Origin of the sequence: Microvirga pakistanensis, assembly GCF_004458765.1 — a bacterium.
GTDB classification, from domain to species: Bacteria; Pseudomonadota; Alphaproteobacteria; order Rhizobiales; family Beijerinckiaceae; genus Microvirga; species Microvirga pakistanensis.
Genome location: NZ_SPJX01000267.1, coordinates 1 through 55,142 on the forward strand (window position 1 = coordinate 1; position 55,142 = coordinate 55,142).

The following is a 55,142-nucleotide window of genomic DNA, read 5'->3' on the forward strand; positions in this document are numbered from 1 at the left end:
CAAAAACCTGCCGCTCTGGTGACTCGATGGTGGCCCTTCGTCATCCGCAGCTATTCCAACCGGCTGGCTGAAAACGGCAAAGCTCCACTTGACCCCTATGACGGGGGATCACAAGTCTTCTCCTGCCTGCGGGCGCATCGCTCTCTCGGAACCCGCGCTTGAGGCGCATGCGCGATCGGCAGGCCCTGAACGCTCGGAGCGAGGCTGACGAGCTCTGAGTGATCGCTATTGGATGCGGGTCTCGAATTCAAGGGTGTTGCCGCCTGAAGCCCCAGCATGGGAAATCCCGTGCCTCGCGGATGGGGAGCTTGCCGGCATCTTGATTTTGCCTCAAACGCCTGTTTGGAAATCATACGGATGTTTTAATTGAGGAACCGCGCATGCGTGCCGTTTTGTCGAAGGTCGTCAGCAAGGCTGCCGAGATTGGTGGAAGGTTCGTTCTGCAAGTGACCGTTTCGGTGGCAGCAACCGTTTGCGTTGCATCGATCACCGGGTCGTTCCTGAAGACCGGAGCGCCTACGGAGAGCCCCGTTCATCAACAGGTTTCGAGCCTCGAGCCTGGCGCCGCCGTAAGCCTCCTCAACGCGAACTTCACGGAGGATGGATTCCGGACGCGAGTCGCCAGCGTCGAGGAGTTCTCGATGGTGTTCGGTCCGAACGAACACGACGCCTTCGCGCCGCCTGTTGCACGCGACTGGTCTCCCGATCTCCGTGTGGCTGATCTGGAGGCTGACGTCGCCCCATCCGCCAAGGTCCGCCAGGCTGGGGCGTCTACCTGCTCGGAGGCCTGCAGCCGTCTGCCGTCCAGCGGTATCCTTCCTCCCGCCAGGCCCGCCGCTGCGGGATCGATGGAAGTGGCCCAGGCAGCTGCTGCGTCCGAAGGGGCGATCGGAGGCTCCCGTCTCCAGCTTCTTGGAATGTCGCTTCCTGACGTGATTCCTTCTCCCGAGCGTCTCCTCACGAGAGTGACGTCCTGGGGTGGGGCCGTTGCCGACCTCGTGCTTAAATGAGCCGCGCTTCCGAACGCACGAGAGAAGCTCTGATCGAGGCTGCGACCCTCGTTTTCGCCGAGAAGGGATACGAGGGGGGCTCCATCCGCGACATCACGCGGAAGGCGGGTGCGAACCAAGCTGCCGTGACGTACCATTTCGGGGGCAAGGAGGGCCTCTACCGCGAAGTTCTGCGCACAGCGTTCAAAGCCTTGAAGGAATCCAATGTTCTCGATCCTGACAATCTGGATTCCCTTCAGGCAACGGAAGCCTTGCGGCTTTTCGTTCGGCAGATGCTTCTGCCGCTTCTGAAGCGCAGCGTGCTGGCGCGCTACATCAAGATTCTGAACTGGGAGATCCTGCAGCGGACGGACATGTTCCAGGACGTGGCGATTACCGAGAACGCGTCGCTTCTGTCATCCGCGGAGCGCCTCGCGCGCCGCTTCATGGGTGAACGGGCGAGCGAGGAAGACGTCGCGGTGGCAACCCTGTGGCTGCTGCACCAGGGCTTCATCTTCGTCCGCGACTACGAGTATCTGTCCCGTCCGCCGCACAACCTGAAAGTCGACGAGGCTTTCGTTGAGCGGCTGGCCGATTTCCTGACCCGGCTCCTCGCGTCCGGGTTGACGGGGGTCAGACCCTGAGGCACTCCGGTCTCAGCGCGCCTTCGCGGCGGCCTCGCGAATGGCCGCCATGTTGGCTCCATAGGCTGAAGGACCGCCCTTGAAGGTGGCGGAGCCCGCCACGAGAGCGTTCGCGCCGGCGGCCGCCACGAGAGGAGCCGTCTCGGCGGTCACGCCGCCGTCGATCTCGATGTCGATGTCCCGGTCGCCGATCATCGTCCTGACGCGGCGGACCTTCTCGCAGACCGAGCCGATGAAGGCCTGTCCCCCGAAGCCGGGGTTCACGGTCATCAGGAGGACCAGGTCCACCATGTCGAGCACGGGCTCGACGGCGGATTCATGCGTGCCGGGATTGAGCACGATTCCGGCCTTCTTGCCGAGCGCCCGGATCGTCTGCAGGGACCGGTGCAGATGCGGGCCCGCCTCCGCATGGATGCTGATGATGTCCGCGCCCGCCTTGGCGAAGGCTTCCAGGTAGGGATCGACCGGGGCGATCATCAGGTGAACGTCGAACACCTTGGCGGTGTGAGGGCGCAGGGCCTTCACCACGTCGGGGCCGATGGTGATGTTGGGCACGAAATGGCCGTCCATCACGTCGATGTGGATCCAGTCGGCGCCGGCGGCGTCGACAGCGCGGACTTCCTCGCCGAGCTTGGAGAAGTCGGCGGAGAGAATGGAGGGGGCGATGAGCAGCGGGCGTGTCATGCGAGGGGCGGTAGCACGCGCATTTTCCGGCGGCAACGGGCTTTCGCGAGCGTCATGAGCCAATCGAATACCACTTGCCTGGGGAGAGGCGGTTTTGCCGCACGAATTGCATGGACGCTCTCGCCGGAACGGGAGTAGAAAATCCCCGTGAAACGGAGCGAAAAGCTCCACTCTCCCCGCGAGAGCCAAACAACACAGGCAGGGCTTCATGCGTAAGGATGTGGTTGTTCTTGGCGCCGGCATCGTCGGCGTGTCGATTGCCGTGCATTTACAGAAACGCGGCCGTTCGGTGCTCCTCGTCGACAAGCGCAAGCCCGGTGAGGAAACCTCCTTCGGCAATGCGGGCCTCATCCAGCGCGAGGGCGTCTACCCCTATGGCTTTCCCCACGATTTCGGTGCGCTGCTGCGCTATGCCCTGAACAACACCATCGACGCCCATTACCATTGGAGCGCGATTCCCAAGATCGCCCCGTTCCTGCTCCAGTACTGGATGCATTCCCGCCCGGCCCAGCACAAGGCGATCGCGCGCATGTACGCGCCGCTCATCGAGCGCAGCGTCACCGAGCATATGGCCCTGGCGGACGAATCGGGCTCCACGCATCTGATCCGCCCGACGGGCTGGCTGAAGGTCTTCCGCGATGAGAAGACCCGCGACGAGCAGTTCCGCGACGCTGAGGACGTGAAGCGCGATTTCGGCGTCAACTTCGATGCCCTGGACACCCGGGGCGTGGCGGAGCGCGAGCCTCACCTCAAGGTTTCGACCAAGGGCGGCATCCACTGGACCGACCCGGCTTCGGTCTCCGATCCTCACCAGCTCACGATGGGCTATGTGGGCCTGTTCGAGCGTCTCGGCGGAGAGCTGGCGGCGGGCGATGCCAGGACGCTCGAGGAGACCCCGACCGGGTGGCGGGTGCAGACCGAGAACGGGATGGTGGAGGCCGGAGCGGTGGTCGTCGCCCTCGGGGCCTGGGCCGACGTGGTGACGAAGCGGCTCGGCTACAATCTGCCGCTCGCGGTCAAGCGCGGCTACCACATGCATTACAAGCCCGAGGGCAACGCGGTGCTGAACCGTCCGACCCTGGATTTCGACCGCGGCTACTTCCTGGCTCCCATGCTGAAAGGCATCCGTCTCACGACGGGCGCGGAATTCGCGGTGCGCGATGCGCCCAAGACTCCGGTGCAGCTCGGGCGCGCCGAGCCGATCGCCCGCGCGTTCTTCCCGCTCGGCGAGCGGGTCGATCCGGAGCCGTGGATGGGCATGCGCCCCTGCACGCCGGATATGATGCCGATCATCGGCAAGGCTCCGCGCCACAAGAACCTGTGGTTCGGCTTCGGCCATGCCCATCATGGCCTGACTCTCGGCCCCGTCACGGGCCGCCTGCTCGCCGAGATGATCACGGGCGAGACGCCGGTGGTGGATCCCAAGCCCTATCGCGTCGAACGGTTCTGAGGATCGACCCCTTGGCTCTGCGTCATGGCCGCACGTCTTGAGAATCGCGCCGGGTCAAAGACTTGGATGCCCGGCTTAAAGCGCCGGGGATGACGAGCGATGAAGCGGCCCAGGGATGACGGGCTCGGACGTTCAGCCCTTGACGAGCCCGCCGAACCTGTCCTTCCAGGCCGGCTGCGCATCCTTGAAGGGCAGGGCGGTCGCCTCGTAAACGCCGCGCGCGATGGCGCGGGCGAGGCAATCGGCGGCAACGGCCCCGATCTCGATGAAATCCGCGGCCTCGTCCCCCAGGGGCTTCCGCCCCGTCGCGGCCGCAAAGACCGTATCGCCGTCGTAGAGCGCATGGGCGAAGCGCAGGCCCTTGGCAAGGCCGTCATGGGAGACGACCGCGAGGCGCTTGGCCTGGGCCTTGGTGAGGACGGCATCGGTCGCCACGAGCGCGATGGTCGTGGCGATGGGCGGCGGCGCCCGCATCCGCCCCTTCCAGTCGAGCTTTCGCATGGCGGGCGTGATCCGGGGCGGGAGCCCCAGGCCTCCGAATTCCTCGCCCTCCTCGTAGGCTCCGGCCCAGAAATGTGGGCCCTCGCCGATGAGCACGGATCCCAGGGCATTGACGATGACGAGCGAGCCGACAAGGTGGCCCGCGCCCGTCACCGCGCTGGCCGATCCGAGGCCGCCCTTCAGGTCGACGGTCGTGGCGCCGTAGCCGCCGCCCGCCGTTCCCAGCGCGAAATCGGAACCGGCGGCCTCCGCGGCCGCGTAGCCGAGCTCGCGGTAGGGCGGGTAGCGCGCCCATTCCTTGTTGCCGCCGTTGAGCAGGTCGAAGGTGATCGCCTGCGGGACCAGGGGCACGAGCGCGGAGCCAACCGCAAAGCCGATGCCTTGCTCCCGAAGGTAGGCCTGCACGCCGCTTGCCGCGTCCAGGCCGAAGGCCGAGCCTCCCGAGAGCACGAGGCCGTTGATCCCGGGCACCACCTTGTCGGGCTCCAAAAGGTCCGTGTCGCGCGTGCCGGGGGCTCCGCCGTTGACCGCGTAGGAGGCCACGGCAGGCTGATCGAACAGGATCGCCGTCACGCCCGAACCGAGAGCGGCGTCATGGGCGTTCCCGACCCGGAGGCCGGCCACATCGGTGATCAGGTTGCGCAAAGCTGTCATCCTCCCAAGCAACCTCAAAAGCGCAGGCTTCACAAGCAGGCGAGCCGCGCTTTCACGAGCTTTCTCACGGTGTCGGAACACGCTAGAAGGCCCTATGCTCAGCGTTTCCTTCCCTGCCGCGGCCCTCGGCGGCCTGATCAGCTTCTTGAGCCCCTGTGTCCTGCCGCTGGTTCCGCCATACCTGTCGTTCCTGGCGGGCACGACCTTCGACCAGCTGCATGCGGGGGACGACCGGGCCGTTCGCCGCCGCGCGATGCTGGCCGCCCTGCTGTTCGTGGCGGGCTTCGCCACCGTGTTCGTGCTCCTGGGCGCCACCGCCTCGGCGCTGGGGCAGGTGATCCGGCAGTATCTCCATGTGCTGAGCACCGTCGCGGGCGTCGCCATCATCGTGATGGGCCTGCATTTCCTTGGAATCTTCAGGATCGGCCTGTTCTATCGGGAGGCCCGCTTGCAGGTCGAGAAGCCGGTCGGCCTCTGGGGCGCCTATGTGATGGGCCTTGCCTTCGCCTTCGGCTGGACGCCGTGCATCGGGCCGGTCCTCGCCGCCATCCTGGCGGTGGCGGGATCGGAGGACAGCGTCGCCTATGGGGCCATGCTGCTCGCGGCCTATTCGGCGGGCTTAGGCATTCCCTTCCTGCTTGCGGCCTTCGCCATGAAGCCGTTCGTGGCGCTCCTCAAGCGCATGCGCTCCCGCTTCGGCCTCGTGGAGAAAGTCATGGGCGTCCTCATGATCCTCACCGGCATCGCCTTCCTGACCGGCTGGATCACCAACATGTCGTTCTGGCTGCTGGAAACCTTTCCGGTGCTGGGGACGCTGGGCTGACATCCGCCCCTGCCGGCATGCAGCCAGTCCCCTTTGACGGGAATCCACACTCGGCATGGCCGCACGTGTTGCAGTCACCAACGTCTTGAGAACCGCACCGGGCCAAAGCCGGGGGATCACCGGCACAAGGCCGGTGATGACGTTGTGGGTGACAGGAAGCCATGCCTCTTCCCCTCATGCCGTGCTCGTCACGGCCATCCAGGTCTTTTCGCATGGCGGTTCAAAGACGGGGATGCCCGGCCCAAAGCCGCGCATGACGTGGTGGGTGTCAGAGCCGTGGCTATGGATCAGTCCAGTCCTTCCCTCCTACGGAGAAACACTCCACCGCATAGAGGAGGAAACACCGGCAGGGCCGGTCGTGCCGTGTCAGCGGGGCGCGGCGGCTTTTCGCAATGAAAAACCCGCCCTGTTGCCAGGGCGGGTCTGTCTCTTTCGGCCTGGGCCGGTCGATTACATGCCGAGCTCGTTGCCGGAGTAATCGATCTTGCCGTCGGCGCCCTTCTTCCAGACATACATGATGTAGTCCGGACGGGTGATGTCACCCTTCTTGTCGTAGGAGATGTCGCCGATCACGGTCTTGAAGGACTTGCCCGACTTCATGGCGTCCGCAACCTTCTTGCCGTCCGTGCTGCCGGCCTGCTTGGCGGCCTCGGCCAGGATCTGGGTCGCAGCGTAGGAGTACAGGGTGTATGCCTCGGGGTCGTAGTTCTTGGCCTTGAACTTGGCCACGACGTCCTTCGCGTTCGGGTTCTTGCGCGGATCCGGCGAGAAGGTCATCAGGGTGCCTTCGGCGCCAGGTCCCGCGATCGAGGTGAACTCGGCCGACACGATGCCGTCACCCGACATGAGCGGGGCGTTGAGGCCCTGGTCGCGCATCTGGCGGATGATGAGGCCTGCTTCCGTGTGGAGGCCGCCGAAATAGACCACGTCGACACCGGCCTGCTTCAGCTTGGATACGAGAGCGGAGTAGTCCTTCTCGCCCGGGTTGACGCCTTCATACACGACTTCCTTCAGGCCCTTGGCGTTCATGGCCTTCAGGGTCTCGTCGGCAAGACCCTTGCCGTAAGGGGTCTTGTCGTGAACGACGGCGACCTTCTTGCCCTTGAACTTGTCGGCGAGATAACCGCCGGCAACGGCGCCCTGCTGGTCGTCGCGGCCGCAGGTGCGGAAGGTGTTCCACATGCCGCGCTCGGTGAATTGCGGGTTCGTGGAGGCCGGGGTCACCTGGACGATGCCGGCTTCCTCGTAAACCTGCGAAGCCGGGATCGAGACGCCGGAGTTGAAGTGGCCGACGACGAACTTCACGCCTTCAGCCGCGAACTTGTTGGCCACCGACACGCCCTGCTTCGGGTCGGAGACGTCGTCGCCGACGACGATCTGCAGCTTCTGGCCATTGATGCCGCCAGCGGCATTGATGTCCTCGACAGCCTGCTCGACGCCGTTCTTCAGCTGAGCGCCGAAAGCCGCGTTCGCGCCGGTGATGGGGCCAGCAACGCCGATCTTGATCTGCGCGCTGGCTGCGCTGGAGAAGGCGAGGCCAAGACCAAGCGCCACGCCGGTCAACAGCATTTTTTTCATGAGGTCACTCCTCTGGGTGGTTTTATAGGCCCCTCTTCCTCGGGGGGCCGGTTTGACGGGATCCCCGTCATCCAAGGTAACATCATGCCGTTTTTTAGGCTGTTGTCACCTGGGAATCTTTTGGCCTTAGCCCTTGGTAGCAGAAGCCTTTTCCCGCCAGGAGAAAGGGCCGCTCCGCTCGTAGAGCCAGCGGTACTGGGTGGTCATCATGCGGGCGCGGCGGTACTGGAAGCCCAGCGATCCGATGATCAGCAGCACGATCGTGTCCACCGCGTAGTAATGGACCGACAGCAGCGTTCCGCCGAACAGGGCGAAGTGGATGAAGCGCACCGCCGCCCCGAGGATGAACAGGTACAGGATCAGCGTCCAGAACGGCCGCCAGGTGAGGGCGATGGCCCGCCCGGTCATCCAGGCCGCCCATCCGCCCATGATCACGGTGATCAGGAGAAAGAGCCAGATCGAAGGCTCTTCGTAGAGAATACCCTGCATCAGTGGTGCCCCCCTTCGAGATAGGCTGCCCGGACCTGCGGATCCTCGAGCAGCTCCTTGCCGGTGCCGCTCATGGTGATATTGCCCGTGACCATCACATAACCGCGATGGGCGAGCTTGAGGGCGTGATAGGCGTTCTGCTCCACTAGGAAGACGGTCATCCCGTCCTTCTCGTTGAGTTCCTTGATGATCGAGAAGATCTGCTTCACGATCAGGGGCGCGAGGCCCAGCGACGGCTCGTCCAGGAGGAGGAGCCTGGGCCTGCTCATGAGGGCGCGGGCGATGGCCAGCATCTGCTGCTCGCCGCCCGAGAGGGTGCCGCCCCGCTGCTGCAGGCGTTCCTTGAGGCGCGGGAACAGGGTGCAGACCCGCTCCAAATCCTGATTGAAATGGGCGAAGCCGTTGATGGAGGCGCCCATCTGGAGGTTCTCGAAGACGGTCATGCGCGGGAAGATGCGCCGCCCCTCCGGCGATTGGGCGATGGAGAGCTGGGCGATCTCGTGGGTCGGCATCCTGGTGATGTCGCGGCCCGCATAAGTGATCGTGCCTTCCCGCGCCCGCGGGTTGCCGAAGATCGTCATCATCAGCGTCGACTTGCCGGCGCCGTTGGCGCCGATCAGCGTGACGATCTCGCCCTCGTGGACGTCCATGTCCACGCCCTTGAGGGCGATGATGTTGCCGTAATAGGTCTTGACGCCGCGCACGCTGAGCAGCGCCTGGCGATCCGCACGCGGTGCGGTCTGTTGAATGCTTGCGTCCGCGGTGCTCATGCGCCGATCTCCGCTTCCACCTTCTCGACTTCCTCGTCGGCCACGCCGAGATAGGCGGCGATGACCTTGGGATCGTTCCTCACCTCGGCCGGCAGGCCGTCGGAGATCTTGGTGCCGTAATCGAGCACCACCACGTGATCCGAGATCTCCATGACCACCGACATGTCGTGCTCGATCAGGAGGATCGAGGTGCCGTGATCCCGGCGCACCGAGAGCAGGAGCTCGTTGAGCTCCAGCGACTCGCGCGGGTTGAGGCCCGCCGCCGGCTCGTCGAGGCAGAGCAGGAGCGGGTCCGTGCACATGGCGCGGGCGATCTCCAGGCGGCGCTGGTCGCCGTAGGGCAGGTCGCCGGCCGGGTCGTCGGCCCGGTGTATGAGGCGGGTCTTCTCCAGCCAGAACTTCGCCTTCTCGATGGCTTCCTTCTCGGCCTTGCGGTAGCCGCCGATGCCGAGAACGCCGAGGAACGTGAAGCCGGAGGCGATCATCAGCGGGTTGTGCTGCGCCACCAGCAGGTTCTCGAGCACGGTCATGCCGGAGAACAGGCGGATGTTCTGGAAGGTGCGGGCGACCTTGGCCTTCCAGTTGATGTCGAAGCCGGGCAGCCTCTCCAGCAGCAGGTGCGAGCCGTTGGGCTTGCGCAGGGCCAGCATGCCTTCCGTCGGCTTATAGAAGCCGGTGATGCAGTTGAAGACGGTCGTCTTGCCCGCGCCGTTCGGCCCGATGAGCGCGGTGATGTCGCCGCGCCCGGCCTGGAAGGAGAGGTCGTTGACGGCGACGAGGCCGCCGAAGCGCATCGTGAGATGCTGTACGTCGAGGATGGGATCCTGCAGCCAGCGCATTAGCCGTGTCCTTCCTTCACGAGCGAGCCCGAGATGGCTTTGCGCTCTTTCAAGATCACCGAGGGTTCACGTTCCGAAATCAGTCCGCGCGGACGCCAGACCATCATCGCCACCATGCCGACGCCGAAGATCAGCAGGCGGTACTCGTTCGGATCGAAGCCCTCGCCGAACACGGCCTTGAGGAAGGTCAGGTTGCGCAGCACCTCGGGACCGCCGACCAGCACGATGGCCGCGATGGCGACGCCGATCTGGGAGCCCATGCCGCCCATCACCACGATGGCCAGGATGATCGCCGATTCCAGGAAGTTGAAGCTCTCCGGGGAGACGAAGCCCTGGCGGACCGCGAAGAAGGAGCCCGCGAAGCCGCCGAACATGGCCCCGATGGCGAAGGCCGTGAGCTTGGTGTTCGTGGTGTTGATGCCGAGCGAGCGGCAGGCGATCTCGTCCTCGCGCAGGGCTTCCCAGGCGCGGCCCACGGGCAGCTTGCGCAGCCGCATGGTGACGAAATTGGTCAGCAGGGCGAGCGCCAGGATGAGATAGTACAGGAAGATGATCCTGTGCATGCCGTTGAATTCGAGCCCGAAGGTCTGGGCGAAGCCGCCTTCGCCCGCGGTGAACGGGATGCCGAAGAAGGTCGCGCGCGGGATCGACGAGATGCCGGCGGCGCCGTTGGTGACGTCCACCCAGTTGATGAGCACGAGGCGGATGATCTCGCCGAAGGCGAGGGTCACGATGGCGAGGTAGTCGCCGCGCAGGCGCAGCACGGGGAAGCCGAGGATCATGCCCCAGAACGCCGCGAGGATGCCGGCCAGCGGCAGGCAGATCCAGAACGACAGCCCGAACGTGGTGGACAGAAGGGCGTAGGAATAGGCCCCCACCGCGTAGAACGCCACATAGCCCAGATCGAGCAGGCCCGCGAGGCCCACCACGATGTTGAGGCCCCAACCGAGCATCACGTAGGTGAGGATCAGGATGCCGAGGTCGATCCAGTAGCGGGACTCGTTCAGTCCGCCCTGAACGAGATAGATCAGGAACGGGAAGGCGATCGCCACGCCCAGGAAGAAGGGAATGGCGAATTTCGAGACGTGCTGGAAGGCGCTCGGTTGGGCGTGGACGAGCTCCGTCGCCTGTTTCGGGCTGGGCGTGGCCTTCCGGTAGGAGCGGGACGCCGTGTAGGCGTGAACCAGGAGGCGCAGGCCGAACACGATGGCGGTGACGATCAGCGCCAGGCCCCAGCGGGAGCTCAGGAACAGATCGGCTCCGCTCTGCTCCGTCCTGAAGGACAGGATCGGAATGGACAGGCCGAAGGTGATCAGGGCCGCCTTGAAGGCGTCCTTGAGGGCCGCGCTCAGGTCGAAGGTTGTCGTCGCGGCCTGCGTCTGAGCCGGCGTTGTGATGGAAGGAGCGTTCATGTTCGCTGCCCCTTAAACCTTCTCGACCTCAGGCCGTCCGAGAATGCCGGAGGGCATGAAGATCAAGACGATGGCCAGGATCGAGAAGGCGGCCACATCCTTGTACTCGATCGAGAAATAGGCCGACCAGAAGGTCTCGATGAGACCGATGATCAGGCCGCCGAGAACGGCGCCTGGCAGCGAGCCGATGCCGCCGAGAACGGCCGCCGTGAAGGCCTTCACGCCCGGCACGAAGCCGTCCGCGAAGCTCACCACGCCATAATACAGCAGATACATGGTGCCAGCGACCGCCGCGAGCGCGGCGCCGATCACGAAGGTGAGGGAGATCGTGCGATCCACGTTGATGCCGAGGAGCGCCGCCATCTTGCGGTCCTGCTCGCAGGCGCGCTGGGCCCGGCCGAGCGATGTCTTCTGGACGATGTACCAGAAGATCGAGAGCAGCACGGCCGTCATGACCATGATGATGATCTGCTTGTACGAGATGGCCACATTGTACCCGCTCTCGCCCTGGAACAGGACGATCACGTCCCGGATCATGGGCGGCGTCGGCTTGTTGCGCGCGCCCTGGGCGACCTGGACGAAGTTGGAGAGGAAGATCGACACGCCGATGGCCGAGATGAGCGGCGCCAGGCGGAAGGAGCCGCGAAGGGGTCGATAGGCGACCCGCTCGATGGCCCAGCCCCACAGGGAGGTGAGCACCATCGCGATGATGAGCACGAAGAAGAGCGCCAGCGCGACGGACGAGATCCCGAGCCACGTGGTCAGGATGAGAAAGAATATGAGCGCGATGAACGCGGAGAGCATGAAAACGTCGCCATGGGCGAAGTTCACCATGCCGATGATACCGAAGACCATCGTATAGCCGATAGCGATGAGGCCGTAGATCGACCCCAGCGTCAGCCCGTTGATGAGCTGCTGCACAAAAATTTCCATGTCCTACCCTTAGCCCTCTGGAAGCGGGTCTTGCTTGGGAACGGCTCAACAAAGCACGATGCGGGTGCAAGGCCAAGCCAGACGTAAGCTATGCGGCTCTCTAGCAAACGGTTTTTCGTTCGACAACGGATTGTTAAGACTCCTATCAACCACTTTGATGGAAAGATCGGCGGCGGCTGATCGAATTCGAGGCAAGGGTCGAACGGCGGCTTCCAAAGCCTTTCCTTAAGCCCCATATGGTCCAGGATGGCCTTGTGCTCCGCTCCAAAGAGTGGGAGAGGCTTCCCGGAAGAACATGTTGAAGACTCCCGCTCCCCCCTCATCCGCCGAAACCGGTGCCCATGGCCTCGATTCCGTTCTCTTTCGGGAGGGCATGAGCCGCGTTGCCGCAGCCGTCCACGTGGTCACCACCGATGGGCCGTCGGGCCTTGCCGGGTTCACGGCGACGGCCGTCACACCCGTGACCGACAAGCCCGCCTCCCTCCTGGTCTGCGTCAACACCACCGCCCGCTCGGCCCAGGCGCTGCTGGCGAACGGAGTCTTCTGCGTCAACGTGCTGAACGGGTCCGATCAGGCTCTGGCGGACGTCTTCGCCGGCCGCACGGACCTGCAGGGGCCTGCCCGTTTCACGAAGGGCGAATGGGCCAAGCTCGTCACCGGTGCGCCTGCGCTCGCCACGAGCCTGGTCTCCTTCGATTGCCGCCTGGAGGACGCGAGGGTCGTTGCCACCCATCACGTCATCATCGGCGAGATCGCGAGCATCCGGCTCGGCGAGACGAAGCCGGCGCTCGTCTATCAGAGGCGGCTCTATCACAGCCTTTGAGGCTTCAAGGACGCGTGAGCCCCGGGAACTTTCGACTCCCGTCCCTCTTGGAATGACAAATGGTTCTCAGAGGTTTTCGCATGTTCAAGCTCATCAGGAATATCGTGCTTCTCCGGCAGGCCTGGAAGTTGCTGAAGCGGCGCCGCTGACCGTCACCCTCCCCGCGCGGGCCCCGGGGCGTAATGGCTCCAGCCGGTGATCTGGACGAACCCGTCCCTGGCGGCGACGACCAGATGCTTGCGGTGCTTGTGCACGAGGGCTCCGGGCCTGTAGGCGTGCGCCTCCTTCCAGCCGGCGGCGTCCCAGATGTAAAGGTAGCGGGAATCGACCTGGCCGAAGGCCTCGATGGACCCGAAGGCGCGGATCGTCCGCAGCACGTCGTCCACGCCTGCCGCCCAGTTGACGGTTCGTTCGGCCTGGGTGATCCGGGGCCAATAGGTGCCGGCCCCCTGCGGCCTGGCCTCCCGCCAAAGATCGGGAAGCTCTTCGGCAAGCCGGGTCGCGATGCCTTTCGCGGCGATCTGGCACTTGGCCAGAAGGGTGTCGTGGGTTTCCAAGGGGCTTAAGGCAAAGCGCTTCTGGGCGAGGATCGAACCCGTGTCGAAGGCCGGCTCCAGCACGTGAGCCGTGACGCCCCATTCCGGAAGTCCGTCGAGGATCGCCTTGAACAGAGGGTAGGGGCCACGCCCGTCCGGCAGGGGCGACGGATGGAAGTTGAGGGCATAGGGCACCTGCCGCTCCCAGCCCCTGATGAGCCATGGATAGCCCGCCACGACCAGAGCGTCGCAGCCCATGGCCTTCAGCCCCGCGAGGTCGGAGGGAGCGATGCGCGACATCTGGACCGGGATGCGGAGGCTGCGGGCGCGGGAAACCGTCGCCTCGTTGAAGTCGTAGATCCCGTCGCAAGTCCGGCTGAAGAGTTTCACGGGTTGCCAACCGTTCGCGATCAGAGTCTCGAACACGTCCCCGAGAAAATCGATTCCCGCAAAGGCAAAACGCATTCCAGGTGATCTCCTCTCCGCCGACCAAGGCGCTGGGTGAACGTGAGTCAGTTCTTTCGCACAATCAGACCTCTTCGGGCAAAAATCCGGCCAAGGATGGACGAGCGCGAGTGTTGACTCCAGTATACTGGACGGTCATTCTACCTTCATGGAAGAGGTCTCCCATATCAACGTCCATCTCGCCGAGCGGCTCCGTGGCCTCCGGATCGAGCAGGGGCTGACGCTCGACGGCCTGGCCGAGCGCACGGGGGTGAGCCGCTCGATGATCTCTCTCATCGAGCGGGCCGAAAGCAGCCCGACGGCGGTGGTTCTCGACAAGCTCGCTGCGGGCCTGGGCGTCACGCTGGCCTCGCTGTTCGCCGACAAGCAGAGCGCCGCAGCCTCGCCCCTGGCGCGCCGGGCCGAGCAGCGGGTCTGGCGCGATCCGGACAGCGGTTATCTGCGCCGCAACCTGTCGCCCTCCGGCTTTGCGTCTCCCATCGAGCTCGTGGAGGTGGTGCTGCCGGCAGGGGCGCGCGTGGCCTATGACACGGGCCGCCGCTCCGTGGGCGTCAGCCAGCAGATCTGGATCATCGAAGGGGAGATCGAACTGGGGCTCGGGACCGAGACCTACCGGCTCTCCACCGGCGACTGCCTGAGCATGGACATCGAGCATCCGACGATCTTCCGCAATCGGTCCGACAAGCCCGCCCGCTACCTGGTGGCCCTGACCACCGACATGAAGTCTTCAGCCCCGTCGAGGAGATCCCCATGAGCGAAACATTCAGCGAGACCGTCACGATCCGCCCGCTGTCGCCCCATGAGGCCGCCGCGCAGATTGGGGCCTTGTCCCGGGTTCTCATCGATTGCGTCGAGGGCGGCGCGTCCGTCAGCTTCATGCTGCCGATGACCCCGGGCAAGGCGGACGCCTTCTGGAGGGGGGTGGCCGAAGGTGTCGCCTCGGGGGAGCGGATCCTGATCGTGGCGGAGGAATGCGGGGAAATCGTGGGAACCGTCCAGGTGATCCTCAAACAGCCGGAGAACCAGCCGCACCGGGCCGACATCGCCAAGATGCTGGTGCACCGCAGGGCGCGAAAGCGCGGGGTCGGCGCCGCGCTCATGCGGGCGGCCGAGGAAGCCGCCCGCCGGGCGGGCAAGAGCGTGCTGGTGCTCGACACGGTGACCGGAAGCGACGGGGAGCGCCTCTATGCCCGTCTCGGCTGGCAGCGCGTCGGCGTCATTCCGAACTATGCCCTGTGGCCGCAGGGCGGCCTGTGCGACACGACTTACTTCCACAAGCAGATCACGCCTGCTTGAGGGGGGGGGGGGGAACTGAGCCTCCCGGCCTCTTGCGGGAACCCGGATGGTCGATCAAGATTTAGCCTTNGCCTTCGGATCTCGAGGCGCGAGAGGGAGTTCGCATGGCATCCAAAGATTTCATCCGCCAGCTGGAAGGCTACGGGCTGACGACGGCCCAGATACTCTACCGAATGCCCGACCATCCCACGTTTCTCCAGACCTATATCTGGCAGGATTACGACCTGGCTCCCCGTTTCCCAGTGCTCATCGACTTCCTGGAGTTCTGGAAGCGGGAACTGGCGGGACCGCTTCATTCCGTCACGATCACCCACGCGCAACTGATCCGACCGGCCGAGTTCCGGGCCGTCGCGGGGGAAATCAACATTCATTAGCCCATCACGCGGACAAGCCTTGGCCCGGGAGCGCAACTCGTTTAGAGAGGCTCGTCGCCTCGAACTGGCCAGGGCTCCTTGTTTTCCAACGCTCGAACATCCCAAATCCTGCTCGCCCTTGCCTCGCAGCCCGGCGAGCGCCTGACCGTGCGTGATATCATGACCGTGCTGCAGGACAGGGCTTTCGCGCTGCTCATCGTTCTGCTGGGGCTGCCGAACTGTCTGCCCATGCCGCCGCCGATTCCGCTCGTGTGCGGACTCCTCCTGGCCCTGGTCGCCATCCAGATCGTGTTCGGCCGTGATGCTCCCTGGCTGCCGGGACAGCTCTTGAACCGCTCCCTGTCCCGTTCCGACGTGGAGCGGGCCGTGGAGCGGGCGGTGCCGGCCTTCCGCAAGCTCGAGCGGTTCTCGCGCCCCCGGATGACCTTCCTCGACACGCCGGTTGCGATGCGCGTCATGGGCGTGGTCATCCTGCTGATGGCGCTGGGGCTTCTCTTCGCCCCTCCTTTCGTGGGGCAGATCCCGCTCGGTCTGGCCGTCTGTCTCGTCGGGCTCGGCCTCGTGGAGAGGGATGGCCTGGTCATCATCGGAGGCCTGCTCATCGGCTCCGTCGGCATGGTGCTCAGCCTCGGCTTCGTCTATGCCATCTTCACCGGCATCGACTCGGTTCTGTGAGGCCCACAACCGAATGCCCGGCGCGAGGCCGGGCATCGAGGGGCGCATACGCAACCGCCGTCAATCGTTGTCGTCGTCGAATTCCGGAGCCGACTTGAGCTGATCGACCGGCATGTTCAGCATGAGCCGCATGGTGCCGCTCCGGCTCGCACCCGATGAGCCCGCGTTCTGGTTCGATCCCTGGACGGAACCCGTCGCCTCGGCATCCATGCTCATCTGGAAGGCGTTCATGGGAAGCGCGACCGTGCGGTCGCCCAGACCCTCGTCCACTTCGACGACGACAGCCGAGACCTTGCCGTCCCGGTCGAGCACCACGTCCTCGACTTCGCCGATGTCCTTGTTGTCGGGGCCGACCACGTCCTGATCCATGAAGTCGGACAGCAGCATGGAGCCCGGGCTCAGCTGGGTCATGAATCGCGCGGAATTCGCGGACGGGTCGGAGGCCGGTGCCGGCGATTGGGCCATGGCACCCGTGACCATCAGGGCCGAACCGAGAAATCCGGTCATGAGCAGCGTCTTCATTGATGTCTCCTTCCAGTGGGGCTTTCGAGGGGGCAACGTGATGGGAGGAGATTGGTTCTAAGTTACGTTCAGATGAGGCGCAGACCCTTCAGGCTCGCATGGCCCTCGCGGCCGACGATGATGTGGTCGTGGACGGTAATGCCTAGAGGGTGAGCCACGTCGATGATGTCCCGGGTCATCTTGATGTCGGCCGGGGAGGGGGGGGTCGCCCGAAGGGTGGTTGTGGACCAGGATCAAGGCGGAGGCGGACAGCTCCAGCGCCCGCTTCACCACCTCGCGGGGATAGACCGGCGTGTGGTCCACCGTTCCGGATTGCTGCACCTCGTCGGCGATGAGCGCATTGCGCTTGTCGAGAAAGAGCAGGCGGAACTGCTCCCGGTCCATGAAGGCCATGGCCGTCCGGCAGTAATCGAGCACGGAGGCCCATGACGAGAGAACCGGCCGTTTCGCGACCTCCCCCTTCGCGAGCCGGCGGGCCGAGGCCTCCACGATCTTTAGGTCGGCGACCACCTTCTCGCTGAGGCCGTCCACCTCCAGGAGCCGGGCCGAGGGAGCGGCCAGAACCTCCGCGAAAGTGCCGAAGCGCTTGATTAGTTCCTTGGCCAGCGGCTTCACGTCCCGGCGCGGGATGGACCGGAAGAGCACGAGTTCCAGGAGCTCGTAGTCCGGCAGGGCATCGCCGCCCACGTCCATGAAGCGGGCCCGGAGGCGGTCACGGTGACCAAAGTAATGGGGAGTCTCGTCGCCGCTCATGCTTGCAGGAATCGTCGCTCTGGAATGGTGGACCGACGATTCTTTAGCTCAGCCGCGAAGAGATACAAGGTTGCTTTGCGGTCAACCCGGATTGTGGGGCGGCTTATCCAGCCCCTTGGGGGAGTAGGTGAAGACCTCGACGCCGGTCTCCGTCACGCCGACCATGTGCTCGAACTGCGCCGAGAGGGAGCGGTCGCGGGTCACGGCGGTCCAGCCGTCGGCGAGCACCTTCACCTGCGGCCTCCCTAAGTTGATCATGGGCTCGATCGTGAAGAACATGCCGGGTTCCAGCACCACGTTGTAGGCCGGCTCCACATAATGGAGGATCGTCGGGGAGGCGTGGAAGGTCTTGCCGATGCCGTGGCCGCAGAAATCGCGCACCACCGAGCAGCGCTCGGCTTCGGCATAGGATTGGATCACCGCGCCGATATCGTTGGTGGTGGCACCCGGCTTCACGGCGGCGATGCCGCGCAGGAGGCACTCATAGGTGATCTCGCAGAGGCGCTGCGCCCGGCGGGGCACTTCGCCCACATAGTACATGCGGCTGGAATCGCCGTGCCAGCCGTCCAGGATCAGGGTCACGTCGACATTCATGATGTCGCCGTCCCGCAGCGGCTTGTCGTTGGGAATGCCGTGGCAGACCACGTGGTTGATCGAGGTGCAGATCGTCTTGGTGTAGCCGCGATAATGCAGGCAGGCCGGATAGGCGCCGTTGTCGCGGATGAACTCGAAGGCGAGCTTGTCGAGATAGTCGGTCGTCACGCCGGGCTTCACGTGCTCGGAGAGCATGTCCAGGCATTCGGCCACCATGCGCCCGGCGCGCCGCATCCCTTCGAAGTCCGCGGGGCCGTGAAGAGGGATGTCGCCCGAGCGCCTGCGCTCGACAATCTCGGTCTCGGTCATTCTCGATCCTTGCTTTGAAGCCGAATGTAAGGATCATCTCGCCCGGCGCAAGCAAGGATCCTCCTTCAATGGCTTGCGAATAAGCCTCAGGGGTGTCATGAGCAACCCTGTTCATCCGATTTGGCGGCTTTGGAAACTTCCGTAATGAATGAGCCCCGTCCCTTCGGGACCTACGCGCCTTCAGGTCTCACCCGTTGGGTGATCGATCGCACGCGCGGTCTCCCGGGCAGCTGGGCGGGGCGCCGCATCGCCATGATGCTGCGACGGGTGGTCATGAGGTCGCTCAAGGACCGGCCGATCGACCTGGAGACGTTCGGGGTGCGCATGCGGGTCGTTCCCCACAAGAATGTCTGCGAACGGCGCATCCTCTTCACGCCGCAATATTTCGACCTGGACGAGATCAAGCTCATCGCCGCCCGCAACCGGGAAGGGTTCACCTTCATCGACGTGGGATCGAACGTGGGCTGGTATGCGCTCCTGGTGGCCAGGAAGGCAGCGCCGTCCTCCCGGATTCTCGCGGTCGAGCCGCAGCCGGAGATCTTCGACCGGCTGATCCACAACATCCGGCTCAATCCCTTCGGCATGATCAAGGCGGTCGATTGCGCGGTCGCCGACAAGACCGGCGAACTCACCCTGTTCCTCGATCCGCTCAACAGGGGCGAGGCGAGCCTCAAGATCGTGAATTCAAGCCAGACGGACACGATCCGCGTACCGGCCGTGACCCTGCTCGATCTCGTGACGCGGGAGGGATTTGCCCGGCTCGACGCGGTCAAGCTCGACGTGGAAGGAGCCGAGGACCTGATCCTCGATCCGTTCTTCCGCGACGCGCCTGTCTCGCTCTACCCGGCGCTCTTCATCATCCCCGACGTCCCGGATCGCTGGCAGGTGGACGTGCCGAGGCTCTTGGCGGAGAAGGGCTATCGCCAGACCCTCCGGACCCGCATGAACCTCGTCTTCGAGCGGACGTAGGCGGCCGCCCTCCTTCTGCGCGGGCCTTCTCCCGTCATCCCTGGCCTTGTGCCGGGGATCCACGTCTCATGGACGTGGCGTTTCGGAAGGCGTGGATGGCCGGATCAAGTCCGGCCATGACCGGCAAGGCGCGACGGGTGCGGCGTGACGATCTCCACCGGCCGGCCGATGGTGATCTCCTCGGGAGTGATCCGGCAGATATAGGCGTAGGACTCGACGCCTGACGCAAGGGCATGGCGGAACGCCTTGTCGTAGGCCGGGTCGATGTCCCGGGCCACGTCGAACCGGTCGGCGTCCATCTGGATCACGTAGACGAGGGCGGCCCTGGCGCCGGCCGCGACCATGTCGGCGAGCTCGTAGAGGTGCTTGGCGCTGCGGGCGGCCACGCAATCCGGGAACTCCGCGAACCCGGCCTCCCGCATCAGGTGGCAGTTCTTGACCTCGAGGTAGCAGGGCGGCTCGCCGTCCCGCTCCAGGAGAAAGTCCACCCGGCTGTTCCTGCCGTATTTCACCTCGGGCCGGACGCGGTCGTAGCCCACGAAGGGCGCAAGCCGTCCCTCCCGCAGGGCCTCCGCCACGAGGAGGTTCGGGCGCGAGGTGTTGATGCCGATGAGCTGCAAGGGGCCGCCGCCGGCCGCCACCTCCACGAATTCCCAGTTGTACTTGAGCTTTCGAGCCGGATTCGAGGCCCGTGAGAGGAGCACCCGGCTGCCGGGCTCCTTCAGGCCCATCATCGCGCCCGGGTTGGCGCAATGAGCCGTGACGATCTCGCCGGACTCGAGCGCGATATCGGCCAGAAATCGCTTGTAACGCTCGATGAGCCGGCCTTCGAGCAGGGGGTCCTGGAAGCGCATTCGATCCATCTGTTCTGAAGAAAGCTCCTCGTAACAGGGGAGAAGCCGTGTCTTCAACTGAACCCTTGCTTGAGAATTGCCGTTTCTGAAGCTAAAGGCCCTCAAAAGGGATCGAAGCGCATGGCCGTCTCCGTCACAGCCGCCCTTCTCATCATCGGCGATGAGATCCTCACGGGCCGCACCAAGGATAAGAACATCGGCTATATCGCCGAGTACCTGACCGGGATCGGGATCGACCTGCGGGAGGTACGCATCGTGCCGGATGTGGAGGAGGAGATCGTCTCCGCCGTCAACGCCCTGCGCAGCCGCTACACGTACCTTTTCACGACCGGGGGCATCGGCCCGACCCATGACGACATCACGGCGGATTGTGTGGCCAGGGCCTTCGGGGTCGGCATCGGCCACGATCCCCGCGCCGTCGCCATGCTGCGGGAGCGCTATCAGCCGGAGGAGCTGAACGAGGCGCGCCTGCGCATGGCCCGCATCCCCGATGGGGCCGATCTCATCGAGAACCCGATCTCCAAGGCTCCGGGCTTCAGGATCGGCAACGTCTTCGTCATGGCGGGGGTGCCCTCGATCATGCAGGCGATGCTCGACAACATCGCGCCCACGCTCCAGACCGGCGCCCGCATGGTCATCGAGACCATCGAGGCGGAGGGCCTTGCCGAGGGCATCTATGCGGAGGGCCTGAGCCAGATCGCGGCCGCGCATCCGGACACCTCCATCGGCTCCTATCCGTCCTTCTCGGCAAGCGGCTTCCGCAACCAGATCGTCGTGCGGAGCAAGGATCCCGGCGCCGTTGCGCAGGCCGCCGCCGCCATTCGCGACCTGCTCGGCCGCCTGAAGGGCGACCGGGCTCCCCTTTGAACCCTCTCTTTCACTGAAGCGACGCGAGCTCACCGATGTCACCCACCTCTCCGAAAGCCTTCCCGGTCTCCTGGGATCAGTTCCATCGCGATTGCCGGGCACTCGCCTGGCGCCTGGCTTCGGCCGGCCCATTCGAGGCGATCGTCTGCATCACCCGCGGCGGCCTGGTGCCGGCTGCCATCGTGGCCCGCGAGCTCGACCTGCGCCTCATCGAGAGCGTGTGCATCGCGAGCTATCACGATTACAAGAACCAGGGCGAGCTTCAGGTGCTCAAGGACATCGCCCCGTCCATCAAGGCGATCGGGGACGGCCAGGGCAAAGGGGTCCTGGTGATCGACGATCTCACCGATACCGGCAAAACGGCCAAGATCGTGCGCGACATGCTGCCGAACGCCCATTTCGCCGCGGTCTACGCCAAGCCGGCCGGCCGTCCGCTGATCGACACCTTCGTCACGGAAGTCAGCCAGGATACCTGGATCTATTTTCCGTGGGACATGGGGCTGGCCTATCAGGCCCCGATCCGCGAAGGCTCGGCCGGCTGAACCAGTGATCGAGGGAGCGCCCGTGGCGGAATTCGATGTGGCGCGGACGCGCAAAACCCTGTTCGGGGCGCTCCTCGATGCCCGGGACCAGTTCGGGCGGAACAAGGTCGCGCTCGAGGATCTCGAACGCCAGCCGATCACCTTCGGCCGGCTCGTGCTCGGGTCGCTCGTCATGGGGCGCAAGCTCGCGGGCCTGACCGAGGACCGGGAAACCGTCGGCGTTCTGCTGCCGAACGTCCAGGCCATCGCCGTGACCCTGTTCGGCCTGAACGCCTTCGGGCGCATCCCGGCCTTCCTGAACTTCACGGCCGGAATCAAGAACCTGACGGCGGCCTGCGAGGTCGCCGGGATTAGGACCATCGTCACGTCCCGCCGCTTCGTGGAGCAGGGCAAGCTCGACGACATCGTCGAAAAGCTGGGCGAGGGCCGCCGCGTTCTGTGGCTCGAGGACGTGCGCGGAGCGCTCACCAGCCTCGACAAGCTCCGCGGGCTCGTCGATTCCTGGATGGCACGCCGGGTTCATGCCAGGGCGAGGGTGAACCCGGACGATCCGGCCGTCGTGCTCTTCACCTCCGGCTCGGAGGGTGTCCCGAAGGGCGTCGTGCTGTCGAATGCCAACCTCGTGGCGAATGCCTATCAGGTGAAGGCCCTGGCGGGCGATGCGCTCAGGTCCGACGACGTGTTCTTCGATCCGCTGCCGATCTTCCATTCCTTCGGCCTGACGGCGGGGCTCCTGACGGCCGTCCTCAACGGCATGAAATCCGTGCTCTATCCGAGCCCGCTTCACTACAAGCAGATCCCGAAACTGATCGCCGGCACCCGCGCCACGGTGCTTTTGGCCACCGACACTTTCCTCCAGGGCTATGCCCGCGCCGCCGGCGAGAACGACCTGGCGACCGTGAGGCTCGTGATCGCGGGCGCCGAGCATGTGAAGCCGGAGACGCGCAAGCTCTGGGCCCGGCACGGCTCGGTCATTCTCGAAGGATATGGGGCGACCGAGTGCTCGCCCGTGATCGCCGTGAACCTTCCGGACCTCAATCGCCCGGGATCCGTCGGTTTCATCCTGCCCGGGATCGAGTGGCGCCTGGAGGCCGTGGAGGGCATCCACGAGGGAGGACGCCTGTACGTTCGCGGCCCCAACGTGATGAAGGGCTATCTCGACCCCTCCGCCCCCGGTGGGATCAAGCCACCGCAGGACGGTTGGCACGATACGGGCGACATCGTCACGGTCGAGGACGGCATCGTCACCATCCGGGGACGGGCGAAGCGCTTCGCCAAGATCGGCGGCGAGATGGTGTCGCTGGCCGCCATCGAGGCGACGATCCAGCAGCTCTGGCCCGATTTCAACCACGTGGTCGTCGCGTTGCCCGACCCTCGCAAAGGGGAGCAGATCGTCCTCGTCACCGACAAGGCGGATGCGGACCGGGACATTCTCCTGGCGCATGCCCAGCAGCAGGGTTTTCCCGAATTGTGGGTTCCGAAGGCGATCCTCGTTTCCGGCATTCCTGTTCTGGGGTCGGGCAAGACGGACTACCCGGCCACGGTGGACATGGCGCGCCGCCTCCAGGCCATGCTTTAGCGGCCGGCCTTAGGATCGATCTCCCAGGAGCCCGTAACAAAGCCGACGTTTCCGCGTTGTCACGCCATCAGAGCCGCGTCCCGGACGCGCGACAGCGATGGATGGCGTTATGAAAAGGATGGTGGTTGCCCTGGTTTTCCTGGCCTGTGGTTCGAGCGTACAGGCGCAGCAACGGCTCTCGACCCTTAATCTCACCTGCGGTCAAGCCCAGCAGGTCATCCTCTCAAGGGGCGCGGCCGTTCTGAGCACCGGCACCTACACCTATGACCGTTTCGTGCGCGATCGGAATTTCTGCGAGTTCAACGAGGGACTGGAGCTCGCCTACGTTCCGACCCGGGACACCCCGCAATGCCCGATTGGGTATCGGTGCCGCAGCAGAGACATCGATATCTTCGATGACTGAACCGGTTCCGCTCAGGAGGCTTTGGGGTGTTGGGAATATGACACACTCCTTGAGAAAGGATCGACAAGGTCGGTAGTTTGCCTATTTAATGTGCATCGGGTGCATTCTGCGGGCAGAACTGTCGCGCGGGAAGGTTGCCTGAATCGTCGGACACGGTATTGTCACGATTGCACATGGGTCGCTGGACCCACGCATTTTGATAGTTTTGGAGATACATCATGAAGCTCGTTAAGAGCCTTCTCCTCGGATCCGTCGCGGGTCTCGCCGCTGTTGCCGGGGCTCAGGCCGCTGACCTTCCTGTGGCAAAGGCCGCTCCTGTTGAGTACGTTCGCGTCTGCTCCACCTACGGCTCAGGCTTCTTCTACATTCCCGGCACGGAAACCTGCCTCCGCGTCGGCGGCCGTGTCCGCGCTGACTACATCTACGTCGAGCCGGATGATCGCACCGACGACGCGATCGGCTTCCGAGCTCGCGGCCGCATCCAGCTCGACGCCCGCACCGCCACGGCTTATGGCCTGCTGCGCACGTTCGTTCGCATGGAGCTCTACCGCGACACCGGCGCCTTTGCTGACACTCCTGGTGGCGTCACGGCCCGGTCTGATCTCGACCAAGCCTTCGTGCAGTTCGGTGGCCTGACCGCCGGTCGCGCCCAGACCTTCTTCGACAACCCCGACCTTGACAGCCAGGTTTTCGGCACGGTCCGCTGGTCCGACCAGCCGAACGTCAACATGCTGGCCTACACCTTCTCGTTCGGCAACGGCTTCTCTGCCACCCTGTCGCTCGAAGAGGGGCGCTATTCCGGCCGCGACTTCCTCGGCTATGACTTCGGGGATGGCGTTGTCGAAGACTTCCGCGTCGCCGGTCAGCGCACTCCCGACGTCGTCGCCGCCCTGACCTACGCGGGTACCTGGGGCTCGGCCACCGTGGCCGGTGCTCTGCACCAAGTCCGCGGCCTCGCCGATCCGACCGTAATCGGCGCCGACACGCCGGACACCGAGTACGGCTTCGCCGTAACGGCTCAGGGCACCTTCAATGTTCCGATGCTCGCCGCCGGCGATGCTCTGTGGTTCGCTGCCACCTACGCCGACGGTGCCATTGGTTACCTTGGCTTCGACGGCGATCCTGAGGCCGTCTACGACGCCGACGGCGAGATCGACACAACCAAGGGCTGGTCAGTCGCCGCTGGTTTGCGTCACTACTGGACGCCTGAGCTCCGTCAGAACATCTTCGGTTCGTATGCTCGCGTCGAGTTCGGCGATCTCTTCGATGTCAACGACTTCACCGAGTGGCGCGCCGGCACGAACCTGATCTGGTCGCCGGTCTCCGGTCTCGACCTCGGCGTCGAGGTTCTCTACTCCAACTTCGACCCGCGCGCCACGGGCGAGGATGAGGATGCTTGGCAGGGTCGTCTGCGCGTCGAGCGCAACTTCTAATCGGCTCGACCCGGTTGGTTGAAGGAAGCCCCGGTGGAAACACCGGGGTTTTCTTTTTGGTTGGCGACGATCGCGCCGGCTACGCGATCCCGCAGGGGTAGCGCCCCTATCGGGTGGACAAACGGGAATGTGCGGTCTTTGCGTTCAGAGGCCCGCAGGCGAGCGGCTGAGGCTTCGGGCCGCCTCAGTCCAGCCGATCAGCTCCTTGATCGACTGAATGAGTGGTCCCTCCAGCAAAGGAGCGTGGCCCTGTCCGGGCACTGTGACGGCCATCAGGCTTGGATGACGCTCCCGCATCATCTCCAGCGTGCCGACGGACAGGAGATCGGAGTTCTCCCCGCGAAGGGCGAGAACCGGGAAGGGTGCCAATGCTCCAAACAGGTCCCACAGATCCGGAATCGGGGACCCGAGATTGAGTCCTTCCAGAAGTTTCATGAGATTCGGATCGTAGCTGAGAACCAGCCGGCCGTTCGCTTCATGCCATGTGCCCCTCGCCATGCTGTCCCATTGCGCCTGCCCAAAGGCGGGAAACTGGGTTTCGGAGAGCTGCTTCAGAATGGCGGCGCCGTCCTGCATCGTCTCGGGGGTCGGCAGCTTGCCGACATAGCCGCGAATGCGCATCAGGCCCTTGGTTTCGACCACGGGACCGACATCGTTGAGGACGGCGCCCGCCAGGAGCGACGGCCTCGTGGCGCTCAGGGCCATGGTGATGAGCCCGCCCCGGGATGTGCCGACGAATACGGCTTTCTCGATCCCGGCGACCGTCAGGACCTGCAGAAGATCGTTCATTTCGGTGGCAATGTCGTAGTGACTCCAGTCCGGATCCCAGTCCGAGCGCCCGCGTCCGCGGTAATCGATCGCCAGCACGCGGCGGGGGCGCTCCTCATCCGTGCTGAGGGACTCGGCGAGAGCGTGGAAATCCTCGGAGTGTCGAGCGAGGCCTGGCAGGCAGACGACCGGCAGCGCGGTTCCTTCCACGGGGCCGTAATCGCGCCCGTGGAGACGCAGGCCGTCAGCGGCCGTGACGGAAAGATCCCGATAGGTGCTGCTCATGGGATGCTCCTGGGACACGCCACGCCAGGAGGTCGGATCGGCAGGATCCGCCTCAATAGGTGGTCTTTGTCGCATCCGCTGAGACACCCGTGGGCGGGGCGGCCTTGTCCTTCAGCCGCGCCCGGTAGACGTGAAGGTTCTCCATCACCCGCTGCACGTAGTTGCGGGTCTCGTAGAAGGGAATCCGCTCCACCCAGTCGATCATGTCCACCTGGGGCTTGCGCGGATCGCCATAGGCCCGGATCCACTTCTTCACGTTGCCGCCGCCTGCGTTGTAGGAGGCGAAGGCGAGGATGTAGGACCCCTTCCAGTCCTCCATCAGCTCGCCCAGATGGGCGGACCCGATCTTTGCGTTGTAGGAGGGATCCTCCACAAGGCGCTTCAGGTCGAAATCGACGCCGAAGCGCTGGGCGGTGCGCTTGGCGGTGGCGGGCATGAGCTGCATGAGGCCCCGCGCGCCCGCGCTCGAGACGGCCTTCGGGTTAAAGGCGCTTTCCTGCCGGGCGATGGCATAGACCATGGCGGGCTCCACCTCGTCGCCGACCCGCTCGAAATCCGGAATCGCCGCGAGCGGATAGGCATGATGATCGAGCGGGAACCCTCGCTGCAAGGCGATCTTGCCGATGGCCAGAACCGCGCGCGGGTTCTGCTGCGAGGTGGCAAGCGCCGCCAGGCCGTCGAGCTGCCCGGGATCGGTCAGCGTCTGGGCGAGGTCGCTGTAGAGGCCGATGGCGAGTTCCGTCTCTCCCGCCTGGTGCAGGAGGTTCACGGCCCGCACCGGAACGAGGGCCTCGAAGGCTTTGCGCTCCTCGTCCCGCAGCGGCTCGACCGACCGCAGCGAGACGTCCTTGCCCAGCTTCTGGCGGGCGAGCTGGCCGTAATAGGTCGTCGGGTGGTCCGCCGCACGGGCATAGAAGAGCTTGGCGTCCTCCGACGCGCCCGCGGCCTCCGCCGCCCGCGCCTGCCAATAAGATACCCGCGACAGGGAGATCGGGGTGGAGGCGGTGTCCGCCACGGTTGCGAAGTGCTTGGCCGCCGCGGCCGGGTCGTTCAGGAACCGAAGCGCGATCCAGCCCGCATGGAACTCGGCTTCGATCTGCTCGGCGGGCGATTCCGCCGCGTGGTGGTTGGCCACGTTGTAGGCGGTCTGCGCGTCGCCCTTGTCGAGCAGGTCCCGGACGACGCGGCGCTGCTCGGCCCACCACTCGTCCCCGTCCGCGCGAAGCTCGGGATCCCGGGGAGCCTGCATGAGGATTTTCGCCGCCTCGGCCAGGTTCTTGCTCCGGCGCTGCAGGAGAGCGCGGGAGAACAGGTAGGACGGATCGCTCCTGAGCGAGGCCGGGACCGCCGCGAAGGCCTTGTCGGCCTTCTTCTTGCCCTGGAAGATAGCCATCCGCGCCTTGACCAGGGTGACGTGATCGTTGCCGGCATAGCCGGCCGCGCGCAGCGCCGCGCCCCAGTTCTCCTTCAGGAGATGGCGCTCCATGCGGTAGCGGTGATCGGCCTGGGTGAGCAGGCCGGGGAAGCGATCGAGGACGCGGCGCTCGGTTTCGCTGCCGAACGTGTCCTCCCGCCAGGCGCGGCGGATCAGGTCCGCGGCTTCCTTGTCGAGGCCGTCGCCCTTGAGGGCGAGGCCGAGGGCAATCCGGCCGCCTGGAGTCGCGGGAGGGTGCTTGTCGAAGAAGGCGCGGGTCTGCGCGTTCGAGCGCCGCTCGGCCAGGAAGGTCGTCTCCATGCGACGGCGGAGCTGGGTGGTCATCGGCCAGTCAGGAAAATCCTGCCGGAAGGCCATGATCCGCTCGTAACCGATGGGCAAGCCGCTGCGGATGGCGAACCATTCCGCGACCGCCTGCGCGGCCGGGTCCGAGAGCTTCGATTTCAGCACCGCGGCCTCGGTCGGATCGTTGTCCCGGTAGGCCTTGAAGATCAGCGGCAGCTGTTCCAGGTCTCCCATGGCCCTGGACGGGGGCGTGAAGTTTTCGAGGGTGGTGGCTTCAGGAGAGCCGGCCGGCATCTCGTCGGCATGAACCGTGAGGGCGGACAATTGAAGCACGGCGACAGACGCCAGGAGACGCATCGAACGGCGCATTGTGAGGCTCACCCGCTAACCCCCGTTTTGTCGTCGCCGCTCGGTTATGGCGACGTTTCTCTTGAGGAAACACCAAGTGCCGGGCTAGGACAACCTCCCAAAGGTTCGTTTGCGCCTATGGGCCGCACCCCTTATGTGTAAAGCCACCCGTTCACCCTGGATCTGCCGCTTCTTATTCGAGGACTATCATGACCCGCTTCAAAGGCTCCATCACGGCTCTGGTGACCCCCTTCAAGGACGGCGCCGTGGATGAGGCCGCCTTCCGGGCCTTCATCAACTGGCAGATCGAGCAGGGCACCCATGGGCTGGTCCCGGTCGGCACCACGGGCGAAAGCCCGACACTCAGCCACAAGGAACACGACCGGGTTGTGGAAATCTGTGTACAGGAGGCGAAGGGCAGGGTTCCCGTGATCGCGGGCGCGGGCTCCAACAGCACGGAGGAGGCCGTCGGCTTCTCCAGGCATGCGGAGAAGGTCGGCGCGGATGCGGTTCTGATCGTGACGCCCTACTACAACAAGCCCACGCAGGAAGGGCTCTATCGGCACTTCAAGGCCATCAACGACGCCATCGGGATCCCGATCTTCATCTACAACATCCCCGGTCGCTCGGTGATCGACATGTCGGTCGACACGATGGCGCGTCTGTTCGAGCTCAAGAACATCGCGGGCGTGAAGGATGCCACCGCGAATCTCGCCCGCGCCAGCCAGCAGCGCCAGGTCATGGGCCCCGATTTCATCCAGCTCTCCGGCGAGGATGCGACCGCCCTCGGCTTCATGGCCCATGGGGGGCACGGCTGCATTTCCGTTACCTCCAACGTGGCTCCGCGTCTGTGCGCCGAGATGCAGGAGGCCTGCCTGAAGGGCGACTACGCCACCGCCCTGAAGGTGCAGGACCGCCTCATGCCGCTCCACACCAACCTGTTCCTCGAGACCAACCCATCACCCGTGAAATATGCCGCGTCCGTTCTGGGCCTGATGCAGGACGATGTGCGCCTGCCACTGATCCCGGTCTCGGAGGGCACGAAGCAGGCGGTGCGTTCAGCCATGGTCCATGCGGGCCTGATCAACGCTTGAACAACTGATGTCCAAAGATCCCAAGAGCGCCAACCGAGTTGTGGCGGACAACCGGAAGGCACGGTTCAATTACGAGATCGTCGACACCTACGAGGCCGGGATCGCGCTCACCGGCACGGAGGTCAAGTCGCTGCGGTCCGGAAAGGCCACGATCGGCGAGGCCTATGCCGGGCCGTCGGGCGAAGAGTTCTTTCTCTTCAACGCCTATATTCCGGAATATCTCCAGGCCAACCGCTTCAACCACGAGACGCGCCGTCCGCGGCGCCTCCTGCTGCACAAGCGGCAGATCGACAAGCTCATCGGCGCGACCCAGCGCGAGGGGTTCACGGTGATTCCGCTCAAGATCTACTTCAACGATCGCGGGCGGGCGAAGGTGGAGCTTGGCCTCGGACGAGGCAAGAAGCTCCACGACAAGCGCGAGACGGAGAAGGAACGTTCCTGGAACCGGGAGAAGGCGCGCCTGATGCGCGACAAGGGCTGACACGGCGAAGGCCCGCTCTACTGCCTATGGGCGCATCGTTCGGAAAACCGGGTCCACTTTTCCGAACGATGCGCTAAGTCCCCCGTTGCGCGTGGGAGAAGCAGCATGGCATCCGTGGCTCTCGTTTCCGTTCTCGGTCCCGACCGCGTCGGGCTGGTTGCCGCGATCGCGGAGCACCTGTTCAACATCGGCGTGAACCTGAGGGACACGACCTTTGCCGCCCTGGGATCCGGGGCGGAGTTCGTGGGTTTGTGCGAACTGCCCTCGGGACTGGAGGCGAGCGACATCGAGGCAGGACTCAAGCAGCTTCCGGAACTCGATGGAGCGGAGGTCCGGGCCGTGCCCTACGCTTTCGACCCCAGCCCCGGTCCGGCGGGCAGCGTCACGCACCGCATCACCATCAGCGGAGGCGATCAGCTCGGCCTCGTGGCGCGGCTCGCCGAGGTGTTCAAGCAATACGACGCCAACATCGTGCGCCTGGAGGCCCGCAAGCTGGGAGAGGCGGAGGGCGGGCTCTACGTGACCCGTTTCGCGGTCTTCATCCCGGAAAGCCAGGCTAGTCCGTGCCTTGCGACCGTCGGCAACACGGCCGGGGCGCTCGGTCTCGAATGCGATGTCGAGGCGGGAGCGCTCTGAGCCTGCATGACAAATGGCCGGGCGGGCCCGGCCATCGTGCCTTCCGCCTCGAAGGCAAGGCGCTTAAACGTCGAACTCGTCGTCCTGGCCCTGGCGGATGCCGTACCGGCTCTCCAGCGCGCCGTGCCGTGGCTGTTGCTGCTGCGGCCGCGCCCGGTCATTGCCTTCGCCCGAGGGGCGCTGCTGGCGATCGGATGGGTCGCGGCCGATGCGGGAGGCGAGTTGCGACAGGTCCAGGAACTCATCCGCCTGGCGGCGCAGCTCATCGGCGACCATGGGAGGCTGCGTGGTGATGGTGGAGACCACGGACACCCGCACGCCCCGGCGCTGCATCGCCTCGACCAGCGAGCGGAAATCGCCGTCGCCGGAGAAGAGGATCATGTGGTCGATATAGGGGGACAGCTCGAGCGCATCGATCGCGAGCTCGATATCCATGTTGCCCTTCACCTTCCGGCGGCCGGCTGAATCCACGAATTCCTTAGTCGGCTTCGTGACCACCCGGTAGCCGTTGTAGTCGAGCCAGTCGATCAGCGGGCGGATAGAAGAGTATTCCTGATCTTCAACAAGCGCCGTATAGTAGAAAGCACGCACAAGAGTGCCGCGACCCTGGAATTCCTTCAAGAGGCGCTTGTAGTCGATGTCGAATCCAAGCGTCTTCGTAGTAGCGTAAAGGTTGGCGCCATCAATGAAGAGCGCGATCCGCTGCTGGCCTGACATAAGTATTCTCTTTTTGTGTCTGCCTGGGCGGCATAACAAGCCTATCGGTCAGAGCGACATCTATTATTTATGCGGGCAATACGATTGCGCAATAAAAACAGGATGTTCCCGAGAACAGGCTGCCATCAACCCTTTAGACGAGTAAAAACCACAAGTTCGAATACTTAATGGCGAGTAAAAGAAAAGAGTCAAGGTGGCGGAAACAGGGCAGTCAAGCCATCTGTTGAAAAATAAACAGTTTTTATGTTTTGAGGCTCCGGCTGCCCGGTTTGACCGCCGGAAGAGCGGCAAGTTCCGGCGGCAGCTTGTCCGGTTCGTAGGCCGGGATGTCGAGCTGAACCAGGGAGACGAGAGGGGCGCCGAGGTCCGCCTTGCCGCCGGAGCGGTCGATCAGGCAGGCCGCACCCAGGATCGTCCCCGGATGTTCCTTGAGAGCCGCCAGGCATTCCCGGGAGGAGAGGCCGGTGGTGACGATGTCCTCCACCATAACGACCCGGGCGCCCTCGGGGATCGTGAAGCCGCGCCGGAGGGTGAAGACGCCATTCTCGCGTTCCACGAAGATGGCCTTGGCGCCGAGATGCCGGGCGGTCTCGTAGCCCGGAACGATTCCGCCCACGGCCGGGGAGACCACGTAATCGACCGGCCCGAAGGCTTGTTTGATCTTGTCGGCGAGGGCCCGGCAGACCCGCTCCGTGCGGGCCGGATCCTGGAACACGAACATCTTCTGCAGGAAGACCGGGCTGTGCAGCCCCGACGAGAGGATGAAATGCCCCTCGAGCAAGGCGCCGGCGGAGCGGAATTCATCGAGGACGTCGTTCGGGGTCATGGCTCACGTCTCCTGAGTCAGGGCTGTGTGGCAGGATGGATGGCCGGAGGCAAGAGGCAAGAGGCAAGGGCATGTCAACGCCAAATGGTAGGATCCGTCAGGCTCTCTCGGCGGCCCGCACGAACGCCCCGAAAATCGCATTGCCCGGATGGTCCTGTCGGGCGAAGAGTTCCTGGTGCCATTGCACGCCGAGCGCGAAGCGGCGGGAGGGGATCTCGATGGCTTCGATGACGCCGTCCTCCGCATGGGCGCTCGCCACCACGCCGTCGGAAAGCCCGGTCACGGCCTCGCGATGGTAGGTGTTCACGGACAGCGTCCGTTCACCGACGATCCGGGCGAGCAGCGTGTCCTCTGCGATGGAGACGGGATGCTCGTGACCGCGCTTGTCGTGCTCTAGAATGTGCGTTCCCATGGCGCGCACGTCGGGTGAGAGGCGGCAACCGTGCAGGCCCGCGAGAACCTGCATGCCATTGCAGATGCCGAGGACCGGCTTGTCGCGTTCGAGAAAGCCCCGCATGAGGGCGAGCTCGACCTCGAGCCGTTCGGACCGAGGGGCTTTGGATCTCTGCCCGTCGGCGAACCATTCGTCCGGAAAGGCGAATCGGCCGCCGACATTCACGAATCCGTCGAACGTGTCGACGACGGTTCCGACCATGTCGATGAAGTACGGAATGCCGAACGGCATCCCGCCCGCGCGATGGACGGCGACGAAGTAGTTCTTCGTCATGTCGTAGCGCGTTCCGTCGACGCTGGTGTTCTCGTCCATGATGACGGCGATGCGAGGCTTGTGGGGCATGCCTGATTATCCGGTGACGCGGTCGACGCGGCTCACCACCCGCTTGGCGCGCAGCTCCGCGATGATGGCGTTGAGGTGCTTCAGGTCCCAGACGGTCAGGTCGATGGTCACGTCCGTGAAGTCCTGCGTCCGGCGCTTCATGTTGACGTTGTCGATGTTGCCGTCATGGTCCGCGATCACCTGCGTGATCTGCGCGAGCGAACCCGGTTCGTTGATCGATTGCAGCTTGATGCGCGCGGGGAAGCGTTGCGCGGAGCCGGATTCCAGATCCCAGCGCACGTCGATCCAGCGGTCGGGCTCGTTGTCGAAATCGGCCAGCGAGGGAGACTGGATGGGATAGATGGTGACGCCTTCGCCCGGCGTCAGGATGCCGACGATGCGGTCGCCCGGCACCGCTCCGCCTTCCGGGGCGAAGCGGATCGGCATGTCCCTGTTCAGGCCGCGGATCGGGATGCCGTTGGGCTCCTCGCCGTTCTGCCGTGCGCCCGCGCCGTCCGGCTGTCCCCCACCCTTGCCGTCGCTTCCCGTGCGGCGGTCCTCCTTGTAGTCGGGATAGACGGCGCGCACCACGTCGCCCGAGAACATCTCGCCCCGGCCCACCGCTGCCAGCACGTCCTCGACGGAGGCGCGGGCGAGGCGGGGAAGGGCGCCCTTCAGCTTCTCGTCGGAGAAGGCGCGGCTCGCGCGCTCGAAGGCGCGCTCCAGGATCTGGTGGCCGAGGCCCGTATATTGCCGCCGCACCGCCGCGCGGGTCGCGCGCCGAATCGAGGCGCGTGCCTTGCCGGTGACGACAAGGGATTCCCACGCCGCCGGCGGCGTCTGCCCTTCGGCGCGGACGATCTCCACCTCGTCGCCGTTCTGCAGTTCGGTGAGCAGCGGCGACATGCGGCCGTTGATCTTGCACCCCACCGCCGTGTTGCCGACATCGGTGTGCACCGCATAGGCGAAGTCGATGGGCGTGGCGCCGCGCGGCAATGCGATGAGGCGGCCCTTCGGCGTGAAGCAGAAAACCTGGTCGTGGAAGAGCTCGAGCTTCGTGTGCTCCAGGAACTCTTCCGGGTTGTCGCCTTCCGCAAGGAGGTCGATGGTGCGCCGCAGCCATTGATAGGCGCGGCTTTCCTTGGCGAGGCGGGAACTGTCGTTCACGCCCTCCTTGTAGAGCGAATGGGCGGCGATGCCGTATTCGGCGACCTGATCCATCTCCTCGGTGCGGATCTGCAGCTCGACGCGCTGGCTGCCCGGGCCGATCACCGTGGTGTGGATGGAGCGATAGTCGTTCTGCTTGGGCGTCGAGACGTAGTCCTTGAAGCGACCGGGCACCATCGGCCAGCTCGTATGCACGGTGCCGAGCGCGCGATAGCATTCGTCGAGGGTCCCGACGATGATGCGAAAGGCGAAGATATCGGACAACTGCTCGAAGGAGACGGACTTGCGTTCCATCTTGCGCCAGATCGAATAGGGACGCTTCTGACGTCCCGAGACCTGCGCGTCGATTCCCTGAGCCTTGAGCTTCGTGGTGAGAGTCCGCTCGATCTCTTCGACGAGTTTTTCGCTCTTCGCCGTCAGTTCCCGCAGATGGCGGTTGATCGCCTCGTACGCCTCCGGGTCGAGGTTTTGGAACGCCAGTTCCTCCAGCTCCTCGCGCATCTCCTGGATACCCATGCGTCCGGCGAGCGGGGCGTAGATTTCCAGCGTTTCCTGCGCGATGCGCTGCCGCTTCTCCGGCGGCATGAAGCCGAGGGTGCGCATGTTGTGCAGGCGGTCCGCGAGCTTCACCAGGAGCACGCGCACGTCTTCGGCGATGGCCAGCAGCAGCTTGCGGAAGTTCTCACCCTGCGCCGCACGCTTCGAGACGAGATCGAGCCGCTTGATCTTCGTGAGGCCGTCGACGAGGGCCCCGATCTGGGGACCGAAGGTCTTGTTGATTTCCTCCAGGGTCGCCTCGGTGTCCTCCACCGTGTCGTGGAGCACCGCCGCGGCGATGGTCGCCTCATCGAGCTTCATGTCCGTGAGGATGGCCGCGACTTCGAGAGGGTGGCCGAAGAACAGGTCGCCGGATGCGCGTTTCTGGTTGCCATGAGCCATCATGGCATACACGTAAGCACGATTGAGAAGCGCCTCGTTGGCCGAGGGGTTGTAGCGCTTGACCCGCTCGACAAGTTCGTACTGGCGCATCATGCGGCCGCCATCTCCTCGAATTTAATCTATCTGGCTGAAATCAGACGACTTTAAAGAATATGGACCGGGCCATCCAACCGCAAGCTGAATACCTTGCCGCAGGCGCCAAATCCGCGCCGTGGTTAAGCGGCCAAGAAAAAGCCCGGCCGAGGCCGGGCTTTATCGGAAATCATAGAACGTGAATGTTATTCGCGGTCGTCATCGTCGGAGCTGTTGTTGCTCGGGGGCACCAGGCCCTCGAGGCCGCGGAGCAGGTCTTCCTCGCTCATGCGGTCGAACTGGACGTCCGTATCGTTGTCGGCGCCCGAGGCGGCCGCCGTGTTGCCCAGCATGGGAACGGCCTCGGCCTCCGGCTCGTCCACTTCGACATATTTCTGCATGGAGTGGATGAGCTGCTCCTTCAGGTCGTCGGGAGCGATGGTCTCGTCCGCGATCTCGCGGAGAGCCACGACCGGGTTCTTGTCACGGTCGCGGTCGATGGTGAGCGGCGAGCCCGACGAAATCAGGCGGGCGCGGTGGCTGGCCAGCAGCACGAGCTCAAACCGGTTATCGACCTTGTCGATGCAGTCTTCGACGGTCACGCGAGCCATGCAGGGGCTCCTTCTTCAGGTTCGGAGAATATCGGAAGGGGCACCGGATACACCGAATGCCTCCGGAAAACAAGGGGATGCGCACATCGCCGTGACGCGGCCTGATGTGATCCTCAGGCCGAACGCGGCCCCTGGTCATCCGCTGCAAGGACTTCGCCCTCTCCGGCTCGAAATGACAATGAGGGAATGACACGCGTCTCGCGAAGCTCAACGCATCCGAACCGAGTCGCGACCCGCCCATGCCGGGGATTTGAGCGCAGGTTTCATCCACCGCTCCATCCGGGACTTTCCTCGTTGTGCCGGATCGCACGTCGATATTATAAGGCATACGATATATTGAAACAAAGAATAATTGGGGGTCGAATGAGAACTTTGAGGCGCTGTGCGCATAGGCTCACCCGTTGGGCCAGGCGAGTCTTGCCCAGCCTTTTTTGCGGCAGGCGGAAAGTCAACCGCAATCTCCTGAAGGGATGGAGGCAGCAGATCTGAGGGCAGATCGGGTCGCGAGGTGTGGTCCTCACCTTGACTCCGGGGCTTGCGGGTGCCAGTTCCGCGCGGATTCGATGTGAACAAGGTTCCGCTCCCGATGAAGCGCGCATTCATTTTCCCCGGCCAAGGAAGCCAGGCTGTGGGCATGGGCAAGGCCCTTGCCGATGCCTTCCCTCAGGCCAAGGCGGTGTTCGATGAGGTGGACGAGGCTCTCTCGCAGAGGCTGTCCACCCTGATGTGGGAAGGCCCCGCCGAGGAGCTGACGCTCACGGCCAACACGCAACCGGCCCTGATGGCCGTGAGCCTCGCCGCCATGCGCGTCCTCGAGGCGGAGGCAGGGCTCGATCTCGGCCAGCATGCGGCTTTCGTGGCCGGTCACTCGCTCGGGGAATATTCGGCTCTGGCTGCCGCCGGCAGCCTGTCGATCGCCGATACGGCCCGTCTCCTGCGAATCCGCGGCAATGCCATGCAGAGCGCCGTGCCCGTGGGGCAGGGCGCCATGGCGGCTCTCCTGGGCCTTGAATACGAGGCGGCCCTCGATGTCGCCCGGGCGGCCGCTCAAGGGGAGGTCTGCGACGCGGCCAACGACAATGGCGGCGCGCAGGTTGTGGTCTCCGGCCACAAGGAGGCCGTCGAGCGCGCGGTCGCCATCGCCCAGGAAAGGGGCGCCAAGCGCGCCGTGATGCTGACCGTGTCCGCGCCCTTCCATTGCGCCCTCATGCAGCCTGCCGCCGACGCCATGCGCGACGCCCTCGCCGCCGTGGCCGTGAAGGCTCCCGCCGTTCCGGTGGTGGCCAACGTGGAGGCCGCTCCGATTACCGATCCGGAGGCGATCAGGGACGCCCTGGTCCGCCAGGTCACCGGCACCGTCCGCTGGCGTGAATGCGTGGCCTATATGGCCGCTCAGGGCGTTGAAGCATTCTATGAGGTCGGGTCGGGTAAGGTCCTGACCGGCCTCGTGAAGCGCATTGCGACGGGCGCAGCCTCCACCGCCATCGGCACCCCCGAGGACGTCGCCGCCTTCAAAGCTTCCCTGCAAGGATAAAAAGGAGAGCCTCCATGTTCGATCTGACTGGCCGCAAGGCTCTCGTGACCGGTGCCACCGGCGGCATCGGCGGCGCCATCGCCCGCGCGCTGCATGCCCAGGGCGCCACCGTGACCCTCTCCGGCACCCGCCGCGCCGCTCTCGACGAGCTCGCGGCCTCCTTAGGCGAGCGGGTCCATGTGGTCGAGGCCAATCTCGCCGACAAGGATTCGGTGGAGGCCCTCGTTCCGGCGGCGGAAGCCGCGATGGAGGGGCTGGACATTCTCGTGAACAACGCAGGCGTGACCAAGGACAACCTGTTCATGCGCATGAAGGACGAGGAATGGGACACGGTGATCGCCGTGAACCTGACCGCCGCCTTCCGCCTTTCGCGGGCCGCCGTGAAGGGCATGATGCGCCGCCGCTACGGCCGCGTCGTCAATATCGGCTCGGTCGTCGGCTCAACCGGCAATCCCGGACAGGGCAATTATGCAGCTTCGAAAGCCGGTCTCATCGGCATGACCAAGGCGCTCGCCGCCGAGGTGGCGAGCCGCAACATCACCGTGAATCTGGTCGCCCCGGGCTTCATCGAGTCACCCATGACCGACGTGCTCAACGAGAAGCAGCGCGAAGGAATCCTCGGCACCATCCCTATGGGAAGGCTGGGCCAGGGCGACGAAATCGCTTCGTCGGTTGTCTATCTCGCCTCCACCGAGGCCGGCTACGTGACGGGGCACACCCTTCACGTGAACGGTGGAATGGCCATGTTCTAAAAGCACTTAGCGGCGCTTGCGGAAACTGTTCGCAGGCGCCGCTCGCCTCTCGCCAGAGAGGATAAGCTTGTGTTAAGCATGATCCCGATCACGCCAAAGGGGTTGACCGGCGCTCAAAAATGCGGCTTTGCACGGCGCAAGGTAGCCGTTTCAGCGTTGTCAGCTGAGCAGCTGATCCGATTTCGATTTTTCAATCCGCCCAATAACTGAGGCGGCAGCCACTGAGGAAGAAAACGATGAGTGACGTCGCTGATCGCGTGAAGAAGATTGTTGTCGAGCACCTGGGCGTCGAAGCCGACAAGGTGACGGACAACGCCAACTTCATCGACGACCTGGGCGCCGACAGCCTCGACACGGTCGAGCTGGTGATGGCCTTCGAAGAGGAGTTCAACGTCGAGATTCCGGACGATGCCGCCGAGACCATCGTCACGGTCGGCGACGCCATCCGCTTCCTCGAGAAGAACGCGGCCTAAGAAGTTCACGGGCGTCGGGTGAGTCACCCGACGCCCGATTTTTATTAACGATAGGGTAGAACGTTATGCGCCGGGTTGTTGTTACAGGTCTTGGCATGGTCACGCCGCTGGGCAGCGGAGTGGATGTCACGTGGTCCCGCCTGATCGAAGGACAAAGCGGCGCGAACAAGATCACCGATTTTCAGGTCGACGATCTCGCCTGCCGGATCGCCTGCCAGATCCCCGTCGGCGACGGCTCCAACGGCACCTTCAATCCCGACGAGTGGATGGAGCCGAAGGAACAGCGCAAGGTCGACCCTTTCATCGTCTACGCCATGGCGGCCTCAACCCAGGCTCTCCGGGACGCGGGCTGGGCGCCGAAGACCTATGAGGAGCAATGCGCCACCGGCGTGCTGATCGGCTCCGGCATTGGCGGTATCGGCGGCATCTACGAGGCGTCCGCCACCCTGATCGAGCGCGGCCCGCGCCGCATCTCGCCCTTCTTCATTCCCGGCCGCCTGATCAACCTGGCGGGGGGCTATGTGTCCATCGAGCACGGCCTGAAGGGGCCCAACCACGCGGTGGTCACGGCCTGCTCCACCGGCTCCCACGCCATCGGCGACGCGGCCCGCCTGATCGCCCTGGGCGATGCCGACGTGATGGTGGCGGGCGGCACGGAATCCCCGGTCAACCGCCTGTCCATCGCAGGATTCGCGGCCTGCCGGGCGCTCTCGACGAACTACAACGACACGCCCGAGAAGGCTTCGCGCCCCTACGACAAGGACCGTGACGGCTTCGTCATGGGCGAGGGGGCCGGGGTCGTGGTGCTGGAGGAATACGAGCACGCCAAGGCGCGCGGCGCCAAGATCTACGCCGAAGTCATCGGCTATGGCCTGTCGGGCGATGCCTATCACATCACCTCGCCGTCCGAGGATGGCGACGGCGCCTATCGCTGCATGGCGGCGGCCCTGAAGCGCGCGGGCATTCCCGTGTCCGAAATCGACTATGTCAACGCCCACGGCACCTCCACGCCGCTCGGGGACGAGCTGGAGCTGAAGGCGGTCGAGCGCATCGTCGGCAACGCCGCCGGCAAGCTCTCCATGTCATCCACGAAATCGGCGATCGGGCATCTCCTGGGCGCGGCCGGCGCGGTCGAGGCGATCTTCTCGATCCTGGCTATGCGCGACGGCATCGTCCCGCCGACGATCAACCTGGACAATCCGTCCGTGGAAACCGCCATCGATCTCGTGCCGAAGGTGGCCAAGCGCAAGGAGGTCAACGTGGCCTTGTCGAACTCTTTCGGGTTCGGCGGCACCAACGCTTCGGTGATCTTCCGTCGCGTTGCCTGAGATAGGGCTTTTTCCATTACGGCTTTTCGCCATAATCCCCGTTAGGGTGTCGGAGGAGTCCGGGGCGGCCCGGCCGGCACCAGAAAAGCATCGTGATGTTCGGACGTAAAAAGAAAAGCACCCTGATCTCTGAGCACGAGGCCGAGCTCCAAGGCCAGGAGCAGCCGCGCCTTGCGCCGCGTTCCCCGAGCGAGGCGCTCAAGCCGAGCCTGGCTCCGCCGCCCCCGCCGCGCATCCGCCGTCGCGGCGGCATGCTGGGCGTCATGAGCGGCCTGCTGACGCTGATCGTCGCCCTCGCTCTGGCGGGCATCCTCGGCTTCACCATGCTGGAGCGGGAGGTGACGGCCAAGGGACCGCTGCAGAACGACAAGGTGGTGCTCATTCCGCGCAATACGGGGACGAGCGGGATCGCCGGGATCCTGAAGGATGAGGGCGTCATCGAGCACCCGTTGCTGTTCGAAGCCTATGCGCTCGTCAATCGTCAGCGCGGTCAGCTCAAGGCCGGAGAGTTCCAGTTCAAGGCCGGCACGAGCATCCAGGAAGCGATCGACACCCTCGTCCAGGGCAAGGCGATCCTCCACGCCGTCACCATTCCCGAGGGGCTCACGAGCGATCAGATCGTCGCGCGCCTCTACGAGAACGAGATCCTGAGCGGCGACATCGCCGAGACGCCGCGCGAGGGAACCCTGCTGCCCGACACCTACAAGTTCGAGCGCGGCACCACCCGCCAGCAGATCGTCAACACCATGCAGGCGGCTCAGCGCCAGGCTCTCAACCAGATCTGGCAGCGCCGCTCCGCCGATCTGCCGATCAAGTCTCCGCAGGAGCTGGTGATCCTCGCCTCCATCGTGGAGAAGGAAACGGGGCGCGCCGACGAGCGCACCCGCGTGGCGGGGGTGTTCATCAACCGCCTCATGAAGCGCATGAAGCTCCAGTCCGACCCCACCATCGTGTACGGCCTGGTGGGGGGCAAAGGCACCCTGGGACGCGGCATCCTGCGCAGCGAGATCGAGGCGGCGACGCCCTACAACACCTACGTCATCGAGGGCCTGCCCCCGGGACCCATCGCGAATCCCGGACGCGCCGCGCTCGAGGCCGTGGCGAATCCATCGCGCACCAAGGACCTCTATTTCGTCGCCGACGGCTCGGGCGGTCACGCCTTCGCCGAAAGCTACGAGCAGCACCAGCGCAATGTGAGCCGCTGGCGGCAGATCGAAAAGTCCAAGCCTGCGGCCGGCGGCGACAGCGTCGATCGGGTGCTCGACCCCGATGCCCCTGTCCAGCCGGCGGCTCCGGGACAATCCGGCGCGCTCGACGACGGGCTGAACGAGCTGCGCGGCAGCGCCAGTGCGGTGCCGGCCGGTGTCCGCACCGTCGGCGCCAATGGAAAGCGCACCCGCGGTTTCGACGCGAGCGAGGGCACCGACAAGGATCCGCTCAGGAACAGGACCTTCGACCTGACCAATCCGAAGAACGTGCCGGAACTCAAGCAACCCTGACCGGCTGCGGCAGGCCTCCGGCGATCGGCTACGCCCGGGGCGCGGCTTCTTGCATCGGGCTCTCGCGCGAATTCTCCTCTCAGGCCCGGTGACCTCCGTTTTCACGAGCGCATGGTCGGGAACGATCCGGTGATCCGGGTCAGCGAAAAACCGCGTCCACTTTTCCGCACGATGCGCTATGGTCGCGCCAAATTTTCCACCCTGGAATACGCCTGAGGTTCAGTGCATGTCGATTGCAAGCATGACCGGCTTCGCCCGCGAGGCCGGCGTCACCGGCCCCTACCAATGGGCCTGGGAGATCAAGACCGTGAATGGGCGCGGCCTTGAGATACGCGTGAGGGCACCCTCCGGGCTCGACGCCATCGGAGAGGAGGCGCGCGGCCAGATCCTCAAGGCCTTCACCCGGGGGCAGGGGCAGCTCAATCTCTCGATCTCGAAGACATCGTCGGTGCCCAGGCTCAGGGTCAACCAGGAGGTGCTGCAATCCCTTCTCTCGGCGGTCGGAGGGCTGACCCTGCCGGACAATGTGCAGCCAGCCTCCCTCGATGGGCTTCTGGCCGTCCGGGGTGTCGTGGAACTCGATGAGGATGCCGTCGATCCGGGGCAGGACGAGGCTCTCACGGGAGCCCTCCGGGACGCCGTTGCGCGGCTCGTTCAGTCCTTGCGGTCCGCCCGACTGAACGAGGGCCGCGCGCTCGCCGCCGTCCTGGCCCAGCAGCTCGATGTGATCGCCGGGCTCGTGGGCGAGGCGGAGGCCTCCCCGGCCCGCCAGCCCGAAGCCATCCGGGCGCGTCTCGAAGCGTCGATCGCGGAACTTCTGGACGGCAAGGCCTCCCTCGATCCGGCTCGCCTGCATCAGGAGGCGGTGCTCATCGCCGCGCGCGCCGACATCCGTGAGGAGATCGACCGGCTGCGCGCCCATGTGGAAGCCGCGCGAGCCCTCCTGCAGGAGGGCGGACCGGTCGGGCGCAGGCTCGACTTCCTGGCGCAGGAATTCGGCCGCGAGGCCAATACCCTCTGTGCCAAGGCCAATGATGTGGCTCTTTCCAGGATCGGACTTGAATTGAAAGCGGTTATCGAGCAATTCCGCGAGCAGGTTCAGAATGTGGAGTGATGCGGTGAGCCAAGATTCGAAGCCTCTCGTCGGCCGCCGGGGCCTCATCCTCATACTGTCCTCGCCCTCGGGCGCGGGAAAGACCACGCTCACCCGCAGCTTGGTGGAGGAGCGCGCGGGCGTTCTCTCGGTCTCCGTCACCACCCGTCCCAAGCGTCCGTCCGAGATCGAGGGAAAGCATTATCACTTCATCGACGTGGACGAGTTCAAGGCGATGCGCGACCGCGACGAGCTTCTCGAATGGGCCGAGGTGCACGGCAACTTCTACGGCACGCCCCGCAAGCCCGTCGAGAAGACTCTTGCGGCCGGCCAGGACATGGTCTTCGACATCGACTACCAGGGCACCCGCCAGGTGCGGCAGAAGCTGCCGGAGGACGTGGTGACCGTGTTCGTCCTGCCTCCGAGCTTCAAGGAGCTGAAGGCGCGTCTCGAGCGTCGGGCGGAGGATGCGCCCGAGGTCATCGCCAAGCGGCTCGCCAACGCCCGGGTCGAGATGGAGCGGTGGGTCGAGTACGACTACGTGATCGTCAATGAGGATCTCGGCGACTCTTTCGCGAAGCTGAAGGCCATTCAGGCGGCGGAGCGCCTCAAGCGCGACCGGCTCGTGGGCCTCCAGGACTTCGTCGAGGGCCTCCTCTCGGAGAAGCTCGACCAAGATCCTCGGGCTTAGAGCATCGGACGTGAAAAGTGGAATCCACTTTTGGGATCCATCAGATGCTCCATTTTAAGGCAGCGCATCGTTAAGCGGGACAGCGGGTCCACCTTTCACTGACGTGGCCCGACGGGTCGCTGACGCGGCTCTCTGGGTCCGCACGATGCGCTAGACCAGCGCCAGTCCGTTGCGGCGCTCGTGGCGGGCGAAGGCATGGTCGAGCAGCACGTCCATCAGTTCCCGCTGGGGCAGGCCGCCGGCTTCCCAGAGCTTGGGATACATGCTGATGGCGGTGAAGCCGGGAAACGTGTTCACCTCGTTGACGAAAAGATTCTCTTCCCCGCTCGGATCGACGAAAAAGTCGACGCGCGCCATGGCCTCGCAGCTCAAGGTCCTGAAGGTCTCCACGGCGAGACCCCGGATCTTGTCCGCTTGTCCGGCGGACAATTCCGCGGGAACGCGCAGGAGCGCGCCGTCCGCATCGATGTACTTCGCGTCGTAGCTGTAGAAGCCGTGGCTGCTTGCGGGCACGATCTCTCCGAGCGGCGAGGCGCGAACCTCACCTGACGCGTCCTCCAGCACCGAGCATTCGATTTCCCGGGCGCCGACGATGCTTTTTTCCACGAGCACCTTCGCGTCATAGCGCAAGGCGTTTTCGCAGGCTTTGGCGAATTCACCGGAATTGATCACGCGCGCAACGCCGACAGAAGAGCCCATATTGGCGGGCTTGATGAACAGGTCGCCGCTGCCGAGCGCATCGACGGCGGAGCGATAATCCATGGGATTGCGTCGTGTGACGGTCACGAACGGAACGATGGGAAGGCCGGCGTCCCGCAGCAGGCGCTTGGCCACGTCCTTGTCCATGCCGGCGGCCGAGCCCATCACGCCGGACCCCACGAAGGGCACATTGGCGAGCTGCAGGAAACCCTGAACGGTGCCGTCCTCTCCGTTTGGGCCATGCAGAACCGGAACGACGGCATCGAGATGCAGAGGGCCGGAGGAAGACTTGCCGTCGAGGACGATCATGGCGCCGTTGCCGCCGGGCAGCAGCGACACTTGAGGAGCGCCTGCCGGAATTTCCAGGGATGGCGCGCCCGTTCCCGCGCCATTGCCGTTGTCGCACAGGAGCCAGCGCCCGTCCCGGCCGATGCCGATCAGAACGATGTGGTAGCGCTCCGGGTCGAGAGCGCGCAGGACATTGGCGGCGGAGAGCTTCGAGACCTCATGCTCGGCGGAGCGGCCCCCGAAGAGGAGTCCGATCGTCTTGCGCTGCTGCATCCCGCACGTCTCCCGTCTCAGCCCACATCCGATGCATCATCGGTGCGGCGAGGTTAAGGTTTCCTGAAGAAGCGCGGCGAGGAACCGTCAGCGCCGTAGCGCGTCGAAGGCATTGGCCAGCGCCACATAGCCCTCCACCGGCACGTTTTCGGCGCGGATCGTTTCCTCCAGGCCCGCAGCCGCGATGATGGCGGACGGGTTGGGCGTGATCGCCTTCAGGCTCTGGCGCAGCATCTTGCGGCGCTGCCCGAAGGCTGCCCGGGTCACCGCCTCCAGCGCTCCGATGCGGCAGGGCAGCGGGGAAGGCTTCGGTGTGAGATGAACGATGCTCGAGGTGATCTTCGGTGGCGGCACGAAGGCCGAGGGCGGCACGTCGAAGAGGATCCGCGCATCGGTACGCCAGCCGCACAGGACGCCAAGACGGCCGTAATCCTTTGGATCCTCCTCCGTCGCCACGATGCGCTCGGCCACCTCACGCTGGAACATGAGGGTGAGCGAGGACCACCACGGCGGCCAGGCCTCGCCCGTCAGCCAGCCGGTCAGAAGCGCCGTTCCGACATTGTAGGGAAGGTTGGAAATGATACGCACCAAGCCGTCGCCGACCATGGGACGCGGATCGAGTTCCAGCGCGTCGGCCTCGATCACGTCCAGGCGCCCCGGGTAGTAATCGGCGATCTCGGCCAGGGCGGGCAGGCAGCGGCTGTCGCGCTCGATGGCGATGACCTTTTTCGCGCCGGCCGCCAGAATGGCGCGGGTGAGGCCGCCTGGCCCGGGGCCCACCTCGATGACGGTGGTATCCTCCAGCGGGCCTGCCGAGCGGGCGATGCGGCTCGTGAGGTTGAGATCGAACAGGAAGTTCTGGCCCAGCGACTTCTTGGCCATGAGCCCGTGGCTCCGGACGACCTCGCGCAAGGGGGGAAGATTGTCGATCTGGCTCATGACGCGTGGGCTCCCGCGCCGAGCCGCGCCGCCAGTTTGATGGCGGCCATGAGGCTGTCGGGGCGTGCGATACCCTTGCCCGCGATATCGAAGGCTGTCCCATGGTCCGGCGAGGTGCGCACGAACGGCAGGCCGAGCGTCACATTCACCGCCTCGTCGAAGGCGATGGTCTTGATCGGGATCAGCGCCTGATCGTGATACATGGCCAAGGCCGCGTCATAGCCCTTCCGGGCCCGGGCGTGGAACATGGTGTCGGCGGGAAGCGGACCGGACACGGCGATGCCCTCCTGCCGAAGGGCCGCGACGGCAGGCAGGATGATGTCCTGGTCTTCGGCCCCCATCGCGCCGCTCTCCCCCGCATGGGGGTTGAGGCCCGCAAGCGCAAGGCGCGGATCGGCAAGGCCGAAGCGTTCCTTCAGTTCCCGCGCCACGATGCGCCCCGTGAGCACGATCAGCTCTGTCGTCAGGGCCGCAGGGACGGACGCGAGGGGAATATGCACGGTCACCGGCACCACGGCGAGCCCTTCGCTCCAGAGCATCATCACCGGATGATAGGCGGTTCCGTCCCGGCCCGCGAGAGCCGCCAGGAACTCCGTATGGCCAGGATGCCGGAACCCGGCGTCGTAGAGCACGTGCTTGGCAATCGGATTGGTGACGACGGCGCTGGCCGCGCCGCTGCGGACGAGCCGCACGGCGGTCTCGATGGATTCGATCACCGCAGGGGCTGAGGCCGTGTCCGGCTTGCCAGGCTCGGCGGATACTCTTGCCTTCAGGGGAAGGACCGGAAGGGCGTGCGCAAAGGTGGCGGCAATCCGTGAGGGAGCGACCTGGCTGATCGGCACCGTCCAAGCCAAGGCCTTCGCCACCCGCTCCAAGTGGGCGGGATCCGCCAGAACGGCGAAGGGCGGCAGAGCCTTCTGCTCGCGGAGGAGCCAGGCCCGAAGGGTCAGTTCGGGTCCGATGCCGGCGGGATCGCCCTGGGTCAGCAGGAGAGGGCGCTCGAGGCCCGTCACTCGTCCGCGATGCCTTCTTCTGAAGAATCGCCGTCGATGCGCTGGGTGACGGAGGCCGCGCCGAGCGTCCGCAGCTCGAGGCTCAGCATTACCGTGTGGTTGCGCTCCCGCTCGCCCGAACTGGTGGTGAGGGTGCGTGGCCTCATGACGTATCGCACGGAGAAAGTCGTGCACTCGTCGATATAGCCCACGCCCAGGGACATGGAGCTCACATAGGCGCGCTCCAGGGATTGATCGGGGTCGATTTCACGCTGCAGCAAGTACCGGTCGAGGTCGACGAGCACCGAGCCCGAGATGTGCCAGTTCGGGGTCAGGTTCCAGGTTGCCGAACCCAGCAGGCCCTCGCGGCGGCGGGTGAAGCCGATGTCGGGCTGGGCGTCATAGCGGGCGTAGGTCAACGAGGTCGACAGCGGCAGGTAGGGGTTGAAGCTCGCGCGGACGCTCGCTTCGATCCTGTTGACGTTGAAGTCCTCCTCATCGAACCGAGCGCGGGTCACGAAGGAGAAGTTCCTGTTCGGAGCGAGCTGCACGCGGCCGACGTAATCCGAGGCCCGGGATTCCAGGCCGGAATCGAGGCCGACATTGGCGAGATCGCCCTGACGGAACGAGTTGCGGCCGGCGACCTGGTAGGATTGGCCGAAGAGGGCGTTGGCGTAGAAATTGTCGGCGCCCGTGACCGTGTACTGGATGCCGACATTGGCGCGAACGCCGCCTTCCGCGCGGTCGTAGCCGGAGAACTTGTCCCAGTCGAACAGGGAAGTGTCGTCGAAGATCAGGCTCTGCGCATCCTCATTGGGAAGATTGCCGATCCTGGTCTCGTTGGGACGGGCGATGATCTGAGCGATCGGTTCGATGACCTGACGCCCCGAGGTGCCGAGGTCGGCGACGAACGGATAGCGGTATTCGAGGCCCACGGCCGGGATTGCCCGGAAGAGATAGCTGTCGTCCCCGGTGATATAGTTGCCGAGATTGGCGTTCTGGTAGCCGTCGAGGTCGGGCGCGATCCAGAAATTGTCGGCCCGAAGATAGGCGAACGGCGTCCAGACCTGGCCGGCGGGGTCGATGAACTCGCGCCGCCACGAGGCGGTCACCGAGGCGCGGGACATGGAGCCGCTGGTGCCGCGCACGAGGCAATCCTCCGGATCGAAGATCCGGCAGGTCTGGTAGATGCTGTAGGTTGTCCGATTCGCGCTCGACAGTGGCTCGAACTGGGCCGCCTCGCGGGTGAGGCTGGTCACGTTCACGTCGAGGGCGAACTCGCCGCCGATCGTCGAGGGCGTGATGCGCTTGTTGTAGTCGAGAACCGGGTGAACGACCGGCTGCTGCTTCTGCCAGTCGCGCGTGGACAGGCCCTGGAAGTAGTAGCCGCGCAGGTCGAAGAACGAGCGGTCGCCCTGGCCCTGGAGGTAGAGGGTCGAGACTGCCTCCTTCAGGTAAAGCGAGCTGAGGCTCTCGTTACGGATGCTGTAGTTCTCCAGGAACCACTTGTCCGACACGAGAGTGATGTCCCAGCCCCATTTCCAGCGCTCATTCAGGTGGAACTGGCCGGCTGTTTCCAGCGAGCCGCGCCAGTCCCGGTCCCCGGCACCGCGCGGGCTGGGCAGGAACGCATCCGGATCGAGCTGCGAGATGCCGGCCACGCGGATGTTGTAGGAGCCGGTCTCCAGGCGGTGGCGCCACTCGACCTCGCCCAGGACGCCCTGGCGGGTCAGGAAGGTGGGGGCGACCGTCAGATCGTAGTTCGGGGCGATGGCCCAGAAGAACGGGATCTGAACGCCGAAACCCAGGGTGTTGGACGCCACGTAGCGGGGGGCCAGGAAACCGGTCTTGCGCTTGACGGTGGGGTCCGGTGTCCAGAAATACGGCAGATAGGCCACCGGGAGGCCGAGGATCTCGAGGGTCGCATCCTCGTAATAGATCGTCTGCTCGCTGTTGTTGTGGATGATCTTGGCGGCCTTGACCTGCCACAGGGGCGGGCGTTCCGGATGCTCCTTGCAGGGTTCGCAGGCCGTATAGGTGCCGCGCTCGAACGTGGTCGTCTCGCCGGCCGCCCGTTCGGCGCGGGGCGAGGAGAACCGGGTCGTGAGCGGGCGGCCGTCCTCGACCGTGGTCTGCACGACCCTCAAGGAATCGATGAAGCCGTTCTTGAAGTCGTCCGTGAGCTCGAAGCGGTCGCCCGTGACGACGGCGCCGGTGGCATCGGTCAGGCGGGCATTGCCCTCGGCATAGACGCGGCCGGTGTTGCGGTCGTAGGTGACCCGGTCGGCCTGGAGCGTCCGACCCTGGTAATTCATCTGAACGTCGCCGGCGGCGGCAATCGTGTTCTTATCGTTGTCGTAGATGATTTCCTTCGCATCCACCAGCAGGCGGTCCCCCTGGGGATTCGACTGCAGGCGCGCGCTGAGACTCTCGTTGAGCGTCTGAGCAAGCGAAGGCGCTGACCCAACGGCACAGAAAAGCGCCGTTGCGACCGCAGAGGTTGCGATCGTTGTCTTCAGCCGCTGCATCCCCACTCCTCAACCTACGTCTTGTCTGAGGACGGGCTCAGCCATCCTCTTGGTGTAATAATGCCAAGGTTCCTAAAAGACTGCCTACAACGGCAGGGAACCAAGCCGCAACAATCGAGCTGATGATTCCGGAGGCTCCAAGCTCCGCCATTAGCTCCGTGGCGACATAAAGCATGAACCCGGCGGCAACGCCACCCAGAACCATCATTGCTACACCGCCAAATCGAAAGAATCTTAACGATACCGATGCGGCCACGAACACCATGGCGATGAAGAGCAGAGGGCGGGCCAGGAGCAGGTCGTAGTGGAGCCTGTAGGCGGTGGTGTTGATGGCTGCCCGTTCCATGCGCTGGATGGTCTCAGGGAGGTCCCAGAACGGCACGGAATCAGGGGCGATGAAGCTCTGTCGCAGCTGAGATGGCTGCAGGTGGGAGGCGATCAGGTACTGCTCGTGATTCTGCGGCTCTTCTGTTGCCGAAAGGACACGGGCGTTCCTCAACTCCCAGAAACCCTCGTGGAGCGTCGCCTCCCTCGCCTCGATGCGATGGGTGAAGCCTCCATCCAGGTCGAACGTGTAGACCGTCACGCCGACCAGGGTCGCCGCGTCCGTGCGCGATCCGTCCGCCCGGAAGATGGCGTGTCCGTCCTGGCTTTTTTGCCGCAGCCAGATGATTTTGCCCGAGGCCTGGGTGGTGCGTGAGAAAATTCGGGTCTCGAGGGCTGCCGCCTGCTGCTTCAGGCTGGCCGAGAGCGGGTTGTAGACAGTCACCGACCCGATTCCGATGAGCAGCGCCACAAGCAGGCCCGGCTGCAGGAACTGCCAGGCCGAGATGCCGGCTGCGCGCGCCACCACCAGTTCCAGCTTGCGGCTGAGCTGCAGGAGCGCGGCCATGCTGCCGAAGAGCACCGCGAAGGGCATGACCTGCTCGGCGATGGCCGGCGTGCGGAACAGGGTGAGCCGTGCGATGAGCCCCGGTGTGGCGTTCTGGGCGTCGCCCGCCCGGCGCATGAGTTCGACGAAGTCGATGGTGTAGACGAGGGCGAACACCGTGGCGAAGACGATGAAGATCGTCTTGATGAACTGGCGCGCAAAATAGAATCCGAGCGTCCGGCCGATCAGCATGCTCAGACCCCTTGGGTCGCCGCATTCCGCGACGGACGTGAGCCGCGCAGAACGGACCGGATCCTGGCGGAGAGGGCGCGCATTCTCGCTCCCTGGAATATCAGCAACAGGCAAAGCAAAATCGCCCCCAGAGGAATCCCATAGATCGCCACGACGGCCGCTGGCGACCGGACCACGGCGCTCGATGCGGCAAATCCCATAACCCTGAGCAGGACGATCGCCGTGATGGCCGTCGCGATGGCCAGGCCACGCCCCTGTCGGGTGGTCCGGGCCTCTCCCAGGGCGGCGAATGCCACCATCATCATCGACAGCGGGTAGAGCCAGGCCGAAAGCCGGTCGTGAAGCTCCGCCCGGAAGCGGCCCGTCTGCGCCTTGTAGAGAGGATCCGTCTCGTCGGGGAAGAGGAGCTGGGTGGTGCTGCGCTCGCGCGGCTTGTAGACCACGTCGCCGCCTTCCTGGTTGAACGCCGCGAGATCCACCGCGTAGCGCTCGAACGCCACGATGGAGGAATCCCGGCTCTTCGGGTCCTTGCGCTGCACGCTGCCCTTCTCAAGCACGAGATAGGCCTGCCCGTTCTGTTCGACGGTCTGGCCGCGCTCGGCGAGATAAACGATGGGCTTGGTCTTGTCCCGCTGGTCCTCCATAAAGATGCCGAGCAGCGCATCGCCCGACTTCTCGCGGTAGTGGAACGTGATACCGTTTTCCAGGGAAATGAACTGCCCTTCCTTGGCCATGCTCGCGACGAAGTCCGCTCGGATCCGCGTGAACAGCAGCCTGAGCTCCTGAAGGCTCGCGGGCATGAGGTAGAGGGAGATCATCCCTACGATCAGGCTGATGAAAACGGCAAGCGCCAGGAAAGGGCGCAGAAGACGCTGCGGGGCCATCCCTCCTGCGCTCATGACGATGAGCTCGGAATCGCCGTTCAGCTTGTTCAGGGTGTAGATCGTCGCCATGAACAGGGCCACTGGCGCGATGACGCTGATGAGCGCCGGAAGCGACAGGCCGGTGACCGTCAGGAAGATGAACAGGGTCTGGCCCTTGCCGGTCAGAAGATCGAGCTCGCGCAGGGCCTGCGTGATCCAGATGACGCCCGTCAGGGCGATCAGGCACGCGGCAAAGGCGCCGAATGCGATTTTCAGGATGTAGCGTTCGAGAAGCGTCATGAAGCCCTTCAGCCCCCGGCCGGGAAGTCCCAGGGTTACCTTGTCGCTCGGTCTTAAGGCAAGACAGCCGTTTTCAACAGCCCGAGATTGCGCCTATTTCACGGCACGGCCCCGCATGCCCTATATGATGGCTTCCATCAGAGCGAGCCGCCCAAATCCGGCTCTCGTGCAGGCAAGACAAGAGGGTTTCATGGCCGACAGCTTCAAGATCGACTTCCAGCCGCACGGCAAGGTCGAATCCGGCGATCTCATCGTTTTCGTCGGAGACAATCTCAAGCCCACGCCGGCGGTTGCCAAGCAGATCGGCTCCAAGGCTGTCGATCTCATCGCCAAGGCCGCCGCGGCCGAGACGTTCAAGGGCAAGCCCAAATCCGCCATGACCATCGTCCTGCCGAACGGCCTCTCCGTGGACCGGCTGATCGTCATCGGCGTCGGGGGCGAGAAGGACAGGGCGGACGCCGATTTCGTCCAGCTCGGCGGCCTGATTTCCGGAAAGACCAACGGAAGGACCGCGACTGCCATGCTCGACCTGCCTGGGATCGATGTGCCGCCCGAAGCGGTCGCCGACATCGCCCTGGGGGCCCAGCTGCGCCGCTACAGCTTCGACCGCTACAAGACGAAGAAGGACGAGAACGGGCAGAAGGGCGCCACCCGGCTCGTCCTGAGCGTGGCCGACCCGGCCGCCGTCAAGAAGGTCTACAAGGCCCACGAGGGCGTCCTTCAGGGCATCACGCTGGCCCGCGATCTCGTCAACGAGCCGCCGAACGTGCTCGGGCCGCAGGAATTCGCCGCCCGCGCCCAGGCCCTCACCAAGCTCGGCGTCGAGGTTGAGATCCTCGACGAGAAGGCTATGAAGAAGCTCGGCATGGGCGCTCTTCTGGGTGTGGCGCAGGGCTCCGTTCGCGGGGCGCGCGTCGCCATCATGCGCTGGAACGGCGGCAAGGCCACCGACAAGCCCGTCGCCTTCATCGGCAAGGGCGTCGTGTTCGACACGGGCGGCATTTCGATCAAGCCCGCGGCCGGCATGGAGGACATGAAGGGCGACATGGCGGGCGCGGCCTGCGTCGTCGGCCTCATGCACGCGCTGGCGAGCCGCAAGGCGAAGGCCAACGTGGTCGGGGCCATCGGTCTCGTGGAGAACATGCCCGACGGGAATGCTCAGCGTCCCGGCGACATCGTCACCACCATGTCCGGACAGACCATCGAGATCATCAACACGGACGCGGAAGGCCGTCTCGTTCTGGCCGACGTGCTCTGGTACGTGCAGGACCGCTTCAAGCCGAAGTTCATGATCGACCTCGCGACCCTCACCGGCGCGATTCTCGTGGCGCTCGCTCAGGAATATGCGGGTCTGTTCTCGAACAGCGATGAGCTCGCCGAGCGCCTCACGGCAGCCGGAAAGGCCACAGGCGAGCGCGTGTGGCGCATGCCCATCGGACCGGAATTCGACAAGATGATCGAATCGAAGTTCGCCGACATGAAGAACACCGGCGGGCGATTCGGCGGCTCCAGCACGGCGGCGGCCCTGCTCCAGCGCTTCGTCAACGACGTGCCCTGGGCCCATCTGGACATCGCCGGCACGGCCATGGGCTCGCCCCAGACCGAGATCAGCCGGGGCTGGGCCTCCGGCTGGGGCGTGCGCCTCCTCGACCGTCTCGTGCGCGATCATTACGAGGCCTGAAGGTGGACAGGGGCCTCGCCTTGTCCGTAACCATTTCAATCTGCGACGGAATGTAGACGCCGATGGCCGAGGTCCTCTTCTATCACCTTCAGAACCAGCCGCTCGAAGCGGTTCTGCCCACGCTCCTGCAGAAGACGCTGGAGCGTGGCTGGCGCGCGGTCGTGCAGGTGTCGACCGAGGAGCGCATGGCTGCGCTCGACGATCATCTCTGGACCTTCTCCGACGAGAGCTTCCTGCCGCACGGCACGGACCGGGAGGCGCATGCGGCGGATCAGCCGATCCTGATCACCTTGAGTGGCGGCAATCCCAATGGCGCCGCCATCCGCTTCCTGGTGGAGGGGGCCGATCTGCCGGAGGATATCGCCTCGTATCAGCGTCTCGCGATCCTGTTCGACGGCAACGACGTGCAGGCCCTTGCTCTCGCGCGTGACCAGTGGCGCGCGGTGAAGGCCGGAGGACACGATGCGACCTACTGGCAGCAGGACGATTACGGCCGCTGGCAGCGCAAGGCGTGAGGCGGACACGAAGTGTTCATCCTCGCGCGGCTTGCAACCCGTCGGCCGCTCTCCAGTTTCCCGAGGGCCACAAGGATCACCGTCATGCTTCGCGCCTTCCGCCTGTCCGCCGCACTGGCCTTAAGCCTATCGCTCGCCCTGCCGCTCGGCACGATGGCGCAGGAGCAGCAGGGTGGGCAGGAGACGCGCAGACGCGCCGAGACTCCGGCGCAGGCCCTGCCGCCGGAATCGGTCACGCGCCACACCCTTCAGCTTCCCGGGCGGACGCTTGAGTTCACGGCCACGGCGGGGCATCTCACTCTGGCCGATCCGCAGGGCGCTCCACAGGCCGAGATCGGGTTCGTGGCCTATACGAAGGACGGCTCCGACGTCGCGGCGCGGCCGGTCACCTTCGCGGTGAACGGCGGGCCGGGTGCATCCTCCGCCTACCTGCATCTTCTCGCCATCGGGCCGTGGCTGCTGCCGCTGGACGGGACGACCATCAGCCCATCCACGTCCACGTCGCTCGTGCCCAATGCCGAGACCTGGCTCGACTTCACGGATCTCGTCTTCATCGATCCTCCCGGGACCGGCTACAGCCGCGTCGTCGGCGGCGATCAGGTGCGGGAGCGGTTCTATTCCGTGCAGGGCGACATCGATGGGCTCGCCGCCTTCGTCATGCGCTGGCTGAAGGAGAAGAACCGGCTCGCCTCGCCAAAATTCTTCGTGGGCGAAAGCTATGGCGGATTCCGGGGCCCATTGCTGGCCGAGAAGCTGCAGGGCGATCAGGGGATCGGATTCAGCGGCCTGATTCTCGTCTCTCCCGTCTTCGATTTCGACTGGCTCGACCAGGGTGCGGGCGCGCCCTGGGTCAATGCCGCGCTCCTGCCGTCGCTGGCCGCAGCCGCGCAATCACGGAAAGGGCCGGTGTCGCGGGAAAGCCTTCACGATGCCGAGGCTTATGCGTCGGGCGAGTATCTGGTCGATCTCATGCGCGGCCAGCAGGATCAGGAGGCCGTCGACCGCATGAGCCGGCGGGTGGCCGATCTGAGCGGCCTCGATCCCGAGCTCACGCGGCGTCTCGGGGGGCGCATCGACATGCGCACGGTACAGCGGGAGTTGCGACGCAGTTCATCGGAGGTCGTAAGCGCTTACGACACCAATGTCGCGACCGCCGATCCCAACCCGACGGCGCAGGTCTCGCGTTTTGCGGATCCGGTGCTCGATGCGATGACCGCCCCCCTGTCCAGCGCCATCATCCGCCATCTGGCCGATACTCTGAACTACAAGGCGGAGGGGCGGTACAACCTGCTCAACGGGTCGATCAACGGCGCCTGGCGCTGGGGCAACGGGCGCAGCGGCCCCGAGAACCTCGCGGAGCTGCGGCAGGCGCTGGCGCTCGACGGCAGGATGCGCGTGCTCGTGGCGCATGGCTTCACGGATCTCGTGACGCCATACTTCGCCTCGAAGCTGCTCCTCGACCAACTCCCCGCACTCGGTCCCCAGAAGCGTGTGGCTTTGAGTGTTTACGAGGGCGGCCACATGTTCTATTCGCGGCAGGGGTCGCGGCAGGCTTTCCGCACGGACGCGCAGCGGCTTTTCGAAGAGGCCCTGCAGGCCAGGGCCGCCAATGGGGATTGATCGATGCGCCTGAAGCTCTTGTCGTGCGTGGCTCTCGCCGCTCTGGGATTGGCTGCCTGCAACAGCACGAGCTCTGCCCCGCCGCCCGTGGCAGCGTCTTTGGCGCCGATGGCCGCCGCCCCGTCCGGCCCCACCTTCGACGGGCCCCTGCTCGGGCCTGACGGGCGCTGCACCGGCCCTTCAACGGGCACGGCCAGCGCGATCGAACCCGGCATCAGCGAATGCGATCTCGTGCGCCTCAAGGGCAAGCCCGCCACCGACGTGCTCGTTGGCGAAAGCGGCAAAGGCCAGCGCGAGGTGCAGGTGCTCTATTCCGAACCCGGTGGGCGTGAGCTCTATTTCTTCGTGAACAACCGGCTCGACCGGATCGCCAAGCCGTAAGCGGAGCCGATCCTGCCCGTCACAGGGCCGGTTCCGGCGGCCGGAAGAGGTGCGGCTCGAGGTTGACGCTGTTTCGTCAGTTCAGCAAGCTCGAGCCATAGTTTACGACCCAAGCGCACAACCCGATGCCCACGATGAGGGCAAGCCAGTTCAGGGACCGCTCGAGCAACGAAAGCTGTTGGAGTGCTGCGGCTTCAGTGGGCTTCTTGGGCGGCTGCAAATCGACTGGCATGGCTGGTTCTCCAAAGCCCGAAGAGCTTCGAGACGCTCCTGCGCCCAAAAGGGCAGCGGCCGACTTAGGAACCGCTGACAGAGCGACCATATAGGACAACTCCGCCCGATGATACTGCGAAGACGATTCAGGCGCTCGC

56 protein-coding genes and 1 pseudogene (1 of these 57 running past the window's edge) are annotated in these 55,142 nt (G+C 65.0%); 29 read left to right on the forward strand and 28 right to left on the reverse strand.

Annotation, left to right across the window (positions count from 1 at the left end):
* Positions 1-380: 380 nt before the first annotated feature.
* Positions 381-1,010, forward strand: a complete 630-nt coding sequence (locus E4K09_RS14795; RefSeq protein WP_134498251.1) for a hypothetical protein — start codon at positions 381-383, stop codon at positions 1,008-1,010.
* Complete coding sequence (locus E4K09_RS14800; RefSeq protein WP_134498253.1) at positions 1,007-1,633, forward strand: TetR/AcrR family transcriptional regulator; 627 nt, start codon at positions 1,007-1,009, stop codon at positions 1,631-1,633. The genes E4K09_RS14795 and E4K09_RS14800 overlap by 4 nt, the downstream gene beginning before the upstream one ends.
* Before the next feature lie 12 nt (positions 1,634-1,645).
* Here E4K09_RS14800 and rpe read toward each other — a convergent pair whose 3' ends face one another.
* Complete coding sequence (gene rpe / locus E4K09_RS14805; RefSeq protein ID WP_134498255.1) at positions 1,646-2,317, reverse strand: ribulose-phosphate 3-epimerase; 672 nt, start codon at positions 2,315-2,317, stop codon at positions 1,646-1,648.
* Positions 2,318-2,525: 208 nt separating this feature from the next.
* On the opposite strand from rpe, the gene E4K09_RS14810 reads away from it, so the two are divergent.
* Positions 2,526-3,767 (forward strand): NAD(P)/FAD-dependent oxidoreductase, encoded by a 1,242-nt coding sequence (locus tag E4K09_RS14810; RefSeq protein WP_134498257.1) that lies wholly within the window; start codon positions 2,526-2,528, stop codon positions 3,765-3,767.
* A 132-nt stretch (positions 3,768-3,899) separates the two neighbouring features.
* Here the strand turns inward: E4K09_RS14810 and E4K09_RS14815 are convergent, their stop codons facing one another.
* The gene (locus E4K09_RS14815; protein WP_134498387.1) at positions 3,900-4,913 is read right to left on the reverse strand and encodes a P1 family peptidase; all 1,014 of its coding nucleotides are present in this window, start codon (positions 4,911-4,913) and stop codon (positions 3,900-3,902) included.
* A 103-nt stretch (positions 4,914-5,016) separates the two neighbouring features.
* Between E4K09_RS14815 and E4K09_RS14820 the strand changes: the two genes are divergently transcribed.
* Positions 5,017-5,745: a cytochrome c biogenesis CcdA family protein gene (locus tag E4K09_RS14820; RefSeq protein WP_134498259.1), complete on the forward strand. Its 729-nt coding sequence runs from the start codon at positions 5,017-5,019 to the stop codon at positions 5,743-5,745.
* Positions 5,746-6,195: 450 nt separating this feature from the next.
* Here E4K09_RS14820 and E4K09_RS14825 read toward each other — a convergent pair whose 3' ends face one another.
* The 6 genes from E4K09_RS14825 to E4K09_RS14850 form a co-directional block, all read right to left on the reverse strand.
* Complete coding sequence (locus E4K09_RS14825; protein WP_193557292.1) at positions 6,196-7,323, reverse strand: branched-chain amino acid ABC transporter substrate-binding protein; 1,128 nt, start codon at positions 7,321-7,323, stop codon at positions 6,196-6,198.
* A gap of 126 nt (positions 7,324-7,449) precedes the next feature.
* A complete protein-coding gene (locus tag E4K09_RS14830; protein WP_134498261.1) occupies positions 7,450-7,812 on the reverse strand; it encodes a DUF6867 family protein in 363 nt (120 codons plus the stop codon).
* On the reverse strand, positions 7,812-8,582 hold the full coding sequence (locus tag E4K09_RS14835; protein ID WP_134498263.1) for an ABC transporter ATP-binding protein: 771 nt from the start codon (positions 8,580-8,582) through the stop codon (positions 7,812-7,814). The genes E4K09_RS14830 and E4K09_RS14835 overlap by 1 nt, the downstream gene beginning before the upstream one ends.
* Positions 8,579-9,421 (reverse strand): ABC transporter ATP-binding protein, encoded by an 843-nt coding sequence (locus E4K09_RS14840; RefSeq protein WP_134498265.1) that lies wholly within the window; start codon positions 9,419-9,421, stop codon positions 8,579-8,581. The genes E4K09_RS14835 and E4K09_RS14840 overlap by 4 nt, the downstream gene beginning before the upstream one ends.
* Positions 9,421-10,833: a high-affinity branched-chain amino acid ABC transporter permease LivM gene (gene livM, locus E4K09_RS14845; protein WP_134498267.1), complete on the reverse strand. Its 1,413-nt coding sequence runs from the start codon at positions 10,831-10,833 to the stop codon at positions 9,421-9,423. The genes E4K09_RS14840 and livM overlap by 1 nt, the downstream gene beginning before the upstream one ends.
* A gap of 12 nt (positions 10,834-10,845) precedes the next feature.
* On the reverse strand, positions 10,846-11,766 hold the full coding sequence (locus E4K09_RS14850; protein ID WP_134498269.1) for a branched-chain amino acid ABC transporter permease: 921 nt from the start codon (positions 11,764-11,766) through the stop codon (positions 10,846-10,848).
* Positions 11,767-12,061: 295 nt separating this feature from the next.
* Here E4K09_RS14850 and E4K09_RS14855 point away from each other — a divergent pair, with 295 nt between their 5' ends.
* Positions 12,062-12,589: a flavin reductase family protein gene (locus E4K09_RS14855; protein WP_134498271.1), complete on the forward strand. Its 528-nt coding sequence runs from the start codon at positions 12,062-12,064 to the stop codon at positions 12,587-12,589.
* A 152-nt stretch (positions 12,590-12,741) separates the two neighbouring features.
* Here the strand turns inward: E4K09_RS14855 and E4K09_RS14860 are convergent, their stop codons facing one another.
* A complete protein-coding gene (locus E4K09_RS14860; RefSeq protein ID WP_134498273.1) occupies positions 12,742-13,590 on the reverse strand; it encodes a methionyl-tRNA formyltransferase in 849 nt (282 codons plus the stop codon).
* 148 nt (positions 13,591-13,738) lie between these two features.
* Here E4K09_RS14860 and E4K09_RS14865 point away from each other — a divergent pair, with 148 nt between their 5' ends.
* From E4K09_RS14865 to E4K09_RS14880, 4 genes are all read left to right on the forward strand, one after another.
* On the forward strand, positions 13,739-14,344 hold the full coding sequence (locus E4K09_RS14865; RefSeq protein ID WP_134498275.1) for a helix-turn-helix domain-containing protein: 606 nt from the start codon (positions 13,739-13,741) through the stop codon (positions 14,342-14,344).
* Complete coding sequence (locus E4K09_RS14870) at positions 14,341-14,886, forward strand: GNAT family N-acetyltransferase (protein ID WP_134498277.1); 546 nt, start codon at positions 14,341-14,343, stop codon at positions 14,884-14,886. The genes E4K09_RS14865 and E4K09_RS14870 overlap by 4 nt, the downstream gene beginning before the upstream one ends.
* 104 nt (positions 14,887-14,990) lie before the next feature.
* On the forward strand, positions 14,991-15,260 hold the full coding sequence (locus E4K09_RS14875; RefSeq protein ID WP_134498279.1) for an usg protein: 270 nt from the start codon (positions 14,991-14,993) through the stop codon (positions 15,258-15,260).
* Between the two features lie 78 nt (positions 15,261-15,338).
* Positions 15,339-15,935, forward strand: coding sequence for an exopolysaccharide biosynthesis protein (locus E4K09_RS14880; protein ID WP_134498281.1), 597 nt, complete (start codon positions 15,339-15,341; stop codon positions 15,933-15,935).
* A gap of 60 nt (positions 15,936-15,995) precedes the next feature.
* On the opposite strand, the gene E4K09_RS14885 is transcribed toward E4K09_RS14880, so the two are convergent.
* The 3 genes and pseudogenes from E4K09_RS14885 to map form a co-directional block, all read right to left on the reverse strand.
* Positions 15,996-16,457 (reverse strand): PRC-barrel domain-containing protein, encoded by a 462-nt coding sequence (locus tag E4K09_RS14885; RefSeq protein WP_134498283.1) that lies wholly within the window; start codon positions 16,455-16,457, stop codon positions 15,996-15,998.
* A 68-nt stretch (positions 16,458-16,525) separates the two neighbouring features.
* Positions 16,526-17,210, reverse strand: a pseudogene (radC, locus tag E4K09_RS14890) (RadC family protein).
* An 81-nt stretch (positions 17,211-17,291) separates the two neighbouring features.
* Complete coding sequence (gene map, locus E4K09_RS14895; protein ID WP_134498285.1) at positions 17,292-18,113, reverse strand: type I methionyl aminopeptidase; 822 nt, start codon at positions 18,111-18,113, stop codon at positions 17,292-17,294.
* Positions 18,114-18,257: 144 nt separating this feature from the next.
* Here map and E4K09_RS14900 point away from each other — a divergent pair, with 144 nt between their 5' ends.
* Positions 18,258-19,082, forward strand: coding sequence for an FkbM family methyltransferase (locus tag E4K09_RS14900; protein ID WP_134498287.1), 825 nt, complete (start codon positions 18,258-18,260; stop codon positions 19,080-19,082).
* A gap of 104 nt (positions 19,083-19,186) precedes the next feature.
* Here E4K09_RS14900 and sfsA read toward each other — a convergent pair whose 3' ends face one another.
* A complete protein-coding gene (gene sfsA / locus E4K09_RS14905) occupies positions 19,187-19,936 on the reverse strand; it encodes a DNA/RNA nuclease SfsA (protein WP_134498391.1) in 750 nt (249 codons plus the stop codon).
* Between the two features lie 120 nt (positions 19,937-20,056).
* On the opposite strand from sfsA, the gene E4K09_RS14910 reads away from it, so the two are divergent.
* The 5 genes from E4K09_RS14910 to E4K09_RS14930 all read left to right on the forward strand — a co-directional run bounded on the left by E4K09_RS14910 (position 20,057) and on the right by E4K09_RS14930 (position 24,760).
* On the forward strand, positions 20,057-20,803 hold the full coding sequence (locus E4K09_RS14910) for a competence/damage-inducible protein A (protein WP_134498289.1): 747 nt from the start codon (positions 20,057-20,059) through the stop codon (positions 20,801-20,803).
* A gap of 35 nt (positions 20,804-20,838) precedes the next feature.
* Positions 20,839-21,345: a xanthine phosphoribosyltransferase gene (gpt, locus tag E4K09_RS14915; RefSeq protein WP_134498291.1), complete on the forward strand. Its 507-nt coding sequence runs from the start codon at positions 20,839-20,841 to the stop codon at positions 21,343-21,345.
* 22 nt (positions 21,346-21,367) lie between these two features.
* On the forward strand, positions 21,368-22,924 hold the full coding sequence (locus E4K09_RS14920; RefSeq protein WP_134498293.1) for an AMP-binding protein: 1,557 nt from the start codon (positions 21,368-21,370) through the stop codon (positions 22,922-22,924).
* Positions 22,925-23,033: 109 nt separating this feature from the next.
* A complete protein-coding gene (locus E4K09_RS14925; RefSeq protein ID WP_193557293.1) occupies positions 23,034-23,327 on the forward strand; it encodes a hypothetical protein in 294 nt (97 codons plus the stop codon).
* Between the two features lie 218 nt (positions 23,328-23,545).
* Complete coding sequence (locus E4K09_RS14930) at positions 23,546-24,760, forward strand: porin (protein WP_134498295.1); 1,215 nt, start codon at positions 23,546-23,548, stop codon at positions 24,758-24,760.
* Between the two features lie 144 nt (positions 24,761-24,904).
* Here E4K09_RS14930 and E4K09_RS14935 read toward each other — a convergent pair whose 3' ends face one another.
* Positions 24,905-25,813 (reverse strand): alpha/beta fold hydrolase, encoded by a 909-nt coding sequence (locus E4K09_RS14935; protein ID WP_134498297.1) that lies wholly within the window; start codon positions 25,811-25,813, stop codon positions 24,905-24,907.
* Between the two features lie 52 nt (positions 25,814-25,865).
* Positions 25,866-27,902: a lytic transglycosylase domain-containing protein gene (locus E4K09_RS14940; RefSeq protein ID WP_134498299.1), complete on the reverse strand. Its 2,037-nt coding sequence runs from the start codon at positions 27,900-27,902 to the stop codon at positions 25,866-25,868.
* A 188-nt stretch (positions 27,903-28,090) separates the two neighbouring features.
* Here E4K09_RS14940 and dapA point away from each other — a divergent pair, with 188 nt between their 5' ends.
* From dapA to E4K09_RS14955, 3 genes are all read left to right on the forward strand, one after another.
* Positions 28,091-28,975: a 4-hydroxy-tetrahydrodipicolinate synthase gene (gene dapA, locus E4K09_RS14945; RefSeq protein WP_134498301.1), complete on the forward strand. Its 885-nt coding sequence runs from the start codon at positions 28,091-28,093 to the stop codon at positions 28,973-28,975.
* Between the two features lie 7 nt (positions 28,976-28,982).
* Positions 28,983-29,456, forward strand: a complete 474-nt coding sequence (gene smpB, locus E4K09_RS14950) for an SsrA-binding protein SmpB (RefSeq protein WP_134498303.1) — start codon at positions 28,983-28,985, stop codon at positions 29,454-29,456.
* Positions 29,457-29,561: 105 nt separating this feature from the next.
* Positions 29,562-30,092, forward strand: a complete 531-nt coding sequence (locus tag E4K09_RS14955) for a glycine cleavage system transcriptional repressor (protein WP_134498305.1) — start codon at positions 29,562-29,564, stop codon at positions 30,090-30,092.
* A 63-nt stretch (positions 30,093-30,155) separates the two neighbouring features.
* Here the strand turns inward: E4K09_RS14955 and E4K09_RS14960 are convergent, their stop codons facing one another.
* From E4K09_RS14960 to rpoZ, 5 genes are all read right to left on the reverse strand, one after another.
* Entirely contained in the window at positions 30,156-30,809 is a 654-nt protein-coding gene (locus tag E4K09_RS14960; RefSeq protein WP_134498307.1) for a LabA-like NYN domain-containing protein, read from the reverse strand.
* A gap of 241 nt (positions 30,810-31,050) precedes the next feature.
* Positions 31,051-31,635 carry an orotate phosphoribosyltransferase gene (gene pyrE / locus E4K09_RS14965; RefSeq protein ID WP_134498309.1) on the reverse strand — a complete coding sequence of 195 codons (585 nt, stop codon included), beginning with the start codon at positions 31,633-31,635 and terminating at the stop codon, positions 31,051-31,053.
* A gap of 97 nt (positions 31,636-31,732) precedes the next feature.
* The gene (locus E4K09_RS14970; RefSeq protein WP_134498311.1) at positions 31,733-32,431 is read right to left on the reverse strand and encodes a gamma-glutamyl-gamma-aminobutyrate hydrolase family protein; all 699 of its coding nucleotides are present in this window, start codon (positions 32,429-32,431) and stop codon (positions 31,733-31,735) included.
* Positions 32,432-32,437: 6 nt separating this feature from the next.
* The gene (locus tag E4K09_RS14975) at positions 32,438-34,609 is read right to left on the reverse strand and encodes a RelA/SpoT family protein (protein WP_134498313.1); all 2,172 of its coding nucleotides are present in this window, start codon (positions 34,607-34,609) and stop codon (positions 32,438-32,440) included.
* Positions 34,610-34,794: 185 nt separating this feature from the next.
* Positions 34,795-35,199 carry a DNA-directed RNA polymerase subunit omega gene (gene rpoZ / locus E4K09_RS14980; protein WP_134498315.1) on the reverse strand — a complete coding sequence of 135 codons (405 nt, stop codon included), beginning with the start codon at positions 35,197-35,199 and terminating at the stop codon, positions 34,795-34,797.
* A 586-nt stretch (positions 35,200-35,785) separates the two neighbouring features.
* Here rpoZ and fabD point away from each other — a divergent pair.
* From fabD to gmk, 7 genes are all read left to right on the forward strand, one after another.
* On the forward strand, positions 35,786-36,733 hold the full coding sequence (gene fabD, locus E4K09_RS14985; protein ID WP_134498317.1) for an ACP S-malonyltransferase: 948 nt from the start codon (positions 35,786-35,788) through the stop codon (positions 36,731-36,733).
* Between the two features lie 14 nt (positions 36,734-36,747).
* The gene (gene fabG, locus E4K09_RS14990) at positions 36,748-37,485 is read left to right on the forward strand and encodes a 3-oxoacyl-[acyl-carrier-protein] reductase (RefSeq protein ID WP_134498319.1); all 738 of its coding nucleotides are present in this window, start codon (positions 36,748-36,750) and stop codon (positions 37,483-37,485) included.
* A gap of 236 nt (positions 37,486-37,721) precedes the next feature.
* Positions 37,722-37,958 (forward strand): acyl carrier protein, encoded by a 237-nt coding sequence (locus E4K09_RS14995; protein ID WP_009764365.1) that lies wholly within the window; start codon positions 37,722-37,724, stop codon positions 37,956-37,958.
* 65 nt (positions 37,959-38,023) lie between these two features.
* A complete protein-coding gene (fabF, locus tag E4K09_RS15000; RefSeq protein ID WP_134498321.1) occupies positions 38,024-39,286 on the forward strand; it encodes a beta-ketoacyl-ACP synthase II in 1,263 nt (420 codons plus the stop codon).
* Between the two features lie 95 nt (positions 39,287-39,381).
* A complete protein-coding gene (mltG, locus tag E4K09_RS15005) occupies positions 39,382-40,785 on the forward strand; it encodes an endolytic transglycosylase MltG (protein WP_134498323.1) in 1,404 nt (467 codons plus the stop codon).
* A gap of 226 nt (positions 40,786-41,011) precedes the next feature.
* Complete coding sequence (locus E4K09_RS15010; protein ID WP_134498325.1) at positions 41,012-41,899, forward strand: YicC/YloC family endoribonuclease; 888 nt, start codon at positions 41,012-41,014, stop codon at positions 41,897-41,899.
* Entirely contained in the window at positions 41,889-42,569 is a 681-nt protein-coding gene (gene gmk / locus E4K09_RS15015) for a guanylate kinase (RefSeq protein WP_134498327.1), read from the forward strand. The genes E4K09_RS15010 and gmk overlap by 11 nt, the downstream gene beginning before the upstream one ends.
* 150 nt (positions 42,570-42,719) lie before the next feature.
* Here the strand turns inward: gmk and E4K09_RS15020 are convergent, their stop codons facing one another.
* The 6 genes from E4K09_RS15020 to lptF all read right to left on the reverse strand — a co-directional run bounded on the left by E4K09_RS15020 (position 42,720) and on the right by lptF (position 50,574).
* Positions 42,720-43,829, reverse strand: a complete 1,110-nt coding sequence (locus E4K09_RS15020; protein ID WP_134498328.1) for a D-alanine--D-alanine ligase family protein — start codon at positions 43,827-43,829, stop codon at positions 42,720-42,722.
* 87 nt (positions 43,830-43,916) lie between these two features.
* The gene (gene rsmA / locus E4K09_RS15025; RefSeq protein ID WP_134498330.1) at positions 43,917-44,768 is read right to left on the reverse strand and encodes a 16S rRNA (adenine(1518)-N(6)/adenine(1519)-N(6))-dimethyltransferase RsmA; all 852 of its coding nucleotides are present in this window, start codon (positions 44,766-44,768) and stop codon (positions 43,917-43,919) included.
* Positions 44,765-45,781, reverse strand: coding sequence for a 4-hydroxythreonine-4-phosphate dehydrogenase PdxA (gene pdxA, locus E4K09_RS15030; RefSeq protein ID WP_134498332.1), 1,017 nt, complete (start codon positions 45,779-45,781; stop codon positions 44,765-44,767). Before pdxA ends, rsmA begins: the two co-directional genes overlap by 4 nt.
* Entirely contained in the window at positions 45,778-48,288 is a 2,511-nt protein-coding gene (locus E4K09_RS15035) for an LPS-assembly protein LptD (protein WP_134498333.1), read from the reverse strand. The genes pdxA and E4K09_RS15035 overlap by 4 nt, the downstream gene beginning before the upstream one ends.
* A 37-nt stretch (positions 48,289-48,325) precedes the next feature.
* On the reverse strand, positions 48,326-49,411 hold the full coding sequence (gene lptG / locus E4K09_RS15040; protein ID WP_134498335.1) for an LPS export ABC transporter permease LptG: 1,086 nt from the start codon (positions 49,409-49,411) through the stop codon (positions 48,326-48,328).
* 2 nt (positions 49,412-49,413) lie between these two features.
* Positions 49,414-50,574, reverse strand: coding sequence for an LPS export ABC transporter permease LptF (lptF, locus tag E4K09_RS15045; protein WP_134498337.1), 1,161 nt, complete (start codon positions 50,572-50,574; stop codon positions 49,414-49,416).
* Positions 50,575-50,764: 190 nt separating this feature from the next.
* Between lptF and E4K09_RS15050 the strand changes: the two genes are divergently transcribed.
* The 4 genes from E4K09_RS15050 (at position 50,765) to E4K09_RS15065 (ending at position 54,771) form a co-directional block, all read left to right on the forward strand.
* The gene (locus E4K09_RS15050) at positions 50,765-52,255 is read left to right on the forward strand and encodes a leucyl aminopeptidase (RefSeq protein ID WP_134498339.1); all 1,491 of its coding nucleotides are present in this window, start codon (positions 50,765-50,767) and stop codon (positions 52,253-52,255) included.
* 62 nt (positions 52,256-52,317) lie between these two features.
* The gene (locus E4K09_RS15055) at positions 52,318-52,770 is read left to right on the forward strand and encodes a DNA polymerase III subunit chi (RefSeq protein WP_134498341.1); all 453 of its coding nucleotides are present in this window, start codon (positions 52,318-52,320) and stop codon (positions 52,768-52,770) included.
* Positions 52,771-52,854: 84 nt separating this feature from the next.
* Positions 52,855-54,390, forward strand: a complete 1,536-nt coding sequence (locus E4K09_RS15060; protein WP_134498343.1) for a S10 family peptidase — start codon at positions 52,855-52,857, stop codon at positions 54,388-54,390.
* Between the two features lie 3 nt (positions 54,391-54,393).
* Positions 54,394-54,771 (forward strand): hypothetical protein, encoded by a 378-nt coding sequence (locus E4K09_RS15065; RefSeq protein ID WP_134498345.1) that lies wholly within the window; start codon positions 54,394-54,396, stop codon positions 54,769-54,771.
* A 76-nt stretch (positions 54,772-54,847) separates the two neighbouring features.
* Here E4K09_RS15065 and E4K09_RS29145 read toward each other — a convergent pair whose 3' ends face one another.
* On the reverse strand, positions 54,848-55,003 hold the full coding sequence (locus E4K09_RS29145) for a hypothetical protein (RefSeq protein WP_166802339.1): 156 nt from the start codon (positions 55,001-55,003) through the stop codon (positions 54,848-54,850).
* A 127-nt stretch (positions 55,004-55,130) separates the two neighbouring features.
* Positions 55,131-55,142, reverse strand: partial view of an ABC-F family ATP-binding cassette domain-containing protein gene (locus tag E4K09_RS15070; RefSeq protein ID WP_134498395.1) — the 3' end only. Its footprint extends 1,866 nt past the window's final position; only the last 12 of its 1,878 coding nucleotides appear in the window; its start codon lies off the right edge, out of view; its stop codon occupies positions 55,131-55,133.

Coding starts and splice junctions, on each gene's coding strand:
- E4K09_RS14795 (WP_134498251.1), top strand. CDS start 381: ATGCGTGCCGTTTTGTCGAAGGTCGTCAGCAAGGCTGCCGAGATTGGT.
- E4K09_RS14800 (WP_134498253.1), top strand. CDS start 1,007: ATGAGCCGCGCTTCCGAACGCACGAGAGAAGCTCTGATCGAGGCTGCG.
- rpe (WP_134498255.1), bottom strand. CDS start 2,317: ATGACACGCCCGCTGCTCATCGCCCCCTCCATTCTCTCCGCCGACTTC.
- E4K09_RS14810 (WP_134498257.1), top strand. CDS start 2,526: ATGCGTAAGGATGTGGTTGTTCTTGGCGCCGGCATCGTCGGCGTGTCG.
- E4K09_RS14820 (WP_134498259.1), top strand. CDS start 5,017: ATGCTCAGCGTTTCCTTCCCTGCCGCGGCCCTCGGCGGCCTGATCAGC.
- E4K09_RS14825 (WP_193557292.1), bottom strand. CDS start 7,323: ATGAAAAAAATGCTGTTGACCGGCGTGGCGCTTGGTCTTGGCCTCGCC.
- E4K09_RS14830 (WP_134498261.1), bottom strand. CDS start 7,812: ATGCAGGGTATTCTCTACGAAGAGCCTTCGATCTGGCTCTTTCTCCTG.
- E4K09_RS14835 (WP_134498263.1), bottom strand. CDS start 8,582: ATGAGCACCGCGGACGCAAGCATTCAACAGACCGCACCGCGTGCGGAT.
- E4K09_RS14840 (WP_134498265.1), bottom strand. CDS start 9,421: ATGCGCTGGCTGCAGGATCCCATCCTCGACGTACAGCATCTCACGATG.
- livM (WP_134498267.1), bottom strand. CDS start 10,833: ATGAACGCTCCTTCCATCACAACGCCGGCTCAGACGCAGGCCGCGACG.
- E4K09_RS14850 (WP_134498269.1), bottom strand. CDS start 11,766: ATGGAAATTTTTGTGCAGCAGCTCATCAACGGGCTGACGCTGGGGTCG.
- E4K09_RS14855 (WP_134498271.1), top strand. CDS start 12,062: ATGTTGAAGACTCCCGCTCCCCCCTCATCCGCCGAAACCGGTGCCCAT.
- E4K09_RS14860 (WP_134498273.1), bottom strand. CDS start 13,590: ATGCGTTTTGCCTTTGCGGGAATCGATTTTCTCGGGGACGTGTTCGAG.
- E4K09_RS14865 (WP_134498275.1), top strand. CDS start 13,739: ATGGAAGAGGTCTCCCATATCAACGTCCATCTCGCCGAGCGGCTCCGT.
- E4K09_RS14870 (WP_134498277.1), top strand. CDS start 14,341: ATGAGCGAAACATTCAGCGAGACCGTCACGATCCGCCCGCTGTCGCCC.
- E4K09_RS14875 (WP_134498279.1), top strand. CDS start 14,991: ATGGCATCCAAAGATTTCATCCGCCAGCTGGAAGGCTACGGGCTGACG.
- E4K09_RS14885 (WP_134498283.1), bottom strand. CDS start 16,457: ATGAAGACGCTGCTCATGACCGGATTTCTCGGTTCGGCCCTGATGGTC.
- map (WP_134498285.1), bottom strand. CDS start 18,113: ATGACCGAGACCGAGATTGTCGAGCGCAGGCGCTCGGGCGACATCCCT.
- E4K09_RS14900 (WP_134498287.1), top strand. CDS start 18,258: ATGAATGAGCCCCGTCCCTTCGGGACCTACGCGCCTTCAGGTCTCACC.
- sfsA (WP_134498391.1), bottom strand. CDS start 19,936: ATGCGCTTCCAGGACCCCCTGCTCGAAGGCCGGCTCATCGAGCGTTAC.
- E4K09_RS14910 (WP_134498289.1), top strand. CDS start 20,057: ATGGCCGTCTCCGTCACAGCCGCCCTTCTCATCATCGGCGATGAGATC.
- gpt (WP_134498291.1), top strand. CDS start 20,839: ATGTCACCCACCTCTCCGAAAGCCTTCCCGGTCTCCTGGGATCAGTTC.
- E4K09_RS14925 (WP_193557293.1), top strand. CDS start 23,034: ATGAAAAGGATGGTGGTTGCCCTGGTTTTCCTGGCCTGTGGTTCGAGC.
- E4K09_RS14930 (WP_134498295.1), top strand. CDS start 23,546: ATGAAGCTCGTTAAGAGCCTTCTCCTCGGATCCGTCGCGGGTCTCGCC.
- E4K09_RS14935 (WP_134498297.1), bottom strand. CDS start 25,813: ATGAGCAGCACCTATCGGGATCTTTCCGTCACGGCCGCTGACGGCCTG.
- E4K09_RS14940 (WP_134498299.1), bottom strand. CDS start 27,902: ATGCGCCGTTCGATGCGTCTCCTGGCGTCTGTCGCCGTGCTTCAATTG.
- dapA (WP_134498301.1), top strand. CDS start 28,091: ATGACCCGCTTCAAAGGCTCCATCACGGCTCTGGTGACCCCCTTCAAG.
- smpB (WP_134498303.1), top strand. CDS start 28,983: ATGTCCAAAGATCCCAAGAGCGCCAACCGAGTTGTGGCGGACAACCGG.
- E4K09_RS14955 (WP_134498305.1), top strand. CDS start 29,562: ATGGCATCCGTGGCTCTCGTTTCCGTTCTCGGTCCCGACCGCGTCGGG.
- E4K09_RS14960 (WP_134498307.1), bottom strand. CDS start 30,809: ATGTCAGGCCAGCAGCGGATCGCGCTCTTCATTGATGGCGCCAACCTT.
- pyrE (WP_134498309.1), bottom strand. CDS start 31,635: ATGACCCCGAACGACGTCCTCGATGAATTCCGCTCCGCCGGCGCCTTG.
- E4K09_RS14970 (WP_134498311.1), bottom strand. CDS start 32,431: ATGCCCCACAAGCCTCGCATCGCCGTCATCATGGACGAGAACACCAGC.
- E4K09_RS14975 (WP_134498313.1), bottom strand. CDS start 34,609: ATGATGCGCCAGTACGAACTTGTCGAGCGGGTCAAGCGCTACAACCCC.
- rpoZ (WP_134498315.1), bottom strand. CDS start 35,199: ATGGCTCGCGTGACCGTCGAAGACTGCATCGACAAGGTCGATAACCGG.
- fabD (WP_134498317.1), top strand. CDS start 35,786: ATGAAGCGCGCATTCATTTTCCCCGGCCAAGGAAGCCAGGCTGTGGGC.
- fabG (WP_134498319.1), top strand. CDS start 36,748: ATGTTCGATCTGACTGGCCGCAAGGCTCTCGTGACCGGTGCCACCGGC.
- E4K09_RS14995 (WP_009764365.1), top strand. CDS start 37,722: ATGAGTGACGTCGCTGATCGCGTGAAGAAGATTGTTGTCGAGCACCTG.
- fabF (WP_134498321.1), top strand. CDS start 38,024: ATGCGCCGGGTTGTTGTTACAGGTCTTGGCATGGTCACGCCGCTGGGC.
- mltG (WP_134498323.1), top strand. CDS start 39,382: ATGTTCGGACGTAAAAAGAAAAGCACCCTGATCTCTGAGCACGAGGCC.
- E4K09_RS15010 (WP_134498325.1), top strand. CDS start 41,012: ATGTCGATTGCAAGCATGACCGGCTTCGCCCGCGAGGCCGGCGTCACC.
- gmk (WP_134498327.1), top strand. CDS start 41,889: ATGTGGAGTGATGCGGTGAGCCAAGATTCGAAGCCTCTCGTCGGCCGC.
- E4K09_RS15020 (WP_134498328.1), bottom strand. CDS start 43,829: ATGCAGCAGCGCAAGACGATCGGACTCCTCTTCGGGGGCCGCTCCGCC.
- rsmA (WP_134498330.1), bottom strand. CDS start 44,768: ATGAGCCAGATCGACAATCTTCCCCCCTTGCGCGAGGTCGTCCGGAGC.
- E4K09_RS15035 (WP_134498333.1), bottom strand. CDS start 48,288: ATGCAGCGGCTGAAGACAACGATCGCAACCTCTGCGGTCGCAACGGCG.
- lptG (WP_134498335.1), bottom strand. CDS start 49,411: ATGCTGATCGGCCGGACGCTCGGATTCTATTTTGCGCGCCAGTTCATC.
- lptF (WP_134498337.1), bottom strand. CDS start 50,574: ATGACGCTTCTCGAACGCTACATCCTGAAAATCGCATTCGGCGCCTTT.
- E4K09_RS15050 (WP_134498339.1), top strand. CDS start 50,765: ATGGCCGACAGCTTCAAGATCGACTTCCAGCCGCACGGCAAGGTCGAA.
- E4K09_RS15055 (WP_134498341.1), top strand. CDS start 52,318: ATGGCCGAGGTCCTCTTCTATCACCTTCAGAACCAGCCGCTCGAAGCG.
- E4K09_RS15060 (WP_134498343.1), top strand. CDS start 52,855: ATGCTTCGCGCCTTCCGCCTGTCCGCCGCACTGGCCTTAAGCCTATCG.
- E4K09_RS15065 (WP_134498345.1), top strand. CDS start 54,394: ATGCGCCTGAAGCTCTTGTCGTGCGTGGCTCTCGCCGCTCTGGGATTG.
- E4K09_RS29145 (WP_166802339.1), bottom strand. CDS start 55,003: ATGCCAGTCGATTTGCAGCCGCCCAAGAAGCCCACTGAAGCCGCAGCA.